The 57,671-nt window shown below is 44.5% G+C and carries 55 protein-coding genes and 1 other annotated feature (1 of these 56 only partly in view); of the genes, 7 read left to right on the forward strand and 48 right to left on the reverse strand.

Annotation, left to right across the window (positions count from 1 at the left end; all coding sequences use genetic code 11):
- The 20 genes from dxs to NSQ91_RS22485 form a co-directional block, all read right to left on the reverse strand.
- Positions 1 to 147: the 5' portion of a 1-deoxy-D-xylulose-5-phosphate synthase gene (gene dxs, locus NSQ91_RS22390; protein WP_076129652.1), read on the reverse strand. 1,758 nt of this gene lie to the left of the window's left edge; the window shows 147 of its 1,905 coding nt (coding positions 1-147); it begins with the start codon at positions 145 to 147; the stop codon falls past the left edge of the window.
- 99 nt (positions 148 to 246) lie between these two features.
- The gene (locus NSQ91_RS22395) at positions 247 to 1,194 is read right to left on the reverse strand and encodes a polyprenyl synthetase family protein (protein WP_076303986.1); all 948 of its coding nucleotides are present in this window, start codon (positions 1,192 to 1,194) and stop codon (positions 247 to 249) included.
- A complete protein-coding gene (gene xseB, locus NSQ91_RS22400; protein WP_036682818.1) occupies positions 1,181 to 1,438 on the reverse strand; it encodes an exodeoxyribonuclease VII small subunit in 258 nt (85 codons plus the stop codon). The genes NSQ91_RS22395 and xseB overlap by 14 nt, the downstream gene beginning before the upstream one ends.
- Entirely contained in the window at positions 1,416 to 2,795 is a 1,380-nt protein-coding gene (gene xseA, locus NSQ91_RS22405; RefSeq protein WP_036682820.1) for an exodeoxyribonuclease VII large subunit, read from the reverse strand. Before xseA ends, xseB begins: the two co-directional genes overlap by 23 nt.
- 11 nt (positions 2,796 to 2,806) lie before the next feature.
- Positions 2,807 to 3,664, reverse strand: coding sequence for a bifunctional methylenetetrahydrofolate dehydrogenase/methenyltetrahydrofolate cyclohydrolase FolD (gene folD / locus NSQ91_RS22410; protein WP_036682821.1), 858 nt, complete (start codon positions 3,662 to 3,664; stop codon positions 2,807 to 2,809).
- Positions 3,665 to 3,706: 42 nt separating this feature from the next.
- On the reverse strand, positions 3,707 to 4,159 hold the full coding sequence (gene nusB, locus NSQ91_RS22415) for a transcription antitermination factor NusB (protein WP_036682824.1): 453 nt from the start codon (positions 4,157 to 4,159) through the stop codon (positions 3,707 to 3,709).
- Positions 4,160 to 4,416: 257 nt separating this feature from the next.
- Complete coding sequence (locus NSQ91_RS22420) at positions 4,417 to 4,650, reverse strand: DUF2273 domain-containing protein (protein ID WP_036682825.1); 234 nt, start codon at positions 4,648 to 4,650, stop codon at positions 4,417 to 4,419.
- A 15-nt stretch (positions 4,651 to 4,665) separates the two neighbouring features.
- Complete coding sequence (gene amaP / locus NSQ91_RS22425) at positions 4,666 to 5,205, reverse strand: alkaline shock response membrane anchor protein AmaP (RefSeq protein WP_036682827.1); 540 nt, start codon at positions 5,203 to 5,205, stop codon at positions 4,666 to 4,668.
- A gap of 74 nt (positions 5,206 to 5,279) precedes the next feature.
- Positions 5,280 to 5,696, reverse strand: a complete 417-nt coding sequence (locus tag NSQ91_RS22430; protein ID WP_076129649.1) for an Asp23/Gls24 family envelope stress response protein — start codon at positions 5,694 to 5,696, stop codon at positions 5,280 to 5,282.
- A 115-nt stretch (positions 5,697 to 5,811) separates the two neighbouring features.
- Positions 5,812 to 7,155, reverse strand: coding sequence for an acetyl-CoA carboxylase biotin carboxylase subunit (gene accC, locus NSQ91_RS22435; protein WP_036682831.1), 1,344 nt, complete (start codon positions 7,153 to 7,155; stop codon positions 5,812 to 5,814).
- 54 nt (positions 7,156 to 7,209) lie between these two features.
- Positions 7,210 to 7,719 carry an acetyl-CoA carboxylase biotin carboxyl carrier protein gene (gene accB / locus NSQ91_RS22440; RefSeq protein ID WP_076098642.1) on the reverse strand — a complete coding sequence of 170 codons (510 nt, stop codon included), beginning with the start codon at positions 7,717 to 7,719 and terminating at the stop codon, positions 7,210 to 7,212.
- A 147-nt stretch (positions 7,720 to 7,866) separates the two neighbouring features.
- The gene (locus NSQ91_RS22445) at positions 7,867 to 8,784 is read right to left on the reverse strand and encodes a SpoIIIAH-like family protein (RefSeq protein ID WP_076278399.1); all 918 of its coding nucleotides are present in this window, start codon (positions 8,782 to 8,784) and stop codon (positions 7,867 to 7,869) included.
- A gap of 67 nt (positions 8,785 to 8,851) precedes the next feature.
- Positions 8,852 to 9,496 carry a stage III sporulation protein AG gene (gene spoIIIAG, locus NSQ91_RS22450; RefSeq protein ID WP_076134498.1) on the reverse strand — a complete coding sequence of 215 codons (645 nt, stop codon included), beginning with the start codon at positions 9,494 to 9,496 and terminating at the stop codon, positions 8,852 to 8,854.
- Positions 9,497 to 9,539: 43 nt separating this feature from the next.
- Positions 9,540 to 10,316 carry a stage III sporulation protein AF gene (gene spoIIIAF / locus NSQ91_RS22455; RefSeq protein ID WP_076303985.1) on the reverse strand — a complete coding sequence of 259 codons (777 nt, stop codon included), beginning with the start codon at positions 10,314 to 10,316 and terminating at the stop codon, positions 9,540 to 9,542.
- A 27-nt stretch (positions 10,317 to 10,343) separates the two neighbouring features.
- Positions 10,344 to 11,576 carry a stage III sporulation protein AE gene (gene spoIIIAE, locus NSQ91_RS22460; protein WP_076218779.1) on the reverse strand — a complete coding sequence of 411 codons (1,233 nt, stop codon included), beginning with the start codon at positions 11,574 to 11,576 and terminating at the stop codon, positions 10,344 to 10,346.
- A gap of 44 nt (positions 11,577 to 11,620) precedes the next feature.
- On the reverse strand, positions 11,621 to 12,010 hold the full coding sequence (gene spoIIIAD, locus NSQ91_RS22465) for a stage III sporulation protein AD (RefSeq protein ID WP_036682847.1): 390 nt from the start codon (positions 12,008 to 12,010) through the stop codon (positions 11,621 to 11,623).
- A gap of 7 nt (positions 12,011 to 12,017) precedes the next feature.
- On the reverse strand, positions 12,018 to 12,221 hold the full coding sequence (gene spoIIIAC / locus NSQ91_RS22470; protein ID WP_036682849.1) for a stage III sporulation protein AC: 204 nt from the start codon (positions 12,219 to 12,221) through the stop codon (positions 12,018 to 12,020).
- 13 nt (positions 12,222 to 12,234) lie between these two features.
- On the reverse strand, positions 12,235 to 12,753 hold the full coding sequence (gene spoIIIAB, locus NSQ91_RS22475; RefSeq protein ID WP_076104383.1) for a stage III sporulation protein SpoIIIAB: 519 nt from the start codon (positions 12,751 to 12,753) through the stop codon (positions 12,235 to 12,237).
- Positions 12,746 to 13,747, reverse strand: a complete 1,002-nt coding sequence (spoIIIAA, locus tag NSQ91_RS22480; protein WP_076303984.1) for a stage III sporulation protein AA — start codon at positions 13,745 to 13,747, stop codon at positions 12,746 to 12,748. The genes spoIIIAB and spoIIIAA overlap by 8 nt, the downstream gene beginning before the upstream one ends.
- An 82-nt stretch (positions 13,748 to 13,829) precedes the next feature.
- Positions 13,830 to 14,093 carry a YqhV family protein gene (locus tag NSQ91_RS22485; RefSeq protein ID WP_371915730.1) on the reverse strand — a complete coding sequence of 88 codons (264 nt, stop codon included), beginning with the start codon at positions 14,091 to 14,093 and terminating at the stop codon, positions 13,830 to 13,832.
- 302 nt (positions 14,094 to 14,395) lie between these two features.
- On the opposite strand from NSQ91_RS22485, the gene NSQ91_RS22490 reads away from it, so the two are divergent.
- A complete protein-coding gene (locus NSQ91_RS22490) occupies positions 14,396 to 15,262 on the forward strand; it encodes a YitT family protein (protein ID WP_081382367.1) in 867 nt (288 codons plus the stop codon).
- A gap of 134 nt (positions 15,263 to 15,396) precedes the next feature.
- Here the strand turns inward: NSQ91_RS22490 and NSQ91_RS22495 are convergent, their stop codons facing one another.
- The 5 genes from NSQ91_RS22495 to NSQ91_RS22515 all read right to left on the reverse strand — a co-directional run bounded on the left by NSQ91_RS22495 (position 15,397) and on the right by NSQ91_RS22515 (position 19,779).
- A complete protein-coding gene (locus NSQ91_RS22495) occupies positions 15,397 to 16,650 on the reverse strand; it encodes an aspartate kinase (protein ID WP_036682855.1) in 1,254 nt (417 codons plus the stop codon).
- Positions 16,651 to 16,843: 193 nt separating this feature from the next.
- Entirely contained in the window at positions 16,844 to 17,392 is a 549-nt protein-coding gene (locus NSQ91_RS22500) for a dihydrofolate reductase family protein (protein WP_076302717.1), read from the reverse strand.
- A gap of 146 nt (positions 17,393 to 17,538) precedes the next feature.
- On the reverse strand, positions 17,539 to 18,096 hold the full coding sequence (efp, locus tag NSQ91_RS22505) for an elongation factor P (RefSeq protein ID WP_038572538.1): 558 nt from the start codon (positions 18,094 to 18,096) through the stop codon (positions 17,539 to 17,541).
- Between the two features lie 46 nt (positions 18,097 to 18,142).
- Positions 18,143 to 19,213, reverse strand: a complete 1,071-nt coding sequence (locus tag NSQ91_RS22510) for a M24 family metallopeptidase (protein WP_036682862.1) — start codon at positions 19,211 to 19,213, stop codon at positions 18,143 to 18,145.
- A 74-nt stretch (positions 19,214 to 19,287) separates the two neighbouring features.
- Positions 19,288 to 19,779: a YqhR family membrane protein gene (locus NSQ91_RS22515; RefSeq protein ID WP_076278402.1), complete on the reverse strand. Its 492-nt coding sequence runs from the start codon at positions 19,777 to 19,779 to the stop codon at positions 19,288 to 19,290.
- 207 nt (positions 19,780 to 19,986) lie between these two features.
- Between NSQ91_RS22515 and NSQ91_RS22520 the strand changes: the two genes are divergently transcribed.
- Positions 19,987 to 20,934 (forward strand): DUF1385 domain-containing protein, encoded by a 948-nt coding sequence (locus NSQ91_RS22520; protein ID WP_094901946.1) that lies wholly within the window; start codon positions 19,987 to 19,989, stop codon positions 20,932 to 20,934.
- A gap of 7 nt (positions 20,935 to 20,941) precedes the next feature.
- Positions 20,942 to 21,280, forward strand: a complete 339-nt coding sequence (locus tag NSQ91_RS22525; protein ID WP_036682871.1) for a hypothetical protein — start codon at positions 20,942 to 20,944, stop codon at positions 21,278 to 21,280.
- Between the two features lie 87 nt (positions 21,281 to 21,367).
- Here the strand turns inward: NSQ91_RS22525 and NSQ91_RS22530 are convergent, their stop codons facing one another.
- From NSQ91_RS22530 to mntR, 3 genes are all read right to left on the reverse strand, one after another.
- Complete coding sequence (locus NSQ91_RS22530; protein ID WP_076129640.1) at positions 21,368 to 22,297, reverse strand: patatin-like phospholipase family protein; 930 nt, start codon at positions 22,295 to 22,297, stop codon at positions 21,368 to 21,370.
- Positions 22,298 to 22,385: 88 nt separating this feature from the next.
- The gene (locus NSQ91_RS22535; RefSeq protein WP_076303983.1) at positions 22,386 to 24,074 is read right to left on the reverse strand and encodes a family 10 glycosylhydrolase; all 1,689 of its coding nucleotides are present in this window, start codon (positions 24,072 to 24,074) and stop codon (positions 22,386 to 22,388) included.
- Between the two features lie 262 nt (positions 24,075 to 24,336).
- Positions 24,337 to 24,762 carry a transcriptional regulator MntR gene (gene mntR / locus NSQ91_RS22540; protein ID WP_036682880.1) on the reverse strand — a complete coding sequence of 142 codons (426 nt, stop codon included), beginning with the start codon at positions 24,760 to 24,762 and terminating at the stop codon, positions 24,337 to 24,339.
- A gap of 193 nt (positions 24,763 to 24,955) precedes the next feature.
- On the opposite strand from mntR, the gene splB reads away from it, so the two are divergent.
- The gene (gene splB, locus NSQ91_RS22545) at positions 24,956 to 26,032 is read left to right on the forward strand and encodes a spore photoproduct lyase (RefSeq protein ID WP_076184169.1); all 1,077 of its coding nucleotides are present in this window, start codon (positions 24,956 to 24,958) and stop codon (positions 26,030 to 26,032) included.
- On the opposite strand, the gene NSQ91_RS22550 is transcribed toward splB, so the two are convergent.
- The 8 genes from NSQ91_RS22550 to NSQ91_RS22585 form a co-directional block, all read right to left on the reverse strand.
- Positions 26,029 to 26,742, reverse strand: a complete 714-nt coding sequence (locus NSQ91_RS22550) for a cytochrome c biogenesis CcdA family protein (protein WP_339187953.1) — start codon at positions 26,740 to 26,742, stop codon at positions 26,029 to 26,031. The two genes, splB and NSQ91_RS22550, sit on opposite strands and share 4 nt — an antisense overlap.
- Before the next feature lie 136 nt (positions 26,743 to 26,878).
- Positions 26,879 to 27,682, reverse strand: a complete 804-nt coding sequence (locus NSQ91_RS22555) for a metal ABC transporter permease (RefSeq protein ID WP_036682884.1) — start codon at positions 27,680 to 27,682, stop codon at positions 26,879 to 26,881.
- Positions 27,683 to 28,053: 371 nt separating this feature from the next.
- Entirely contained in the window at positions 28,054 to 28,803 is a 750-nt protein-coding gene (locus tag NSQ91_RS22560; protein WP_076281385.1) for a metal ABC transporter ATP-binding protein, read from the reverse strand.
- A 34-nt stretch (positions 28,804 to 28,837) separates the two neighbouring features.
- Positions 28,838 to 29,836 (reverse strand): metal ABC transporter solute-binding protein, Zn/Mn family, encoded by a 999-nt coding sequence (locus tag NSQ91_RS22565; RefSeq protein WP_076277679.1) that lies wholly within the window; start codon positions 29,834 to 29,836, stop codon positions 28,838 to 28,840.
- A 203-nt stretch (positions 29,837 to 30,039) separates the two neighbouring features.
- The gene (gene metG, locus NSQ91_RS22570) at positions 30,040 to 32,052 is read right to left on the reverse strand and encodes a methionine--tRNA ligase (RefSeq protein WP_076306154.1); all 2,013 of its coding nucleotides are present in this window, start codon (positions 32,050 to 32,052) and stop codon (positions 30,040 to 30,042) included.
- Positions 32,053 to 32,099: 47 nt separating this feature from the next.
- Positions 32,100 to 32,360: a binding site (T-box leader), on the reverse strand.
- 40 nt (positions 32,361 to 32,400) lie between these two features.
- Positions 32,401 to 32,664 (reverse strand): membrane protein insertion efficiency factor YidD, encoded by a 264-nt coding sequence (gene yidD, locus NSQ91_RS22575; RefSeq protein WP_036682893.1) that lies wholly within the window; start codon positions 32,662 to 32,664, stop codon positions 32,401 to 32,403.
- 2 nt (positions 32,665 to 32,666) lie between these two features.
- Positions 32,667 to 33,128, reverse strand: coding sequence for a Fur family transcriptional regulator (locus NSQ91_RS22580; protein ID WP_036682896.1), 462 nt, complete (start codon positions 33,126 to 33,128; stop codon positions 32,667 to 32,669).
- A 219-nt stretch (positions 33,129 to 33,347) separates the two neighbouring features.
- Positions 33,348 to 35,588: a stalk domain-containing protein gene (locus NSQ91_RS22585; RefSeq protein WP_340919904.1), complete on the reverse strand. Its 2,241-nt coding sequence runs from the start codon at positions 35,586 to 35,588 to the stop codon at positions 33,348 to 33,350.
- 346 nt (positions 35,589 to 35,934) lie between these two features.
- On the opposite strand from NSQ91_RS22585, the gene NSQ91_RS22590 reads away from it, so the two are divergent.
- Genes NSQ91_RS22590 through NSQ91_RS22600 form a run of 3 tightly spaced genes read left to right on the forward strand, consistent with a single transcriptional unit; the run spans position 35,935 to position 40,263 of the window.
- Complete coding sequence (locus tag NSQ91_RS22590) at positions 35,935 to 37,704, forward strand: sensor histidine kinase (RefSeq protein WP_076134511.1); 1,770 nt, start codon at positions 35,935 to 35,937, stop codon at positions 37,702 to 37,704.
- A 12-nt stretch (positions 37,705 to 37,716) separates the two neighbouring features.
- Positions 37,717 to 38,961, forward strand: coding sequence for a response regulator (locus tag NSQ91_RS22595; RefSeq protein WP_076184175.1), 1,245 nt, complete (start codon positions 37,717 to 37,719; stop codon positions 38,959 to 38,961).
- 18 nt (positions 38,962 to 38,979) lie between these two features.
- Positions 38,980 to 40,263 carry an ABC transporter substrate-binding protein gene (locus tag NSQ91_RS22600; protein WP_340919907.1) on the forward strand — a complete coding sequence of 428 codons (1,284 nt, stop codon included), beginning with the start codon at positions 38,980 to 38,982 and terminating at the stop codon, positions 40,261 to 40,263.
- Between the two features lie 73 nt (positions 40,264 to 40,336).
- Here NSQ91_RS22600 and NSQ91_RS22605 read toward each other — a convergent pair whose 3' ends face one another.
- From NSQ91_RS22605 to adhE, 12 genes are all read right to left on the reverse strand, one after another.
- Positions 40,337 to 41,935, reverse strand: coding sequence for an ABC transporter substrate-binding protein (locus tag NSQ91_RS22605; RefSeq protein WP_076129630.1), 1,599 nt, complete (start codon positions 41,933 to 41,935; stop codon positions 40,337 to 40,339).
- A 94-nt stretch (positions 41,936 to 42,029) separates the two neighbouring features.
- Entirely contained in the window at positions 42,030 to 42,992 is a 963-nt protein-coding gene (locus NSQ91_RS22610) for a carbohydrate ABC transporter permease (RefSeq protein ID WP_235219483.1), read from the reverse strand.
- A gap of 15 nt (positions 42,993 to 43,007) precedes the next feature.
- Positions 43,008 to 44,000 (reverse strand): ABC transporter permease, encoded by a 993-nt coding sequence (locus NSQ91_RS22615; protein ID WP_305953563.1) that lies wholly within the window; start codon positions 43,998 to 44,000, stop codon positions 43,008 to 43,010.
- Positions 44,001 to 44,232: 232 nt separating this feature from the next.
- Positions 44,233 to 44,418: a hypothetical protein gene (locus NSQ91_RS22620; RefSeq protein WP_340919913.1), complete on the reverse strand. Its 186-nt coding sequence runs from the start codon at positions 44,416 to 44,418 to the stop codon at positions 44,233 to 44,235.
- Positions 44,419 to 44,968: 550 nt separating this feature from the next.
- Positions 44,969 to 45,760, reverse strand: coding sequence for a response regulator transcription factor (locus NSQ91_RS22625; RefSeq protein WP_076278167.1), 792 nt, complete (start codon positions 45,758 to 45,760; stop codon positions 44,969 to 44,971).
- Positions 45,738 to 47,591, reverse strand: a complete 1,854-nt coding sequence (locus NSQ91_RS22630) for a cache domain-containing sensor histidine kinase (protein WP_076129629.1) — start codon at positions 47,589 to 47,591, stop codon at positions 45,738 to 45,740. The genes NSQ91_RS22625 and NSQ91_RS22630 overlap by 23 nt, the downstream gene beginning before the upstream one ends.
- 28 nt (positions 47,592 to 47,619) lie before the next feature.
- On the reverse strand, positions 47,620 to 48,450 hold the full coding sequence (locus tag NSQ91_RS22635) for a carbohydrate ABC transporter permease (protein ID WP_036682912.1): 831 nt from the start codon (positions 48,448 to 48,450) through the stop codon (positions 47,620 to 47,622).
- Positions 48,450 to 49,334 carry a carbohydrate ABC transporter permease gene (locus NSQ91_RS22640; protein ID WP_036682917.1) on the reverse strand — a complete coding sequence of 295 codons (885 nt, stop codon included), beginning with the start codon at positions 49,332 to 49,334 and terminating at the stop codon, positions 48,450 to 48,452. Before NSQ91_RS22640 ends, NSQ91_RS22635 begins: the two co-directional genes overlap by 1 nt.
- A gap of 128 nt (positions 49,335 to 49,462) precedes the next feature.
- Positions 49,463 to 50,869 (reverse strand): extracellular solute-binding protein, encoded by a 1,407-nt coding sequence (locus NSQ91_RS22645; protein ID WP_076129628.1) that lies wholly within the window; start codon positions 50,867 to 50,869, stop codon positions 49,463 to 49,465.
- Positions 50,870 to 51,308: 439 nt separating this feature from the next.
- Entirely contained in the window at positions 51,309 to 52,046 is a 738-nt protein-coding gene (gene pflA, locus NSQ91_RS22650) for a pyruvate formate-lyase-activating protein (protein WP_036682920.1), read from the reverse strand.
- Positions 52,047 to 52,263: 217 nt separating this feature from the next.
- Entirely contained in the window at positions 52,264 to 54,525 is a 2,262-nt protein-coding gene (pflB, locus tag NSQ91_RS22655; RefSeq protein ID WP_076303978.1) for a formate C-acetyltransferase, read from the reverse strand.
- Positions 54,526 to 54,779: 254 nt separating this feature from the next.
- Positions 54,780 to 57,401: a bifunctional acetaldehyde-CoA/alcohol dehydrogenase gene (gene adhE, locus NSQ91_RS22660; protein ID WP_036682925.1), complete on the reverse strand. Its 2,622-nt coding sequence runs from the start codon at positions 57,399 to 57,401 to the stop codon at positions 54,780 to 54,782.
- Positions 57,402 to 57,671: the final 270 nt, after the last annotated feature.

Consider the following 57,671-nt stretch of genomic DNA (forward strand, 5'->3'; position numbering starts at 1 on the left):
CACCACCCCCAGATTAGAACCGAGGTGCCCGCCGGTTGCTGTAAGCTTCTCAATCAGAAATCGTCGAATCTCCTCTGCAAGAGTAGTTAATTCTTCGACTGACAGTGATTTCAGTTGTTGTGGATCATTTATTTGTGGAAGCAGCACGAATAGTTCCCCGCTTTCCTAGATGTTGTAAAATATATAAAAACCATTATAACACAAACGAAACGGCTGTCGAAATACAGCCGCTTCGAAAGTTCATACTTAGTGATCACGTGCCATTAAATAATCTGCAATTTCCAGCAGGCGCTGGTTGTCGTAAAAACCGCCATTCAGCACAGCATTTCGGGCTGCTTCTGTAAGCTTCTTCACCTCAGCACGAGATTCCTCCAACCCAATAAAATAAGGGTAGGTTACCTTCTGCTGCTTGATATCGCTGCCTGTTTTTTTGCCAAGCTTGCCTTCATCACCAACCAAATCAAGAATATCATCCTGAATTTGAAAAGCTAGTCCGATGCTTGTACCAAAATCACGCAGAGCTTCAAGCTGCTTCTCTGTTGCCCCTGCGATACGTCCGCCGGCTAACAGCGAAAAGATAATTAAATCTCCGGTTTTATGCAGATGAATATACTTCAACTGCGCAAGATCTGTTAGTCCTTGCTCGCCTTCCATATCTGCAATCTGACCGCCGACCATGCCGCGTGGACCTGCCATTTCCGCCAGATCCTCTACTATGGATAAAACATTTTCAGCAGGAATGCCAAATTTACGCGAGGCTTGTACCACACTGTAAAAAGCATGGGTCAAAAGCGCATCACCCGCAAGAATAGCCGATGCTTCACCAAAGACTTTATGATTCGTCAGCTTGCCGCGCCGATAATCATCATTATCCATGGCAGGCAGATCATCATGAATCAACGAGTAGGTATGTACCATCTCAATCGCAGCTGCAACAGGCAAGGCTGCTTCACGGCTGCCTCCTAGTGATTCACAAGCAGCGATCACAAGCAACGGCCGGAGGCGTTTGCCCCCTGCCATTAGCGAATACTTCATCGCTTGCTGTAAATTTTCTGGAACCGTCCACGCTGCGGGAAGAATAGTCTCAAGCTCATGTGAGAGCAAATCACTTATCGATGCAATGTAATCCTCCAGCGGCTGCCGCATGCTTTCACTTGCGGAGCTTCCCTCCAGATCATTCTCAAAGCGATTCATCGGCGTCCCCTTCCAGACGTGCACCAAACGGCTTTTTGCGCAGTTCTCCGTCCTCTTGGGTAATCATTTCGATCTTACGCTCTACTTGTTCCAGCTTGCTGCCGCAAAGCTGCGACAGCTTCATGCCCTGCTGAAATAAATCGATGGCCTTCTCCAGAGGAACGTCGCCGTGTTCAAGCTCACGAACGATTTCCTCCAGTCGGTCCATAGCGCCTTCAAAATCAAGTTCCGCTTCCTTCGTCATCGTCTTTGCCATCCTCCTTCATCCCCCATACTTGGCAGTTCAGCTGTCCGTCATTCATCTTTATCACCACAAGATCGCCAAGCTGCACTTCGGTCAGCGATTTGATTAAATGTTCTTCCGCCTCGTCATACACTAAGCTGTAGCCTCGTGACATTACTTTAAGCGGGCTAAGCGCATCCAAATGGCGGATCTCCGCCACATAGCGAGATCGCTTCTCCTGCAAACGAGCCTGCATAGCGCCCATTAACTCACGGCGCAGACTGTCTGTGAGCTGACGTGCTGCAGCAACACTGTCGCGCGGATGGAACCGCTGCAGACTGTGATGCAGCACCGCCTTGCGCTCGCGGGAACGGCTGAGCCGTGCATCCGCCGAGCGCTGGAGCCGCACACGCAGCATGTCCAGCCGCTGCGTGTGCTGAATCAGCGTGCGGCGCGGGCCTGCCAGCGCCAGCGAGCGCTGCAGCACCGAGTGGCGCTCGCGTCCACGCTGGGCGCGTTGTTGCAGCGCCTGGCGCAGCCGCTGCTGCAGCTGGCGAAGCTGCGCAGCTAGCTCGCCGGCATGAGGCACGGCCAGCTCAGCGGCCGCTGTGGGCGTAGCCGCGCGGAGGTCGGCGGCGAAATCGGCAATCGTGAAATCGGTCTCGTGGCCGACGGCCGAGATGACCGGAATCCTTGATGCCGATATCGCTCGCGCGACTTCCTCCTCGTTGAACGCCCACAGCTCCTCCAGCGAACCGCCGCCGCGGCCGACGATAAGCACGTCGGCTTCACCCATGGCGTTCAGCGCACCAATCGCCTTCACTATCGAAGGCGCAGCGCCTTTGCCTTGCACCAGTACGGGATAGATTACAATAGCTACCTGCGGAAACCGCCGCTGAAGCGTAATCACAATATCTCGTACAGCTGCTCCTGTTGGGGAAGTAATCACACCAATACACTTCGGAAACCGCGGCAACGAACGCTTGCGAGCTTCTGCAAAAAGGCCTTCTTTTTCAAGCTTGCTCTTCAGCTGCTCATAGGCCAGATATAAACTGCCAATCCCATCAGGCTGCATATGTGTGGCGTAGAACTGATATTGCCCATCCCGTTCATAGACGGTCACATTACCTCTGGCAATTACCCGAGCGCCTTCTTTCGGAATAAAGGGCAGCCGCTGGTTATGAGAAGCGAACATAATCGCTTTAATGCGGCTGCTCTCGTCCTTAAGTGTGAAATACATATGCCCGCTGCCATGATGTGTAAAGTTGGAAATCTCTCCGCGAATCCACACATCCGAAAGTAAATTATCCGAGTCTAGCTTCATGCGGATATAACGGTTGAGTTCTTTGATCGAATAAACCTGCCGCTCTGCCGCCATGAATCTTACCCCTATTCCAGGCCGTGACGGCGTTTAGCCGCAATCAGCGTGTTGCTCATCAGCATTGTAATAGTCATCGGACCAACCCCGCCTGGAACAGGCGTGATGTATCCGGCAACTTCTTTTGCACTTTCATAATCAACGTCACCTGCGAGTTTACCGTTATCCAGACGGTTCATGCCCACATCAATGACAACAGCACCCGGCTTCACATAGGAAGCATCAATGAAATTAGCTCGTCCGATCGCTACAACCAAAATATCCGCTTGACGGCTAATCTCTTGCATATTAGCTGTACGGGAATGGCACATAGTTACGGTAGCATTTTCGCGTTGCAACAAGAGGGAAACTGGCTTTCCTACAATATTGCTACGACCAATTACAACGGCATGTTTACCTGCCATACCTGTTCCTGTACGTTTGATCAGTTCGATTACTCCTGCAGGAGTACATGGAAGAAGACTGTCGGCACCGATGACCAGGTTGCCTACATTGACAGGGTGAAAGCCGTCTACATCCTTTTCCACGGAGATTGCATCAATAACAGCCTTCTCCTCGATATGCTTAGGCAATGGGAGTTGAACCAGAATTCCGTCGATATCATCGCGTCCGTTTAGCTCTGCTACCAGTGCCAGAAGTTCTTCTTGAGAAGTGGATTCATCCAATTTATGCACTTCCGAATGGAATCCTAAGCTGATACAAGATTTCTCCTTATTGCGAACATAAACCTGAGATCCCGGGTCTTCACCTACTAGAATAACAGCCAAACCGGGCTTTACGCCGCGTTTCGCCAGTTCAGCAACCTCTTGGGCAATGCTAATACGAATTTCCTCGGATACTTGTTTACCACTGATGATTGCTGCTGTCATGTTAGTCTCTCCCCTTTTATATACTTTACTATGGTTTATAAATTAAGAATGGTCAGCTTTAATAGTATCTATCTCTTGGATCATCTTGCCGAGTACTCCGTTAACAAACTTCCCGGAATCATCCGTTCCAAAATGCTTGGCCAAATCGATCGCTTCATTCACCGCAACCTTCGCAGGCACATCATTGGCGAACACCATTTCATACGCTGCTAAACGTAGAATCTGACGATCCACACGTGACAGACGGCTCATTTGCCAGCCCTTCAGGTAATGTTCAAGTATATCGTCGATCGCTACCTTGTGCTCCCATACCCCATTCACATGCTCTACCACATAGTGTTTAAGCTGAATCTCGTCCGTGATTACACGTTCGGTTTCATTCTCTTCTGAGGCTTCCTCGAGCAGCATTTCTACAGCTTCCGCGCTTTCCACATCGTTCATTTCCATCTGATACAGGCTTTGGACAATAATCTCTCTAGCTATACGTCTTTTCATGTGTTCCTCCTAAAATCTTATATCGCATTAAAATATTCACTTGTACTGCAACAACGTCTACGACCCAAATATCGCTTCACACTTATTCATTCTTTCCCTATTCCTGTGAGGATTATTGCACAAAGCGAAGATACCTTCAGAGGAAGCTCGCAAATATACCTATCCCTTGTCGCAAAAAAACCGCAAAGCCTTTCTTCCGGGGGCAACGGACAACACAAACTTACGGTTTCCTGCTCCGGGAAAAAGACTATCGCGGTTCACTTAAAGGGACGCCAGCGTCCGGATAATCGCGAAACCAACTCCTGCCATTGAAACAGGGGCGCTTGCGCGGTATCCTTTCTTTTGCCGAGCGTATATCCGATGAACACTACCAGTGCAAAGAACAGCATATCCCAAAAACCGCAAATTAAATAAATCAAACCCAGACCAATGCCGAAAGTCACTCCGGCGATTCTACCCCCGTGACTTTCCCATACTTCTTTCCAAGACATAAGGGAAACTCACCTCTATTCCACTCGACTTTTGAAGCTTGGAGACTGCGTGAGGTTAGCAATATATACAGACACATCAGCAACCGGAATGCCGGTTGTCTCCTGCACGAAATCATGCACCTGACGTTGTACTTCTGTGGTAAGCAGCGGTAATGAATGCTCACCGTCCACTACTGCACGAATTGTAATTTCAAGGCCAGCCTGCGAGACACGAATACGTGACTTGAGATCTCTGATTCCCTTCACTTTACCGGCAGCCTTAAGACTCAGATTCTCAATAGTTTCCATTGAAATCTGGATATCCCCATACTCTGTACGCTGATCGACCGAAGGCAATGAAGCGCGATCACGGCGCAGAGAGATGTAGAAAAATCGGATGCTCAGAAGGAACAAGACAACTGCTACTATTATTGCTGTAATATAAGCTGCTGGTCCATTCTCAATCTCCAAAGTTCTAGGAATCGCACCGCTTAAGAGGAGGATGGCAATAACAGATAGTATTCCGATACTTAAGCTGTAGACAAACAGCAAAAGTCTGTCCAAAATTTTTGCCACGAGTCTCATAACCTCCTTAAATTAGAGTAAACCCTCGACTTTGCTGTCGGGGGTTTATGGAAGAACGATGACTGCTATTTCACACGAAGAATCGTTTCTGTTTCTTCGTTCTTGTCTACAGTGTTGTTGTTCTTGAATTGCACATCATGAATATGCACATTCACTTCCACAACAGTCAGACCAGTCATAGTCTCGATGGAGCGCTTAACATTACGTTGAATTTCAGCAGCCACTTCAGGAAGGCGATTGCCATATTCAATAATTACAGAAACATCCACCGCAGCTTCACGTTGTCCAACCTCTACTTTAACTCCTTTGGACAGATTCTTACGTCCAAGAAGTTCAACAATACCACCGGCGAATCCGCCGCTCATACCTGCTACACCTTTAACCTCAACGGTCGCCAGACCTGCAATAACCTCGATTACTTCAGGAGCAATCTGGATTTCACCGATTTCCGTCCGTTCGTATTCTGTCGGCAATGTACTCATTTTAGACTTCACACCTTTCAAGAAAGATTGTTCATGATTTCAAGCGTAAAGCACGTCTCTTATTAAACATACTATATCATTTGACGAACTTTATGACAAACAAACCGAAGTCGTCCTAAATTTCATACTCTTCAAGAAACTTAATGTCAAAGTTACCATCCAAAAATACAGGATGCTCCAACAGTTTCTGATGGAAAGGGATGGTGGTATGAATGCCTTCCACGGCGAATTCAGCCAAGGCGCGCTTCATCTTCGCAATCGCTTCCTGACGTGTAGGAGCCCATACAATCAGTTTTGCAATCATAGAATCATAGAAAGGGGAAATCGTATATCCTGGGTACGCCGCACTATCCACACGAACGCCAAGGCCTCCTGGTGGCAAATAAAAGCCGATTTTTCCTGGTGAAGGCATGAAATTACGCTCAGGATCTTCAGCATTTATACGGCATTCAATGGACCAGCCATTAATCACGATATCTTCCTGAGTGAATGACAGCGGATTGCCTTCTGCTACAGAGATCATTTCCTTAATCAAATCCACACCTGTAACCATTTCTGTTACTGGATGTTCAACCTGAATACGGGTATTCATCTCCATGAAGTAGAACTGTCCGTCCGGTCCAAGCAGGAATTCAAGTGTTCCGGCTCCCGAATAATTCACGGCAAGTGCTGCTCGAACTGCTGCATTACCCATTGCTTCCCGAATTTCCGGTGTGAGCACTGAACAAGGTGCCTCTTCAATCAGCTTTTGGCGACGACGCTGCACGGAGCAGTCCCGTTCACCTAAATGCACTACATTGCCATGTTTATCTGCAATAATCTGAATCTCCACATGCTTCATGCCTGTTAGGAATTTCTCCAGATATACACCAGCGTTACCAAACGCCTTTTGTGCTTCCTGTTGTGCAGCAGTAATCTGCTTCACTAAAGATTCCTCGTCCTCAGCAATTCGTATTCCCTTACCTCCGCCACCTGCAGTCGCCTTAACGATGATTGGGTACCCAATATCGCGGCCCAGCATGACAGCTTCCTCTACATCGCCTACAAGACCATCTGAGCCCGGGATAATCGGAACTCCAGCCAGTTTCATGGTTTCCTTCGCCACAGCCTTGTCACCCATACGGTTTATGGCATCTGGAGAAGGTCCTATGAAGATAATATTGCAAGATTCACAAATCTCTGCAAAATCCGCATTTTCAGCTAAAAATCCATAGCCAGGATGGATGGCATCACATTCCGTTAAGGTGGCTACACTCATAATATTTGTAAAGTTCAGATAGCTGTCCTTGGCCGGCATCGGACCGATGCAGTAAGCTTCATCAGCCAACCGGACATGCAGTGAATCCCGGTCGGGTTCCGAATAGACCGCGACGGTGGAAATGCCCAGTTCACGGCAGGCCCTAATAATGCGGACCGCGATTTCGCCGCGGTTGGCAATCAACACTTTTTGAATGTTCATGCGTTTCCTCCCAAAGTTTTGCGAAGCTTCCGCTCCTTAAGTAGTCTGCGGTATTTATTCCGGTTTAACCAAGAATAGTGGTTGACCGTATTCTACAAGCTGACCGTTCTCAGCAAGCACAGACACGATTTCACCTTTGATCTCCGCTTCCAGCTCATTCATCAGTTTCATCGCCTCAATAATGCAAACCGTTGATTTTTCACTTACACGGTCTCCAACATTAACAAACGAAGGCGTTTCCGGAGAAGCGGCACTATAAAAGGTCCCCACCATTGGAGACACAATTTTATGTAGTTTGCCTTCTGCAGCTGCTTGTGGCTGCTGCGCTGGAGGAACTTCACCTACTACCGGATAGGATACTTGCGGTACGCTCTGCGGCTGCGGGGCAGGCGTAAAGGGATAGGCAGCATAAGGAGTCGCCTGTACTGCTGTTCCATCAGCTTCAGGGCGATCCGGTTTGCGAATTGCAAGCTTCATTCCTTCGCTTTCGATCTCCAACTCATGTACAGAGGAGGTCTGGTCCAGCAATTTAATCAATTCCTTAATTTCGCTCAACTTGAACATATATCAGTTCACTCCTTCAGCTTTCTCTCGAAGCCACTTCTTAAGCGGACAAGATAACTTTATGTATTATATCACAATCGGTAAAAATGGAAAGAGCCCGGGGCAACCCGAGCTCTTTCGTCATTTTTCTTTTAATTATACAGCTTATTATTGCTCAGAAACGTATTGTACACTAATTTTATCTTGAGATACACTCAGTTCCTTCATTACGAGATCCACGATGCTGACCGCTTGCTTTACATCCAGTTTGTCGCTGAGAACGACTACTTTATAGCTGTCTCCAGCTTCTTCCTTTACAATCGCTTCGCCATATTTTTGTTGAAGCTGTTCTTCGATACCGGTAATTTTGGATTCTTTTTCTTCAAGATTTAGAAGTTGTTCTTGAGCGACTGCATTATCAGCAGGTGTTTTGTCCATGTCATTAATCAAAGCAAGCAAGTCTTGTTGGTTCTTAAGATTCTTTTGCTCACGTTCATAAAGGTAGTTAGTGAACATGCTGCTCGCCGATACACTTTGAGAAGCTACTTCATCGAGAATTTCTTTGTCATTTTTAGCTGGAGTCTTGGTTGTTGTATTTGCGGCTGTATCTTTAGCAGATGTATCTGTTTTCGCGGCATCTTTAGCAGCAGTGTCGGTTGTTGCCTTCTCTGAGTCACTGCTATTTGCGGCAGCTTTACTGCTATCGTCCTTAGCAGCTGTAGTTGTACTTTCGTCCGTTTTAGCAGTAGTAGTGCTATCATCCGTTTTAGCGGTAGCAGCACTGTCATCCGTTTTGGCGGCAGTAGCGCTGTCGTCCGTAGTAGCGGCGCCAGTAGTGCTATCTACAACGCCTTCATCGGCAACAACATCGCCTTGACTAACAACTTCGTTCACAACAACACCTTTGTCACCAACCGTTGGCAACGCTGCACCTGCTGTGTCTTTCAGGGAATCAACCTGCATTGTGCCAGCCGTGTCTTTTGGAATCGAAGCACCTGAGTCTTCAGTGAATAAATAGTATGCAGAGAGGACCACCATCAAGCTAAGCATAGAAACCAACCATATCGTTTGTCTTTTGCCGTTCATTCCTAATTCCTCCTAAAATTTAATCTAGTGGCTGCTTCGGAAGCACTCACTTATTGACTTTCTCCTGCTACTCTTGTTTGCGTGGTACTACTGAAATGCGCTGGATCGGGACGTTCAAGCCTTTTTCTATAGCCTGCTCGACAAGTCCACGAACAACCTTGTTCTCTGCCCCTTTGGCAACTACCAGTACGCCGCGTACCTGAGGTTTGATTCGCTTCGTCACGATGGGTGTCTCGTCCCCTGATTGCGAGTAGGTTACGATTTCGCCATCCCTCGTATATTGTGTCGTATGACGTTTCCCCCCACTGGCATCCGTCTCTTCACTAAGCTGTTGGGAGTCATTCATATTACGCACCACGACAATTTCTTCTGTAGACTCCACTGTAACCATGATATCGACTGTACCGACGCCAACGATTTTCTCCAAAATTTCCTTCATCCGGTTCTCCATCGCTAGTTCGATGCTGTCGAACGAATTGGTCGTTGTGGTTGGATCACTCTGCACCAGCGCCGTTTGAGAGGACTGATTCACCGGCGGCTCACGCCCTGTATTCTCGTTATCAATCCTCTTCACATTGACGAAGGAATTGAATAGCATGATCGCTGCGCCCAGCAGACCCAGAATGATCAGCCAGCGAAAGGTATGGCTTCTCTTCGGACTGCCGGCCCCACCCCCAGCCCACTGCTCAAGCTTTTTCAGCCAATTGCCCACTCCCATCCCTCCTAAAAATTATAGTTTCTTAGAAATATCAAGCTCATGATTTGACGTTACTAGCCACGCTGCCATCCACCTGAATGACTTTGGGATCCAAATCCCACTTCAGTTCCAGCAGCTTTACAATGGACTCCATTTCACTCGCGGACGCGCTGTCTTCAGCTACAGTTCCGTTCACTGCTTTATTAGGTTCAGCTGATGATGTTGCTTCACTCTCTACGTTATCTGCCGGATTAGTGCCAATTTTAACTTCTACAGGTGCTACAGGAGAGATTGTAATGGGTGCTGTAGTCGCTGTGCTGGAAGCTCCGGAAGTACCCGGGGAGTTGGCTGTTGTCTGAGGCATAGAGACCCTTACATTGGAAATGACAGGAACGTCTTCGTTACCGGTGCCGCCAGACTTCCCCATGCCCAGTGTTACGGTGACATTAACTCCGCGTTTGCCGGTCTCGCTGATAATCTGCTCTTTCATCTGACCCGCCACCTCTTCGGCAGCGAGCTGCAGACTCTGTTCCTGACGGCCTTGTGCAAGCTTTTGCCCATCTGCCAGAATCTGTTCCAAGGATGGGTCTCCCTTCCCTCCGCCAGTGAACAAACCGCCCTCTTTCTCTTGCTGTCCCATAGCGACACTCAGTTCGGAGATTGCATCACCTTTCAGGAGAGAGACGATAGGGCTGAGCATCGTGAGCAGGATTAGGAGACTTAGCACCAATCTTGCATAACGCTCCATGGATTTGCTTGGGAGCAGCAATTCAACAAATGACGCCAACAGCACAACCAGGATGATCTCCCGCAGCCAACCGCCCAACCAGCTCATGGTTTCCCTCCTAAAAGTTTGGTTGCTTCACCTCATCATTACAGTCAAATTGCCCGCAGTCAGCATGATCGTAACCGCCATAAAAAACATTAAGGAAACAGCAGCCAAAGCAGCGAACACGTATACCATGCTTTTTCCAATCGTCTGGAGACAGACCACAATCGGCGTCTCTCCCAGCGGCTGCATCACAGCGGCGGCTATATTGTAGATAAGGGCAAGCACCAGGATTTTGATTGCCGGAAAAGCACACAGGAACAATATGATAATGACACCCGATAACCCGATCGCATTTTTCACCAGCAGTGAAGCTGAGATTACTGTGTCTGTGGCATCCGCGAACATTTTGCCGATGACCGGAACAAAATTCCCTGTAATATATTTAGCGGCCCGAATGGTGACCCCATCCGTTACTGAGCTTGTTATCCCTCGAACAGAAATTACACCTAGGAACACAGTTAGCAGTACACCTAACAATCCAGCACCGATGTTTCGCAGCAGATTAGCCAGCTGCGTTAGTTTATATTTCTCCGACAATGCGCTGACCAGATGCAGCACAGCCGAGAAGAACAGAAGCGGAAAAACAAGGGTGTGGATCATGGTGCCAACCGTATGAATCATAAAAACAATTAACGGATGGGTGACGGAGACCGTAACGATATTCCCCATCGAAGCCAGCAGCGCGAACAGCAGTGGAATCATCGCCATCATGAAATCGATCATCCGATCGATAGCATCCTTTGCATAACCAATAGCGATATTGAAGCTGTTCACGGCAATTACCAGCACCACCATATAACAGAGCGTATAAGCGACCTTACTGACCGTTTTTCGCTCAAAAGCGGTTTGCAGCGTCTCCAGAATCATGCTGAGCACACTGATCATCACAATCGTCACGAGCAGCTTTCCGTTGTACAGTACCTCATGCCACATAAAGCCTAGAAGCCCAGATAACACACCCTTTAAGCTGAGCCCCTTATCTCCCGGAAGCAGCATGTCCATTAGCGTTGGTGTGGCCCCGTCCGGGAAAAAACCACCATAATCCTTCATCAGCTGATCCCAGTACGACTCGACTTTATCTTTGGGTAAATTATTCACCTGGCTCTTGACCCACTGGTCTACCGGGGAGGAACTGCCGGATTCTGGTGTTGAGGAAGCTTGCACACTCTGAGCTGTACCTGCAAACCATAGAATGAAAAAGAATGGAAGCAGCAGCAGTATTATTTTTAGTTTTGGAGGACGGAAAACACTGTGCTCTTGCATAATTTCTCCTCCCGATCCGTTGCTCAGCTCTCTTCACGATTGCTTTAAGCAGGCAGTAGTTTCATGACGGTTTCGATAATGATGCTGATAATGGGTACAGCTAGTACCATAATTAGCACTTTGCCGGCGAGTTCTATTTTGGAAGCAATCGATTCCTGACCGGCATCTCGTACAATCTGTGCACCGAACTCCGCGATATAGGAAATGCCGATGATTTTGAAAACAGTCTTCAAATAAATCATTTCCATCCCCGATGACTCAGCCACCCGCTCCAGTGTAGAGAGGATCATTCCGATCTTGCCGATCAGAAACATAAAAATTAGAATTCCTGTTGTAGTAGCAAGAAGGAAGGCGAACATCGGTTTTTGTTCCTTCAGTACGAGAATCAATATGGTCGATATCAGCCCAATCCCAACAACTTGGATAATCTCCATAGCACGCCTATTGAAAAAGAAAGATCGTTTTTATTTCCTGCAGCAACCCGTCCAGCATCCGAATCACCATGAACAGCACGACTACGAACCCGATCACGGTGACCCAATGTGCGAAATCCTCTTTTCCCATCTGTTTGAGCACCGTGTGGATCATGGCGATAATTATGCCAATGCCGGCAATTTGAAAAATCGCATTGACTTCAATATTCATTCCTGGCACCTCGCTAAAAGATCAAAATGACGATCAGTACTCCAAGCAGCAGACCCAGGCTTTTACTTAACTTTTCATATTTGCCTTGATCCTCTCTGGCCACCGACTCCTCCTGCTTCAATTGCTGCAATGCTAACGCGATATGAGTGCTCTGATTCGACCTATCGCTTGTGCCGAGAGTACAGCTGAGCTGGCGAAGAATCTCTCTTTCTGTCCCCTTCATAGCGGTAGACTTCCAATATGCTTCCATCGCCCGCTGGATGGCATCCTGGGCGCTTCTGTCATAGGGAGGACTCATCTCCTCCGCTGTTTTGACAAACAACGATTTCAGCGGGTCCTTCGACTGATTCCCAATCCGCCGCATGGCTTCCGGCAGTGGGGTGAAGCCGTACATGATCTCTGTTTCCAACCGCTGTAATGCTGCTATTAAACCTCTGATATGTCTGGGCCTGTCTGCATATTGACGAGCAAACTGGAGACCTGCAAGCGTACCAGCCACCACAATGAGCACAGCACCGAACAGCTTAAGCATGCAAATCACCGCCTAGTCGATCCCCGGGAGAGATAAGCAGCATTCCTCTTTTCTGGCCATCCAGAATACGAAACGTGAGGCCTGCTTCTGAACGATGGAGTATGACATATCTCTCGAACATCTTTTGTTCCAGCAGTCCTCCAAGACCCGGCCTACGAGCCAACTCTGTTACATCTTTTCCGTGAGCGGAAGCAATGACAGATATTCCGGCATGCAGTGCCTCGGTAACTGCTTCGGCATCTTCAGGACGCCCAATCTCATCCGCGATTAATACCTCTGGCGATAGCGACCGGATCATCATCATCATGCCTTCTGCCTTGGGACACCCATCAAGAACGTCTGTCCGAGGACCCACGTCAAAGGCGGGAACACCACGCCGGCTGCCAGCAATTTCAGACCGTTCGTCAACAATTCCCACCTTCAGCCCCGGTCTAATCCCTTCGCGCTTGCCCAATTCCCCTAAGGAGATTTGTCTTGCAAGATCGCGGAGTAGGGTAGTCTTGCCATGTTGTGGAGGGGAGAGAATCAAGGTGTGCATCATTCGCTGCCGCCCCTTGTCCAGTAAATAAGGCAGCACTCCATCTGCGATTCCAGGTACTTCACGAGCAATACGGACATTAAAGCCAGTGATATCACGAAGATGCTCTACACCTCCGCCACTCAGTACTGTCCGGCCAGCAAGTCCTATCCGATGACCGCCGGGAATCGTAATAAATCCTTTTCTCAGCTCTTCTTCCATCGTATATAGCGAATGGTTGCTGATCAGGTCTAGCAGTCGATGAGTGTCTTCCCGATCCGGCTTGTAAGCTTCTTCAGGCCTCTGCGTCAAACTGCCATTCACTCTTAGAAAGTGATATTTACCAGAGTAGTTAATTTCCAGCGGACGACCTTCACGGACACGAATCTCCTCCACCATTCCTAGCAGCGGAAGGGGAAGGCACTTTAACAGCACTCTTACTTTTTCAGGAAACAATTGCAGCCAATCATCTGCCATACAAAGTACCCCCAAGCTGTCCTCTACTTAATTGCTTTATTCCATATTTATGCTTGTACGCGCCCAATATGCCTATCATCTATCATTTTTTCAAAATCCCGATTAAGAGAAAGGCTACACCGCAGCCCACCCAGCCTAATTTGCTCCACGACAGCTGCTGTGCCATCCCAGTCAGGCCAATAGCTGTCGTCAATATCAATATGGTCGGGCCTACCAAAGCCAGTCCAGAATTGACAGCCAGCGCCTTATCGACCTGATTTAATCTGAGCATTATCAGCGCAGCTATAATCTCTGCACTGCCCGAGAACAACCGCAGAGTTGCCATCCAGCTTACATACTTGTCCAATCTACTCCACTCCTTTTACTAATTCATTCATACCAAAAGAGATCTGAGGCTTGTTTAGCTTTCTATTACTCATGGATATGCGTGGCTTTTTCACTTTAGACAATGAGAAATGACAGATTTGCTGATCAGACTGTGAAAGAATTCATAGTGAGTGGGTTCATAAATAAATATAATCAGTACGATAAAATAATTTTTACGAACGCCTTCATCTGTGGTATCCTTTTTAATTGGAAATATAGTGAGTTTATATTTTCAAAAAAAGGCAAACTAAAAAGACATAAGAAAAAGAGGGGATTTGTGTCATGCACGTACGAAATTACGGGCTACCGCTCAGCATGCGGTCCGTAGTCAGACCAGTAAGAGAAGCGGCAATCATTATTTTTTCAGCTTTTTTAGTCGCCGCAGGGATGAGATTATTTCTAATTCCTCATCAACTGCTAAGCGGCGGGGTAGCAGGGGTGGCTTCAGTCATCGGGTATGTAACTAATCCGAAGTACATCTCAATCATTTATTTTGCGATAAACCTTCCTGTTCTGATCTGGGGATTTATTGCAGTGGGGAAAAAGTACATCTTACTAAGCATGCTTTCCGTTTTAGCTACCACCTGGTTCATGACAATTATTCCTGCGGTAAAAGTGACCAAAGACCCGATTTTGGCTAGTATTTTTGGCGGCGTAATTATTGCTGGCGGGGTTGGATTTTCTCTCCGTGCCGGGGGTTCATCTGGAGGATTTGATATATTAGGCTCGATTATTACACGTAAGCGGGATATTCCTATTGGGAATGTACTCTTCGTAATGGATGGGATCGTTATTCTGAGTTTAGGCTTCTTTAAAAGCTGGGACTCAGCCTTATACGCTATGCTCTGTATTTTTGTGAAAAGCAGAGTGGTTGATATGATTCATATTCGTCACGTTAAGCTAACCTGCTTCATTGTTACCAAGGAACGGGATAAAATGCTGAATCGTCTTAGAGAGCTGCCTCATGGCATCACAGTAGTCAACGCAGAGGGCGGTTACAGTCACGAGGGCAATACAATGCTGATGACCGTAACGACCCGCTATGAGCTGTCAGAGCTGCGTAAGACTATCCTTGAGACGGATCCAAGTTCTTTCGTCAATGTACTTGAGACTGTTGAAATTCTAGGCCGGTTTAGACGTTTAGGATAAATACCCATATAGATGTAAAAAGGAACGCTGCATTCAAACCTGCAGCGTTCCTTTTCATTTATTGCTGATGCCCAAAAAGGAGACCCCGTAGCTAAATAGCTGTAGGATCTCCCTTTTTATTGATTGAACGGCTCTTAACGACGATCCTTAGGACCACCAACAAAGGCCTGCTCAGTTGTATCCAGATTATAAGCGGTGTGAAGCGCCTGAATGATCGATGGCAAATTGCCGGATTCGATTACACAAGAAACCTTAATCTCTGACGTGCTAACCATCTTAATGCTTACGCCCTCTTGGGAGAGCACATCAAACATTTGAGCCGCAACACCAGGATGGCTAACCATACCCGCGCCAACAATAGAAACCTTCACAAGGTTATCCTCGGACGTTACTTCACGGTAAGGTAAAGTTTTATGGATTTCTTTAATGACTTCCTTCGCACGATCCAGTTCATCAAGTGAAACTGTAAATGAGAAGTCAGCCTGCTCATTCTGCACACCACTTTGTACTATGATATCAACGTTTACGCCTTCTTCAGCCAGCTTGCCGAAGACTTGAGCGAGTACACCCGGTACATCAGGTACTCCTAGAATACTGACACGTGCTACATTCTTATCATAAGCAATCCCACTAACTACGACTCCTTGCTCCATGCTTGCTTCCTCCTTCACAACAGTACCTTCATTATGATTAAAGCTCGATCTAACGACCAGCTTAACTTGATGACGCTTAGCATACTCCACTGCACGCGGATGTAGTACAGCTGCTCCCAGATTGGCAAGCTCTAGCATCTCATCGTAAGAGATTTCGTTCAGCTTGCGGGCTGTTTTCACAATGCGTGGATCTGTAGAATAAATACCATCAACGTCAGTATAAATCTCACATACATCTGCTTGAATAGCAGCCGCAAGGGCTACAGCTGTCGTGTCCGATCCTCCGCGGCCCAGGGTAGTGATCTCACCATCCAAAGTCATCCCTTGGAAACCGGCAACGATAACGATCTGTTCGCGTTCCAAAGACGCTACTACACGGTGCGGATCAATATCATTGATACGAGCTCTACCGTGGGTTTCGTCTGTTCGGAACCCGGCCTGCCATCCTGTATAAGATACTGCATTCCGCCCGATCCCATGAAGAGCTATGGACAAAAGAGCAACGGAAATCTGCTCACCTGTTGTCATCAGCATATCCATTTCACGTGCAGGCGGCTGCCCGTTTAATTGCTTCGCCGTATCGATCAAATCATCTGTTGTATCCCCCATAGCAGATACAACTACAACGCAGCGATGTCCCTCATCCTGCTTGTCTGCGATGCGCTTGGCAACACGTTGCATGCGTTCTGTGTCGCCGACGGAGCTGCCTCCGAATTTCATAACATAAAGTGACAAAGTCCCACTCACTCCCCATATCGGTCTATGTAGTTGCTTCTAATCGGTTTCCCGCTTTAAACCAGTATAATACGAAAATAGCGTAATGCGTTAATGATTTCATTAAAAAATTATTGATTTTCCAGAAGCTAACAAAAAGATAAGGTCAGCTTCAAGACACTAGCTGACCTCATTTCACTCGTCTTCCAGTTTTTTATTGAGAAGCTGGTCGATAAGTCAAGGCCATCACTCCAGAACTGAATCTTTTGGAGTCCACTAGCTCCAAAGTCTTCTCTTCACCAACGTTTTCGAACAGGCGCTGACCGCTACCCAGCAGAATCGGGAAGACCAGAAGCTGATATTCATCGACAAGGCCAAGCTGCATCAGGCTCTGCGCAAGCGTACGACTGCCAAAAACGAGAATATCTCTCCCCGGCTGCTCCTTCAGCTTGGACACCTCCTGAGCAAGATCGCCCTTGATCAAGCTTGAATTGCTCCATGTTGTTTCTTCGAGAGTTGTGGAGACTACGTACTTAGCGTATCCATTCATCATTTCACCGTACTCACCTGTCTGCTCAACCATATTTGGCCAAGCCTCTGCAAAACCTTCGTAGGTTGTCCGTCCTAACATTAGAGCGTCAGCAGCTTTCAGTTCAGCAAACTTGAAATGCTCCTGTTCTTCACTTCCGAATGAGAAGGTCCATTGTGGATTTTCCATAACACCATCAAGGGATATGAACTCAGATATAATTAATTTTCTCATATGCGCCTCCTTCTGATCCTTTAATTCGTAAGTATAACATTCTCACCCATACTGTTCCTCATGCATCCTCGTTTATATACCAAAAACCCCCCACCGTAATAACGGGGGAGGCTGATTGGTTATAAGTTCGGCAAGTATGATGCTTCCTACGCGCGGGAGATATATTTACCTTCGCGAGTATCAATAAGCAGCACATCTCCTTCATTGATGAACAGAGGAACTTGTACAGAATGACCTGTTTCAAGCTTGGCCGATTTAGTAGCGCCTTGAGCAGTATTACCCTTCACACCTGGCTCAGTTTCAACAACCTTCAGCTCTACGCTGGTAGGCAGGTTAATCCCAAGGATTTCACCTTGGTAACTGATGATGTTTACAGTCATGTTCTCTTTAAGGAAGTTCAATTCCCATTCAAGCTGCTTGCTGGACAATTCGAATTGGTCATAAGTTTCGTTGTCCATGAAAGCATGCTCCGATCCGCTTGCATACAAATATTGCACGCCACGGTTCTCAATAATAGCACGGCCAATAGTTTCACCAGCACGGAAAGTACGCTCAACAGTGTTACCATTGCGCAGGTTTTTCAGCTTAGAGCGAACGAACGCTGCACCTTTACCTGGTTTAACGTGCTGGAAATCAAGAACGGTAAAAATATCACCGTCCACCTCTACGGTCAAGCCTGTCTTAAAATCGTTTACTGAAATCACTAAAAATCCCTCCTGAATTCGATAATTAAACTACTACTTTTCTTACTTACAGTACTGTATATTCTTTGGACGAATGGGTCAGCAGCGATATTCCGCTCTCGGTGATCACAATATCGTCTTCAATACGTACTCCGCCAATCCCCGGCAAATAGATACCTGGTTCTACAGTAACGACCATTCCCGGCTGCATGATATCGTCACTCAGCTTGGACAAACGCGGCCATTCATGAACTTCCATTCCAAGTCCATGACCCGTGCTATGTCCAAATTGATCACCATATCCGTAGCTAGCGATGATATCACGTGCCAGTGCATCACATTCCCGTCCAGTCATACCCGGTTTGATATGTGCCAACGTATGTAGCTGAGCTTCCAGCACAATATCATAGATTTCTTTCAGCTTCGGATCTGGAGCTCCGAGTGCAATGGTACGAGTCACATCTGAGCAGTATCCATCGAGTAATGCACCGAAATCAAGCGTAATAAATTCATTACCTTGAATTACACGGCTGCTTGCTACGCCATGCGGCATGGACGAACGTTCACCTGAAGCAACAATCGTATCAAACGATGACGCAGTTGCCCCGTGGGTACGCATATAGAATTCCATTTCCAAATCGACGTCTCTTTCAGTCATGCCTGGTTTGATCACATTCAGAATATGATTGAATGTAGCATCAGCCAGATCAGCTGCACGTTGCATAACAGCAAGCTCTTCAGCATCCTTGAACATACGGAGGTCTTCCACGGCTTTGGAAACTGGAACTAACACTGCCGGCTTAAGGGCTTCCGCATATGAGGTATAAGCGCTGAATGAGACATCATCCTGTTCGAAACCAACACGTACCTCACTGCCTGTTGGCAGCAACTCGCGTACTGTATCAATAAATTTAGGACCATGCTCTACAACCTTAACTCCTACCGCTTGATCCGCAGCCTGTGTCATGTACCTGAAGTCAGTTAGCAGATAACAATCATCGCTTGTCACCAATACATAACCGGACGATCCGGTAAATCCACTTAAATAGCGGCGGTTATAACCGCTGGTTATTAACATTGCTTCCAATCCTTTATCCTGCAAAACCTTACGCAGCTTGGAGACGCGCTCGTTACCCATTTTCATTCTCCTCTCGAAATAGCCACATTGTATTTTAACATAGGGATATCCCCTTGAGAAGTTTTTTCGAGCCGTTAGGCAAGTGCAGTCGCTTGCTCACGCTTTCGTTCGTCGGTATACTCAATCGCCGCTGTGTATCCAATGAACATCCCCCAAAGTAAAAAAAGGCAGAACTCACTAATCACAGTGTTCCACGGCAGCTTAAAAGGCGGCTGCATAAGAAATATTTGCGAGCCGGGAATAAATATAACTACCCACCACAAAACACCATAAACCAATCCTGGCCAAGGTCCCTTCAGCTTGCGCAGAATAAGCACATATAGCAGTGAGGCTATCACTGAAAATAAGATGAAAAACAAATAACCCACGAGATGTCCATACATTGTCGTCAGAAAAGTATGTTTAAAAAACGGCTCTGCTAAATAACCAGGACTAACCTTGGTAAAGCTGAACCAGTAGATTAACCAGTGCAGCCCTCCCCAAATCAAACCTGCGAAAAAACCTAATTCGAGCGCAAAAAACCAAATATTAGTATGATCTGATTGTTGTTGATGTGATTTGCTCATAGAATTGCCTCTCTTTCCGTATTTTTAATACCGATTTGTCTCTCCTTGTCCATATAAGGTAGTATGTGCAGCAAAAGGCGATCCAACTAGTAATGTCTTCAAAAATTAGTTACAATGTATTATATAAATCATATTAATTACGGGAAGGTGAATTGGTTGTCCCAGGAAACTCCCAGCTATGGCGGCCAAGCCGTCATTGAAGGCGTCATGTTCGGCGGCAAGCATATTAATGTAACAGCCGTGCGACGAAAGAATCAGGAGATTACATTTTTGGAGGTGCCAAGAAGCGATAAGAGCTGGGTCACTAAACTGCGCAAGATTCCGCTGCTTCGCGGCCTTGTCAGTATTATAGATGCCAGCGCCAAAGGCTCTAAGCACTTGAACTATTCGGCTGAATCCTATGCCGAAGATGAATTGGAACCCGAAGAACTGGCGAAAGAGAAAGCTAAGCCGAAGAAAAAGGACGAAGGCTGGAGCCTCGGAATGATTTTTGGCGTTGCTGTAATGGGTATTCTCTCCTTCTTATTCGGAAAGCTCATTTTTACGCTTGTACCAGTATTTGTCGAAGATTTTTTATTCAAGAATGCATTTGATAACTATGTACTGCACAACCTCATAGAAGGCGGCATTAAAATGGTTCTCTTGCTGGTCTATTTATGGGCGATTTCGCAAACACCTGTGATCAAGCGGCTATTCCAGTATCACGGTGCGGAACACAAAGTCATCAGCGCCTTTGAAGCAGGCGAAGAGCTGACTGTCCAGAACGTTCAGAAATATAGCCGTCTGCATTACCGCTGCGGAAGCAGTTTTATGATGCTGACGATTATCCTCGGCGTTATTATTTACTCCGTAGTACCCTGGGATAATCTTTGGGAACGTGTGATCCAACGGATTATTCTGCTGCCTGTCGTAATCGGTGTTTCGTTTGAGGTTCTGAAGGGTACCAACGCAGTAAGAGAAATTCCAGGTCTCAAATACTTGGGATACCCTGGACTATGGCTGCAGCTGCTCACTACCAAAGAACCAAAGGATGATCAGGTAGAAGTATCCATCGCCTCTTTCAATCGTATGCGTGAGCTTGATGCAGAGATTGAAGCCAGAGGATATACGGAGGCAAGTGTGTCAGGCGGCATATTGGATCCTGCGAAAGGATGAGTGTCCTATGATCAGGCATGCTTTAATTTTTTGGATTTCAGTAATTCTTGCAATATTCGGTTTTGTGATTGGAGTCTTGACTGAGCCTTTCTATACGCTGTCGAAGCTGATTCTCCCCTTAGTACTGTTAGCGATTATCTATTATGCTTACAAAATGGGACCAGGGAAATACGCTCGCAGCAGTAATGGATCTAGAATCAAAGTCAAACCTTCGCAGAAAACCATGACCAAGGTTGCTGGGATTCGCAAGACACAAGCAGCACCAGGCAAACGTAAAAGTTATCCCTTCCAAGTCATCGAAGGAAATAAAGGGAAAAACGATGATCAGCTTCCGAAGTACCATTAACTAAATAAAAACAAACACCAAAAAGCATCTCCACGTTTCAAAATAACGTGTGGGATGCTTTTTTTCTGATATTATAAAGCTTGCTTGTTATCTGGGGCGCCACTCCTTAAAGAAGTCTTCCCCTGCCTTCAGTCCGGCGGCATACAATTCGTCGCTTTGCATCTTCGTAATATTAAATTGGGTCGTGCCGATACCAAGCGTTGGGATGGTTACCGTGCGGACATATTTATCATCTTCAATATATTTCTCATCATGAGCAGACAGCATGGTGCTTACCATAGCTTGCAGCATACTGAACGGCCCCCTAATCCTGTGGGGCTGCGGGTCGGTTTTACCTACTGTTTGATACCCTACCGTAGGGATTCTTTTCCCCGTCACTTTACTATTCTCATTCATCCCGTCAAATAGCCATAAAGGAAAATTGCTTAATAACCCTCCGTCCACAACGTATACAAATTGCTCAATAAAAGACTTCCCTCTCGCGGACTGTCCATTTAACCTGAGCATCACTGGATCAAAAAAATAAGGAATACTGCAGCTCATTCGCACAGCCTTAGCCACCTCAAAATGTTCAGGAGAGATTCCATACTGTTCCAACCCATCTGGTAAGACCAATATCCGGCCATTGGTAATGTCAGAAGCAATTATAGATAGTTTGCCTGGAGGCAGATCACGAAAAGTGATAATTCCCTTTTTTAGCAAAAGCGATCTCATCCACGATTCCAAGGCTTCACCCGAATACAATCCCTTCTTCAATAACACTCGCAGTGCAGGACCTACCCAAGCCGTATTATAGATGGGAGCTCGCTTCATAAACGATGAAAAAGAAGTTCCTTGGATCATCCGACTCATTTCCTCACCTTCATAACCCGCAGCCAGTAAAGTCGCTACAATTGCGCCTGAGGAGGTTCCAGCGACCTTTTTAAAGGTTCGCCCCGCCCTTTCCGTGGCTTCAACTGCTCCAGCGAGAGAAATCCCTTTTACTCCCCCTCCTTCAAACACAGCGTTAATCTCCATACACAAAAATCCCCCGTTTCCCATAGATTCTATTGCTTATCTATGAGCACGGGGGAGCATTCATGACTCCTTATCTAGAACAGTTATCTTATTTGGACTGAAAATAAAAGGTCAGCAAATTTGATAATCCAAACGGATTGCGGACTACAATGTCATTTGCTCTGAACATAATACTGCCTGCAACCTCTTTATATTTCTCATTATATTTAAGCTGGTTGATGATTTGGTCGCCACTTTGCCATTCTGCTTTCTGGTCACTTGCTCCAACCTTATAAGCAGCTTGCCCAATATAGAGCTTAACATTCGTATTCTCTACCTCTTTAACCCACCAATCTACTAGCTTATCGTAACGGGCAGTGCTAAAGGACAGACTCCAATAAATTTGCGGTGCGACATAGTCAATCCAGCCTTGCTTGATCCATGTCCGAACATCGGCGTACATATCGTCATAAGCGGTAACTCCAGCTGTGGTATCCGAACCTGTGCTGTCTTTTTTGATATTACGCCATACACCAAACGGACTAATTCCATAAGAAACCTTCGGTTTCACCTTATGAATCTGTTCTCCCAATTGACGAACGAATTCATTAATATTATCGCGGCGCCAATCCGCCTTAGAGGACAGGTTCTTCGTGTTATAAGTCTTATAAGCAGTATCATCGGCAAAAGATACACCTGAAGGATAGAAATAATCATCCAAATGGACACCATCTACATCATAGCCTTTGACGACCTCCAACACTGTATCGATAATGTGCTGGCGGGCTGCTGGGATCCCTGGATTGATGTATTTTTTACCTCCTGCGTCTACAATCCATTCCGGATTTGACTTAGCCACATGATTACTTGCTAATGCGGATGTAGAAGCATCCGTTGTCGCGCGGAATGGGTTGAACCATGCATGGAACTGCATACCGCGTGAATGTGCAGCGCTGACCATATAGCTCAACGGGTCATAACCCGGATTTTTTCCTTGTGTGCCGGTCAGCACCTTAGACCAAGGAACTAGAACAGAAGGGTACAGGCTGTCTGCTGAGGTTCTAACCTGTACAAAAACAGCATTAAAACCAACAGCTTTTAGCTTGTCCAGCAGATTATCAAATTCTTGTTTTTGTTTCGCTTCGTTACCTGCAGAAGCTACTGAAGGCCAGTCCAGATTAAATACTGTAGAGATCCAGGCTCCCTTCATCTCCTTGTTAGCCGACGCACCAGGGATACTTGGAACTGTTGGTGAGGTCGGTTTTGGAGTCGCTGTAGGGGGTGGGGTCGGCGTTGGCGTAACGACAGGAGTCGCTGTAGGTACTGCTGGTGTTTCCGGATCAGCAGCCTGCGGCGGCTCTGTATTAGAGTACAAAGAAATATGTTTGGTTGCCTGATCCCAGATAACCTGTAACCCCAATTGCTCACTTACAAAACGAAGCGGCACCATAACCCGTCCCTGCTTAATCTGTACTGAGGTGTCAAGGGCTACAGAAGCATTATTAACTAATGCACTTTTCTGGCCACTGGTCAGCTTGATCTCTGTATCTCCTTGCGTGATTGTAACTGTCTTACTGCTTTGATTCCAAACTACTCCAGCACTCAACCCTTTACTAATGACGCTAATTGGCACCATCGTTACATTCGAAGCTGTGATATACGGCGGCACATCGCTTGCCAGCGCCTCGCCATCCAGTTCAATGGTAATCTGCACAGCTGCCGCACGTGCCCCAGGAGACCATAAAGGCAGAAACAATACTAATACTAGCAATCCCAACATCCATTTACGATAATTCATAATTCCTCCCCAAATCTAAATAATATGTATCCTATAAAAAAAGAAAAAACGGATCAATCCTCCAAGTTGATGTACCGATTCCACCCTTCAAAAGAGCGGTATCAGTCTCAGCCAGAAAAAGGACTTATCCGTTTTGACGCTAAAAACTGGGAAAGGTTGCACTAAACAAAATAGAAACGGCTATACCATCAAGTAGTTTATGCTCACCAAAGCCTTGCTGGGCATAACTTTAAGGACGGTATCCGTTTCGGGAAAAAACATTTCAAGAATCGCTTGCCAGTTCATTGTGAATAGCATATAAAGTCTGCAGACGTTCTTCATCGCGGCGGAAATATTCCACCAACGTTTCGATACGTGTAATCGAATCCCAACTCAGGTGGTGCTCGATCCCTTCAACATCATTATAGATAAATTCCTGCTGTACTCCGATCAAACCGAGGAATTCTTCCAATAGTTGATGACGATCAACAAGACGTTTCCCTACTTTTTTCCCTTTGTTGGTTAGGACAAGCCCACGATATTTCTCATAGATGAGATATTCGTCCTTATCCAGTTTTTGGATCATCTTGGTCACAGAGGAGGGGTGTACTTCCAGTCCCTCGGCAATATCCGAGACCCGCGCATAACCTTTCTCATCAATGAGCTTATATATGCGCTCCAAATAATCCTCCATGCTGGGTGTTGGCATTAAAATTTACCTCTTTTCTATAATGAACCTGGCGCCGAGCCAAACCTTGCTCTAACAATGATACATGTTTCTAACGCACCTTGGCAAGTCCTTCAAGAGAACATGGGGAGGAGTTACCCATGATTGCCATGCTTCTAATGAGACTCAGTTAGGCATAATAAACGTACTCATCTTTCAGAAGGAGCGTGAATTCATGACTATAGTGACACCTGAGACCCCTCCCGTAAAGAGAACCAGAAAAGCTACAGCCCTTTTTGTCCCCGAGCTTGTTTTCTTCGAGCCGGATGCTTTAAATTACCCGAAAGGTGAACGAATTATGGAATGGGTGAAGGCTAACAATATTCCCTATCGCATGACTACATCGCATAACCGTATAATGAATTTCCCGGGTGACACAGAGGTCGAGCAATATAAAATTGCCAAAAGAACACTTGTAGTCGGCCTGCGCAAAACCTTAAAGTTTGACCAATCCAAACCCTCCGCAGATTATGCAATTCCAATCGCAACTGGCTGTATGGGCCACTGCCATTATTGTTATTTGCAGACTACTTTAGGGGCAAAGCCTTACATTCGTGTATATGTAAACACCGATGACATCATTGACGCCGCCAAAAAATATATCGAGGAGCGCAGCCCTGAAATCACGACTTTTGAAGCAGCCTGTACCTCAGATCCGTTAGGACTGGAGCATATTACCGGGTCTCTTTCAGAACTCATCACATTCATGGCAGCGGAGCCCCTTGGCCGCCTGCGCTTTGTGACCAAATACCAACATGTTGAACCTCTACTCGATTTGCAGCATAACGGACATACCAGAATTCGTTTTAGCGTGAATGCTGACTATGTGATCAAAAATTTCGAGCCTGCTACCTCGCGGTTTGAAGAGCGAATTGAAGCGGCTGGAAAGGTTGCCCGCGCCGGCTATCCACTGGGCTTCATCATTGCCCCAATTATTTGGTATGACGGCTGGCAGGAAGGCTATGCGGAGCTGCTGGCCAAATTAGCCAAGACCCTTCCGCCAGAAATCGGAAAAGGTCTAACCTTTGAAATGATTCAGCACCGATTCACCAAAACAGCCAAGACTGTAATTGAGAAACGTTACCCGAAATCTAAACTAGAAATGGACATGGAGAAACGCAAAAAGAAATGGGGCCGCTGGGGACAGAACAAATATGTCTATCCGGATGAACAGCAAACCGCCCTGCGAGAATTTATCACAGAGCGGATTTTTGAGCATTTTCCGGAAGCAGGTATTGATTACTTCACCTAAAAAATCAGCCAATCCGGCGTTATTCCTTGTAGCCACACTGTGATCCGGAACATTTGATCCGTGAACAGCAAAACACCCATAAATACCATAAGTATGCCGCCAATTTTCATCAGCAGATTCGAATACTTGAGGATACGCTTCACTCCGCCTAAGAAAAAGGCTAAGAGAAAAAATGGCAGAGCAAATCCGATGCTATACGCGGTAATCAATGTAAACCAAGTGCCCGGGTCACTTGCCGAAAGAGCAATAATTGCCGTCAAAATCGGTCCGATACAGGGTGACCAACCCGCAGAAAAACCAATCCCGAAAATAAAGGAGCCCACATAACCCGCCGGTTTCCATTTTAAATCAAGCTTACGTTCGCGAAGTAAAAACTGCGGCTGAAAAATCCCAAGCAAAAACAAACCCATTACAATAATTAGAATCGCCGACAATTGCCGGATCAGATCACGCTGGCCATTAAAGAATTGCCCGAATAACCCAGCCCCAAAACCAAGTGTGTAAAAAACTGCAGAAAAACCTAATATAAATGCCAATGTATGAGTCAGGGTGCGTACACGAACCTCTTTAGAGTTGCTGCCTGATTTTAATTGTTGAACGGATAACCCGGTAATGTACGATAAATAAGAGGGGTACAGCGGTAAACAGCATGGCGATATAAACGATGCCACCCCTGCGGCTAAAGCAATTCCTGCATTGATATTAGACAAAATAGCGGCTCTCCTTCCGGCATTCGAGTCACTTCATGGAGCTGCTTATGGCTCCTTTTTTTCGCTTATCGTCCTTACAAGGACACCGAAGGCGTTTATGCTTGCCTAATGCGATACCGATTACTTAATTCGCTGTTTATGCTGGCAATCCCTTTTTACCGATCAAGGTTAATACCAATAATGATATGAGCAAAAGCACAATAGTTGCACCGGGAGCCAAATTCCAGACTCCAGCTACCACTAGTCCACCTACAACGGCTATCTCCGAAATAATAACCGCCAGGATGACCGAGGATTTAAAGCTACGAGATAGCAATAAGCTGATTGCAACCGGAATAGTCAACAAAGCAGATACCAACAGCGAGCCTACGATCTTGATGGCTGTGCTAATCACAAGTGCTGTCAGAATGGTGATCAGCATGTTAAGCAGTTTCACCGGAAGCCCGCTTACACTTGCTGCATCCTCTTCAAAGCTAAGCAAAAAGAACTCTTTAAAGAACATCGAAACTACCACTACAACAGCTATAGTCACTATGCCTACAACGATCAAATCGGTATTATCGAGCGTATAAATGCTGCCGAACAAATAACTCATTACGTCCGCATTATACCCTTTTCCTAAGGTGAAAAAGAGAGAAGCCAACGCCACTCCGCCTGACATTATAATGGCAATCGACAGCTCCGCATAACTCTTATAAGCCTTACGAAGCTTTTCAATCGCGAAGGACGCTACCACTGCAAAGATAAGGCCTGCGCCCAGCGGATAAAATCCTGTTAGAAAACCGAGTGCCACCCCCGCTATAGTAACATGAGCCAGCGTATCACCAATCATGGATAATCGTCTAAGCACAAGAAAAACGCCTATAAGCGGCGCTGTTATACCAATCAGCAGTCCGCCCGCAAGCGCCCGCTGAAAAAAATCGCTAAATAGTATTTCCAACTTAAACTCTCCTTCATACAAAACTCAAACCATTTTAAAGCCTTTTTCAAACCTTTTTCAAACCTTTTTCGATCCCTCCCAAACCCTCCCTTCCAAGGGAGGGCCCCAAGGGCTCTGCCCTCTGGACACCCGTTAAGTGCAACTAGCGTAGGAGTTAGTGTTACTGAACATAGTTAGGTCGGGGAAAGATCGCTTTCGTCCCTAAAGGGACACGCTTGCAGACTGGGCGGTGCTTAGATAAGAGAAAACAAGAAATAGGAACAAGGTCGAAATACTCCTAGTAAAAACCCTGTCTACTGACTAACTTCCACACGCAAGTTATGTATGCACTGAGAACAGAGGCAAACCTCTGCTCAGAGTTTAATTATGACTTAAGAGAGCGTGTGCTGCAGATTCTCTTCTGTGCAATTCTGGAGATCATGTGAGTGGCGGGAGTAAAAGTTGATTTTACCATTCGTCTGCACGGGCTCATGACCTAAATAATTTTTGATCATGTCGATATCATGTGACACCATCAGGAAGGTCATATGATGATGAGCATGCATATGCGTAATTAATTCAAAGAATCCCGCTTGTGATTCGGCATCAATACCCACGGTAGGTTCGTCCAAAATCAGCAGGTCAGGATGGTTAATCAGCGCCCGAGCCAGAAAAACACGCTGCTGCTGACCGCCTGACAGCTGGCCTACTCTTTTCTCCGCAATATCTTGTATCCGCATGACTTCAAGTGCATCCTCACATTGACGATGCTGAGCCTTAGATACTCTGCGGATCAGATTCTTGTTATTATATAGACCTGACAGAACTACTTCACGCACCGTTGCTGGAAACAATGGGTTGAAGGCATTTTTTTGCGGAACATATCCGATCCGTTCCCAGTCTTTAAACTTGCGGACAGACGTTCCGAATAATTTAATTTCACCACTGCTCGCTGGAAGCAAGCCGACGATCATTTTCATCAATGTTGTTTTACCAGCACCATTAGAACCAATGATACCAAGGAAATCTCGTTCTCTTACACTATAGTTAAGATTCGATATCACCTTCTGTTCCCCATATGAAAAAGAAAGATCCTGTATATCGATGATATGCTGATGGCAGTCCAAGGATACCGATTGCATGCTTAAGTACCGCCTTTCCCTTATACTTTCCTTATTATTGTAAGGCCATAATCAGATTTTGCAAATTTTTCTCCATCAGAGTGAAGTAATTGTCGCCGTTCTTCTCTTGCTCCGCAGTAAGTCCCTCTACCGGATTAAGCACCATAGTGGAAACGCCCGCTTCGGCGGCCAGAGTCTTAGCCAGTTTATCGGAGACAAGCTCTTCAAAAAAGATATACTTAATCCCTTCATCTTTTACCATTTTCGCAAGCTTCACTAAATCCTGTCCGCGCGGCTCAGCGTCTGGCGAAAGTCCCATAATCGCATGTTGATCCAATCCATAATCACGGGCAAGGTAAGAAAAAGCCTGATGTGATACTACGATCTTATGGTTGGGCAGCTTAGCAAGCTCCTCTTTGAATTTACTGTCTAACGCCTGCAAACGTTCCGCAAGCTTATTGTAACGCTCTTCATAACCTTCTTTATGCTCAGGATCCACGGACTGAAGGCTTTCTTTAATATTCTGAGCCATGACAATGGCTGATTTTGGACTTACCCAAGTATGCGGGTCTGTATGCAGGCTGTCTCCTGAGGCATTACTGTTATGATCCGTGTCCTCATTTTGATGAGACTCTTCCTCACTTGCCCCATGATCATGCCCGTCATCTTCATCGGTCATGATATAATCAATACCTTGACTTACTTCAACCGCCTTAACTTTACTGCTGCTATCAAGGCCTTTTAAAAAGTTAGGAACCCAGCCTTCTAAGCCTGCACCGTTATATAGAAATAGCTGTGCCTTAGAAGTGTTGATAATATCTTGACTGCGCGGTGTCCAATCATGTGGCTCCACACCCACTGGAAGCAGGTTAATAGCATTGATATCTTCCCCGCCAATCTCCTTAGCAAACTCGTAAATAGGATAAAAGGTTGTAACTACATTTACTTTCCCTTCAACTATACTTCCACTGCTCTTAGGTCCGCATGCACTTAGTGTAAATACCAGTACCAGTGCAAGGACGAGCAAACTTATACGTGATTTCATTGCCGCCATTATATTGATCTACCCCTCAAATCGTAAATTTTACTATTAGTAGTATAATAGTAATCGTTACGATAAGTCAACAAAGAAACCTCACTCAGAAGAAAGACGGTATCGTCCTTTATAAAAAAGGAATGCTCCCACAACCAACCCGGCTGAAGGAGCATTCCTTTGTTCAAGCAACCTCATTAAAAAATTTCTACAACAATATTGTCTTATTTCACTACTGCTCCGTTTGGCATGCTGTCCGGCACGGTAGCGATCGTTAGCTGGTCACCTTTAGAAGCCGCCAAAATCATCCCTTGGGACAACTCCCCACGCAGCTTCACCGGCTTAAGGTTTACGATACAAATCACTTTACGTCCCACCAGCTCTTCCGGTGTATAGAATTTCGCGATACCAGAAACCACTTGACGTTGTTCATAACCCAGATCCAGTTGCAGCTTCAGCAGCTTGTCAGCTTTTTTCACTGGCTCTGCAGCAATAACCTGAGCTACCCGCAGCTCTGCTTTAGCGAAATCGTCAATGCCGATTTCCTCTTTATGCTCTTCCACTGGCTCGGAGTCCGCAGCAGCAGGAGCAGCCGATTCCGCCACTTCAGCCGCAGCTTTACCAGCGCCCATAGCCTCGGCAATATAAGCTACCTCTTGCTCCACATCTAGACGTGGGAAGATTGGATTGCCTTTCACCAGCTTTGTTCCTGCCGGAATCAGGCCAAAGGTCTTACCGCTATCCCAAGTCGTTAACTCACCAGGCTCAATACCCAGCTGTTCCCAGATTTTCGCTGGTGTTTGTGTCAAGAACGGCTGCAGCAGGATTGAAGCGGTACGCAGACCTTCCACCAAATGTCTCATCACAGAAGCCAGCTCGGCGGTTCTATTTTCATCTTTGGCAAGCACCCAAGGTTGTGTCTCATCGATATATTTGTTGGTGCGGCTAATGAATATTCCGATAGCTGTCAGCGCCACGGAGAACTCCATTTTTTCCATAGCTTCTTCTACTTTGGCATAAGTATTCTCAGCCGCAGCTTGAAGCTCACCATCAAATGCTGTTACATTTCCTTCATATGGCGGAATCTCGCCTGCAAAATACTTTTCAACCATAGCCCCTGTACGGTTCAACAGGTTACCAAGGTCGTTGGCAAGATCATAGTTAACCCGGTCTACAAAGCTTTCCGGTGTGAACGTGCCATCCGAACCAAACGGTACTTCGCGCAGCAGGTAGTAACGTAATGCATCCAAGCCATAACGATCAATCAGTGTCACAGGATCAACTACGTTACCTTTAGATTTCGACATTTTTCCATCTTTCATGAGCAACCAGCCATGGGCAAATACCTTTTTCGGAAGGGGTTCCCCAAGCGCCATCAGAATGATCGGCCAGTAAATCGTATGGAAACGAACGATTTCTTTACCAACGATGTGTACATCCGCAGGCCAGAACTTGTCATACAAGGTGCGATCCTCGGAACCATAACCCAGAGCAGTAATATAGTTAGTCAAAGCATCAATCCACACGTACACGACATGCTTCTCGTCGCCCTTAACTTTTACGCCCCAATCAAAGGTTGTACGGGAAACTGCAAGGTCTTCCAGTCCGGGTTTGATGAAATTGTTAATCATTTCGTTCTTACGGGATTCCGGCAAAATAAACTCTGGATTCTCCTCGTAAAATTGCAGCAAACGATCCGCATATTTACTCATCCGGAAGAAATAACTTGCTTCCTTCACCAGCTCAACCGGGTGGCCGCTATCTGGGCTTTTTGCACCAGTAATCACACCGTTGTCATCACGCACTATATCAACTAATTGCGTTTCTGTGTAAAAGGTTTCATCTGGGATACTATACCAGCCTTCATATTCACCTTTATAGATGTCTCCTTGCTGCAGCAACCGATCAAAAATATCCTGTACCACTTTTTTATGACGCTCTTCCGTAGTACGGATGAAGTCATCGTTCGAAATGTCCAGCTTACGCCATAGCTCCTTAATACCAACAACAATGTCGTCTACGAACTGCTGAGGGGTCTTTCCTGCTTCCTCTGCCTTCCGCTCGATCTTTTGTCCATGTTCGTCTGTACCGGTTAGATAACGCACTTCGTAGCCGCGCAGACGTTTGTAACGGGCCATTGCGTCTCCTGCCACGGTTGAATAAGCATGTCCGATATGTAGCTTGTCACTTGGATAATAAATTGGTGTCGTTAGGTAAAACGTTTTTTTCTCACTCATTCAGTAATCATCCTTTCTTATTAAAAAACAAAAAACTCCCGCCCCCATAATGGGGCGAGAGTATAACTCACGCGATACCACCCAAATTTCCTGTCTCTTCACAGAGCGCAGGCTTCGCCAGTTCCCTCGCGGGAACTGTCCATTAACGCTGGATCACGCTGTTATCTTACGTGAACCACAATTGCAGTTCCCGCTCGAACACAGTTCCTCCCGGACCATATTCAATCTAACGCTCCATACCGGATTTCAGCATATTCCGGCTCTCTGTAATGGACGTAACGATTTACTTATCCGTTCTTCGGAATTCATACTATTACTTGTGAATATACCCAATGGTAAGGCCCCATGTCAAGTCGCAGGGGCAGAATCCTTCTCAGCAGATTCATCTTGAAGAGGCGGCACAGGATCAAGTCCTCCAGGATGAAAGGGATGACATCTGGCAATCCGCTTAGCTGCAAGCCATGAGCCTTTCAATGGACCATGGACTTCAATGGCTTCCAGGGCATAGGCAGAGCAGGTTGGATAGAAGCGGCATGTTGCAGGTTTAATAGGGGAAATGTACCTGCGATACACCCGAATAGGCGCCTGAATCGTTCTGCGTAGGGTCACCATTTCTAAAGTCCCTTTTGTTTATCTGATGCTGCAACTAATTCTTCTTCCCGGTTCTCTTCACATTCTTTGCAATAACCGAACACCTCAAATTTATGCTTGACTACCCGGAATTGATCGGGTGTATCCGTTAAATTCATCGGGCAGAAATTAATCGGGTAGGTCTTTTGGCATTGAAGGCAGATCATATGATGGTGATGATCCTGATGATTGCAGCTTCCCTTGAACTTCACTCCGTCTTCAAAGACAATCTGTTCAAGCACACCAAGCTCTTCCATTACACGAAGATTGCGGTACACCGTATCAAAGCTAAGTCCGCTATACTTACGGCCCATATGCTCATATACATCCTTCGCTGACAAATATCCCTTATTCTCGCCGAATAACTGGGCAAGCGTTTTGCGTTGGTCGGTGATTCGCAGTCCTTGCCCCGACATGACTTCTAATATTTGTTCTGTCGACAGCATACGCTCATCTCCCATAAGATCAGTTCATTTATATTTCACTCTCTTAATAATGCCCCAAAATAAATGCCCCGTCAATGAAGCACCATGAAGCGCCCCTACGCAACCTCTGAATTATTATATTTAAACAAAAGCCCGGCTGCGTATTCCTTTACGGAATATTCAGCCGGGCCTTTATTGTAGATAATTCCCCAATAGAGCTTATAGGGATATTCCTATTTATTATTTCTTTGCTGGAAGTGGAGTGATGAGGAAATTGACCGGCAAGTTACTGCCTGAAGCTGCTGTGAACAAAATCTCCACAGAACCTCCATACTCACCACTACGATAAACCACACTGTTCATGTCAGCGTTCGAGAGACTTCCCACGCTTGGCATATGCACGATTTGGTTATTAACCATAACCGGCCCCATATAGTTACCGCCACGTGGATTAAACGTAATCAATGAGTTTGGTGCAACATTTTCGAATCTGATCTTGTATAATACCCCGAAATTACCGGCATTGGATGCTTCCGTACCTGCCATTGGGTCTACGCCAGCCAGGTTCTTATCACTGTAATTATCGCCTAGCAGAAGTTTTGCAGGAGTTTTTCCTACCTCATCGGTAACCGTGATAATACGAGTAGAATCTTCGTAAGTTCCCCGATTATGCACTCCGTCTCGATCCAGAACTGGAAGTGTTGGAAGTGTAGTCAGTGGATCTTTATTCGCATCAATCAACATGACATTATAATCGATTGGATAATCACTAAATAAGTCCGCTTGAAGTGAAACAATTTCACTTGGTTTCATAGCAATTTGGTTTAGATCGGTCAGAATTGAGACACTTTCCCCTGGTTGCAGAACAATCGTTTTATAATGCTCATTTGTAAGCATAGATTTCCAATAACGTTCTACAGACATTTTACCAGTACCTTCAGGATATGTGCTTGGGCCTGCAAAGCCCACATATTCGGTTGTAAGCGTCGTTGGGTACAAATTGTTATTCGTAGCAATCACATACACTTTAGCTTTAATATTCAGGTTATTCTTGTGGTGAATCAAGAAGCGGGTTTTACCCAAAGAAGTCTCACGGTAAGTAACACCTTCTGTATACACCGTTTCTGGGCTGTTGCTGCGAATTAGTTTATAAGGCTCGGAAGAAAGATTATAAGCTACTTGCTGCCAAGTAGGAACCATCGATCCATCGATGCTAAACACACTGCCCGGAGATGCAAATAATCTGTTGAAATCTTCTTTACTGTACAAGATTTCATCCGAAATATTAACGGTTTTCTCAAACGTGCTGATCGCGCCATGTGAATCTTTTACTTGGACAGCAATTGTCGCTGGACCCGGAGTAAAGAAAGCCTCGGCCTTGTTCGTCCAAGTTACGGTAATTTCATCACCATCAGGATCGCTACTTAGATCGGTATAAGTAATCATTTCACCCATCTTGTATGAATCCTTGTCTGTAGTGAAATTAGCAACTGGAGGTGTATTAGGTTTAAGCACTGTGATGGTCATGGTGTAAGGATCACTCCACTGTTGATTCGCATCCATTACGGAATAGGTTACTACATAATATCCTGGTTGATCATAGATATCCTGCTTGTTACCTCCCCAGCTTTCATCCACAATAGCTACACCATTTGGTGACGAGCTGGAGGTTACGAAGGTCACTGGTTCACCGGCGTAAATTTCAGTTGGCACTGTGAAGGAAGCTTTAGGCTTGTTGTTTAATGTAAGGATTACTCGTTTTTGCACATTATCAACGGTATATGGAATGCCCAGTGCCCCAGTTATGGATGTCAATGGAACCATGAAAGTCCCCTTGTATTGGTAAGCTGGACCTTTCATCGTCTTCTTCTCACCATTAACTGTATAGACCTTGCTGTCGGTCTTAAAGCGCATAACGTCGCTTCCCTTGGTAACAATGGTTTCTTTCGTTTTATAATCATAAACGTATTTCACGCCTACACGTTCTACCATAGCCCGGATCGAAACGTAGGATACGCCGTTTTTCACTGCCATAGGCTGATTAGCTAAATATTCCTGGCCGTTCTGATACATTTTGTTGCTGTTCATCATAAGAATAAGCTGATTGCTAGCCGCAGCACGAGCACCATCTGTTGTTGTAGGTTCTGTAGTAACTCCAGGAGTTGCAGTCGGAAGCGGTGTTGCAGTAGGTGCAATTGTTGCTGTAGGTTCAACAGTAGCCGTAGGATCAACTGTCTCTGAAGGAATTGGAGTTGGTGTTGGTGTCGGTGTCGGTGACACTACTCCTCCTGGTGTCTCCGTCGGCAACGGCGGCAATGGATCAGTAGATTCTGGCATTACCTCCGGCGCAGCTGAAACAACTGTCCCAACTACAGTAGTATTACTTGGGGTATTATTGACAGCTTCAGCAAAAGCCGGCACTGCCGCGGCGGCCTGAGATACGGCCAAAACAGCAACTAACGTTAACTTTTTCAAATCCATGATATAACTCCTCTGCTCCTATTTGTAAATATAAGTAGGTCTCTGTCTTTTTCATACTCCTCTTATATTCCCCGCAAAATGCTGCCACCCACGGTAGGGCGGCAAAAAGCTTTTGCCACGATCGTCATAACAAACATAGTATTAGACGCATGCCACCATAAAAAGTTTCATTATTAAGTAAAGAAAGATTAACGCTGTATTAAATATTGTTGGACAACCACGCTGTTTCCCCTGAAAAAAATGAGATTTTTTCTATAAATATGTTTATTTTTCGTCTGACTATATTCGCTTTCATTTGCTTTTGTTACAATGTATGGAAGAATATCTTTTACATGCGAGGGATAACATGTCCAAAAAAATCTCCATCCTCGTTCAATTAATCATGGGCTTCTCTCTAATCATCTTCACCATCGTAGGATTCACCATTTTTTTGTCCTACCGCTCTTCCTCTCAAGCTGTTCTAAACCGCTCCAACCAATATATCCTGGAATCCGTCAAGCAACTTCAAGGTAAAATGGACGCAATTCTTCAGGATAACGATAAGCTTTCTTCTACGATCATGTTCAGTCCCTTGATTCAAGAAACCTTGGGTGACTTAGCGTTGTCACGTTCACCTCGTACAGACGCCATGGAAATTACTCGTTACATAGATCAACAGACACGTTCCATAAACTCTGACATCCAGTTCAAGCTGCTCGGTCTGTCCGATGATCAGGTGTATACCAACAGCAGTTCCTTAAAGGTCATCTGGGACAGCGAAAAGGAAATCCGCGATGCTTATTGGTTCCCGGCTATAGCACAGAATAAAGGCCGAATGGTCTGGTTCGGTGTAGATGTATGGCAGAACGGTAATATCCCTGTGGTGATGGGAGCCAGACAAATTAATGATTGGAATGATCTAAACCGGTTAGGAACCCTGTTTCTTGTCCTCCCTGTCGAGGTTATCCATAACGCTGTCAGCCAATTTCACCTCGGCAAAAACGAGAAAATCCAAGTTGTTGATTCATTTAATACCATTGTCTATTCCACAGATCCAAAAGAAATTGGACTCTATATGAACGACGGGCTTCTAAAACAATTCAGCAATCATAAAGCCAGAATCGTTCCACAAAAAATAAACTCACGCAATCTGTTCGTATCCTATGCCTATTCCGACTATAGCGAGTGGAGCGTTTTTGCTTACATTGATTCTAAAGACGCTGTTAAAGATTTAAATACGATTCGCCGGAATATTATTTTAATTGGCCTGCTGGGGATGGGTGCTGCCCTACTATTCACTTTCTTTTTCTCTTGGACCCTATCCAAGCCCCTTCGTAATCTGGCAACCAAGCTGAGCAATGTCGAACGGGGAACTACTTTACCTTTTGTAAAAACAACCATGAACAAAGAAATGGCTATCCTTTATTCAAGCTATAATTCGATGCTCCAAAACCTGGATCATACTATCGCTGACCTATCCAGCAAACAAATCAGTGAAAAGCAAGCTCAGATCGTAGCACTCAAAGCGCAATTCCGCCCGCATTTTCTTTATAACACTTTGAATACAATCTATTGGTCGCTCGCCAACAAGCGCATGCAGGAAGAGTCCCAAATGGTACTCGCTCTAAGTGATCTGCTCCGCTATAGTATTGACCGCGGATCCGAATTCGTTACAGTTGAGGAGGATTTAAAGCAATTAGAACGGTTCATTTTTCTCCAGAAGCTGCGCTACGAGGACAAATTGCAGATTGATCTTTTTGTAAATCCTGAGGTTATGAATGGCCAGCTTATGAAATTAACCCTTCAGCCACTTGTCGAAAATGCCATTACTCATGGACTTGAACCCACACTTCGGGAAGTATGGCTAATTCGCATACGCGCCTATAGTGAAGGAACATCTCTGGTGTTAACTGTAGAAGACAACGGGGACGGCATGAGCGAGGAAAGTATGGCAGACGCATTAGTCGGCGGTGAGGTTAATCCGGAGAAGCTGCTTCATACCGGAATTGGACTATCTAATCTAAATCATCGCATAGAGCTAATCTACGGACAGGAATTTGGTCTACAGCTATCAACAAGCGAGCTTGGTGGCTTATTTGTGAAGGTCACTGTTCCATTACAGTATGATCAAAGTTAAGGGGGCACAACGATGAATGTGTTAATCGTGGACGATGAAAGTTTTGTTCGCCGTTCTCTGTCAGAAATGCTGGGAAGTGCGAATCACAACTTTAGCATTATTGGCTCGGCAGAGAACGGTTTAGAGGCTGTGCAATTGTTAAAAGAGCATATGGTTGATCTGGTGATATCCGATATCCGAATGCCCGGCATGGATGGGCTGGAACTCGCTAAGCATATCCATGAATGTTATCCAGACACTGAAACCGTGCTGCTCACAGGTTATCAGGACTTCACCTATGCCAGTCAAGCCATCCGTTATGGTGTAAAGGAATATTTGGTTAAACCAAATTCAGTAGAACATATTCTTGAAGTCGCAACAGGCGTATATGAACGTCTTCAATTGAAGAAACAGCAGAGGCAATTAACGCAGCTAAGAGAAAAAAACCTTCGGGAGAAACGCTTATCTGATCTTCTTTACGGCATCCCGTTGCCCTATTTTGAAGAACAACTTATTCCTCCTTTTCATTCCTTTGTAGTCGTAACCGTAAACCATCTTGGAGTGGGCATGCCTCAGAACTGGTCGGAACAAGCCATGTATGCAGCAGTTATAAATATATTAGAAGAATGTTTTGCGCTGTACGCCAACGTTGTTGGCATTCAAGAGGAGCAGGAAGCCATCATGCTATTATTCTATCCTCTTGAGCAGCCTAACGGCGTTGATGAGGTATTGACACAAGAGCTGCTGCATAAGCTATCAGGCATTCTGAAATCGCCATTTTGTGCAGGGGTCTCCAACCCTCACTATCAATTGGGGGCGCTCGCAACCGCCTATCATGAGAGTCTGGAAGCTTGTCAGCAGGTCAAAAAAGAGAGTACGCCATCCGTTATCTTTTTCAGAGACCTCTCCATGCATTCGGCTTCTCCACAGCTCACTGAACAACTACAAGTAAAGGCAACGCGCAGGGTAATCTCTATGATGATTGAGGTTATGAATTCCCGGCTCCAAGAAAATCTCTCCCTCAAGATGATCGCAGACGAACTGTATATGAATCCTACCTATCTCGGCCGATTGTTTAAAGATGATGTAGGGGAGCCTTTCTCTAGCTTTCTTACCAAACTTCGTATTCAAAAAGCTACTGAATTATTAGAGAATGTTACTCTCAAGGTATATGAGGTTAGCGAATTAGTAGGCTTTAAGGATCCTGCATATTTCAGTCTCATTTTCAAGAAATATATGGGGATGACTCCTCAGGAATTTCAGAAGCACAACAAATAAAGCAGAGGTGTGTTTCTCTTGAATGTAAATGGTAAGTTGATTACTGTCCTATTAACATTTGGCTTGTTACTTAATACAAGTGGTTGTCAGCTCTCCCCTTCCAAGGAAGATACCGCTTTACAAGACCCGATACAGCTGAACATCTGGCTCACTGCTGGATCAGGTCTTGAGTCGCTCATTGACCAATATCAATCCCAGCATCCCGAGCTAGAGATTCATATTCAGACCTCCACCTCCACGCAGCTTCCAGCCAAGCTACAGACCTCGTTCGCAGCTGGATATAGTTCGCCGGATGTGGCTGCCATTGATATTAGCTATTTAGATCGCTTCAAACAATTTCCTGATTATTTTTATAATCTAAAAACCTTTGAAGCTGACAATCTGAAGGACCAATTTCTGAATTGGAAGTGGCAGGAGGTGCTGGGTAATGATTTTATTTTCGGATTACCAACGGAAATTGGACCCTATGCCATGTTATATCGAACGGATATATTCGCATTATCAGGCCTCCCTACTAAACCAGAGGAAGTGGCTAAAGAAATCCAAACTTGGGATCAATTCCTTGAAGCGGGCACCAAAGTACAGGAGAGAACAGGAAAAGCTTTTGTAAATGACTTGGAGAACCTCTATCTCACCCTTCTACGTCAGTCCAAGCTTCAATATTACAGTCCCACAACACAAGAATTGATCCTCGACAATAATCCAGCGGTCAAACGAGCCTGGGACTTCTCAATTCAAGCCCTTAAGCTAAATCTGTCCGCCAGTATTGCAGTGGATACCCAACGCTGGGGTGCAGGCCTGCTCAACGGAGATTTTGCAGTCATGCTCTGTCCGGCTTGGATGATTGGTCATATCAAGAGCAGTGCTCCAACTGCCAGCGGTTTATGGAATGTAACACAAATCCCAGAAAACAGTGCTAATCGCGGAGGCTCCGTTCTGACCTTACCAAAGACAGGTAATCATCCTGATGAATCCTTTGCTCTTATTAAATGGCTGACCGAACCAGCGCAGCAATTGGTTTCTTTCAAGGTACAAGGGGCTTTCCCTTCCACCCCCGAAATCTATGATGACCCAGAGATCCACGATCTGCATGATCCTTATTTTCCTAATTCAGAGCTTGGTCTGACCCTTTCGTCAGCAGCAAAAGCAGTAATTCCCACCTATTACGGCCCTCATCATGCTGACGTGGAGACAAGCATGCTCGAATACTTGACCAAAGCTGAAAAAGGCGAGCTAACTCCTGAACTGGCTTGGACCCTTGCTGTTCAAGCCGCAAAGCGAATAGACAGCTCCTTCCGCTAAATACTATCATAAAAAGGCTCTCCCCGGCTAAATCAGCCTGCCGGGGAGAGCCTTTTTTGAATTCATTTTCGCTTTATTTTTGCGCAGCCAGGAAAGCATCCAGCTGTTTTTGTTTCTCTGCAATAATCTTTTCGAGCCCTGCCTTTTTCAGCTTATCAGCATACTTAGTCAGTACGGTATCAGGATCAACAGAACCCGTATCCAAACTGATGTCGTATTCATCCATTACAGCTTTACAAGCAGCCATTTCAGTCTTCATTGAGGAGGCATCGAAGTTGAAACCAAGCGCTACAGAGGCTTTACCTTTAGAGTTAAAGGCTTTGAATTGTTCCCATTTGTCTGGAGCTTCACTTTCCCACACGGGGTTCAGGAATTGACTTCCAAGCATCCAAGCTGCAGCCGTATTATAATCAGCTGTTTTATCTGTAGCTTTGATCGTATCACCACTTACGACTTCATAGTGCACACCTTTTATACCGAAAACAAGCAGATTGTTGATATCTTTATCTGTGTGCAGAATATCTAGCACCATCATGGCCCGAGCCGGATCACCAGAGGAAGCGGAGATCGCAAGCATCGATCCAGCAGCATCACTTGTAGAAATCGTTGGATCATTGAATGCAATTTGTTTCAGCTTGCCAACCAAGCCGGTAGCGTTAGCCAGCTCACTATCTTTACCCGGTTTAAGCGATTGCACTGTCATAAAGACATTGCCAGCCTTCATTGCATCCTGAGTCGAATTCGTAGCAACAGCTGCGTCTTTGTTAATGTAACCTTTCTTCATATACTCACGAGTAAGTTTAATGATTTCTTTATAACGATCCATCTCAATCATCGATTGAATCTTAGTATCTGAGGAATCTTTAAGCAGAACACCAGGAATGGCAGCATCACCAAGGGTATCGTATTGTGCCATGTATTGTGAGTTAAAGGTCTCACCTTGTTTGAAATACAATGGAGTCAGGTCAGGTCTTTTCTCCTTCACTACTTTGAGAACTGCATCCAGATCTTGGATGGATTTCACATTTGACATATCGATGCCCAGTTCATCCGCAATATCGGAGCGATAGACAACCCCACCTTGTGCAGCCAGCTCCTTGTTTGTAGGAACAGCATAATTCACACCATTGATCGCTGAACCTTTTAAGAATTGTGGATCCAGATTTTTTAGAATTCCTTGGCCGTATTCATTTAGGAGATTACCATATTTGCCGCTATCGTCATTAATCGGGAGATAAGCGCCTTTAGCTGCATTCGTTACGTAGTTCTTCCATTGAGCTGTAAAGATGATATCGAATTTTTCCTGACTCGCAATTTTCAGATTGACATCATTGTCCCATGGACCCCAATCGATCGGTGCGATATCCAATTTGGCGTTGATTTTAGGTTCCAATAACTTATTGATTTCATCTTCTACAGCTTTTTCATCCTTTTGCACGGCACCGACATAAATTAACTTGACGGTATAAGGCTCCAATTCTTTTGCCGGTTCGGCAGTAGGATCCGCGGCTGGCTCATCCGTAGCAGCAGCATTGGTAGCGGTTGCATTTTCGCTTGGAGCAGGTGAAGCTGCTTCATTATTCCCGTTATTTCCACCGCAGCCTGCTAAACTAAGACTCAGTACCATCGTTAGCAATAGTGTCATTAGTGCGCTTTTTCTAACAGCTTTCATATACACCATAACCTCCCTCAAAATATTTATATATGCTGAATCGGCCGTTCACACCTTAGCATAAAGCGGCCGAATTAAGCCATTACAATCGTCCTTAACCTTTGACAGCACCCACGGTAAGCCCTTTAATAAAATACTTCTGGAAGAAGGAATATACAAACACGATAGGTCCAATACCAATAACAGCCATCGCCATTCTTACCGTTTCTGTTGGAATATTGATTTCTACACCCTGTGCAGCCAAGGCAGCCATCGCCTGAGGACTTGCTGTCAGGAATTGAACATTCAGCATCGTCTTATACATTAGGTATTGTAAATTGACATGACCTTCGGGTGAGATAAAGATCAAACTAAGGTACCAATCATTCCAATAGGCCAGGGTCTGAAACAAACCTACTGTAGCTAACACTGGCATAGACAAAGGCAAAATAATTTGAACGAAGATCCGGAATTCTGGTGCCCCATCGATCTTAGCAGATTCGATTAAAGCTGGCGGTATGGTATTGGCAAAAAAGGTCCGTAAGATGATAACAAAGAAAGCAGAAACCAGCAGTGGCATAATTAGAATCCATAACGTATCCTTCATATGCATCATTCGCGTGTAGACCAGATACCAAGGCACAAGGCCACCATTAAACAACATTGTAAAAAACATAAAAAATGAGAAGAAATTACGATGTGGAAAATCTCCACGTGAGATAGGGTAAGCGTACATAGCCATAATGATAAGACTCAGAATCGTGCCCACCACAGTCACAAATAACGAAACGGAAGCTGCATCGATAATTTGCCAATAATCTTTTAACAGAAATTCATAAGAAGAAATATCCCACTTGTTAGGAAAAAAGCTGTAGCCGTTCTGGATAACGGAATTCTCGTCCGAAAACGATACAATAACTACGAGGATCAGCGGCACCACACAAATCGCTGTGTATATCCAAAAGAATATATTAATTAGCAAATTAGATATATTAGATATTTCATTGGGTTGTCTTTGCCGTTTTGTGCGCTTCCCTGTACGCCGTGACGACCCTATTGCTGTTTCTGTCTGGCTCAACACTCCCACCTCCCTTTAAAATAAAGCATCATCTTTACTGATTCGCCGCACTGCAAGATTCGCTAAGAAAATCAATAGAAATCCTACAACAGATTGAACGAGACCCGCGGCTGAAGACATTCCTATATCACCGATTGCGAGGAAGGTTTGATATACATATGTGTCGATAACCTGCGTCGTCGAGTATAACGCTCCTGCATTTCTCGTAACCTGAAAGAATAATCCGAAGTCTGCGTTAAAAATCCTACCTATCTGCAGCAGCGTCATTACTATAATAACTGGGCTGATTAGCGGCAGTGTGATTTTTCGAATCTGCTTCCATTTAGAAGCTCCATCAATTAGTGCAGCCTCATAATATTCATTATCTATTCCAATAATAGCGGCCATATAAATAACCGTTGTATACCCAATCTCTTTCCATATCTTCACGATTACTAGAATCCCAGGCCAATATTTGGACTGTGAATACCATTCGATAGGATCCACCCCAAAGAACGGGAGTAATGTCTTGTTCATGAACCCATGCTCTGCACTCAGAAAGCCGTATACTAAGTAACTTACGACGACCCAAGAGAGAAAATAAGGGAGAAACATAGCGCTTTGATGGAATTTCGATAGCCATCTGCTGCGCATTTCGTTAAACATAATTGCGAAAGCCAGCGAAAAAAATAGCGTCAGTATAATAAACGCTGTATTATACAATAACGTATTCCTCGTAATGATCCAGGCCGTCTCCGTCGAGATTAAATATTTAAAGTTCGCTAACCCGACCCAATCACTACCCAGAATCCCTTTTTGGTAATTGATATCCTTAAATGCAATTACCGTCCCTAACATCGGTATGTAATTATTGATGATTAGAATCACTATCGCAGGTAACATCATCAAATAGAACACCCAATATTTCTTCATTACTCTAAGAAAATTCGGCGTTCTTCCCCTGCCTGGTTTCTTTACTTCTGACAAGCTGACGGAAGGATTCGTCACACTCATTTTTGGTTCCCCCATTCTCCATCATCCCATTCTTAAGCCCCAATTACTCTTGCTTGCCTAACGTTTTGTGTATCCTCCTTACACTCTAATTAAAACATATGATAATTTATGGGAGTATAGGGAACATATTATATTTCTATAAAAAAAGAGACGATTATCCTCGAAAATCGAGGAAAACCATCTCTTCAGCCTCTAATAGAGGCAAAAAATTTAATTAATCATAGCTTATGTACCTTAATCGCATTTATCACAGCCAAGGGCTGGTTGATAATCTTTTCTCTTCATCACAGCCAAGGCTGGTTGATAATCTTTTCTCTTCATCACAGCCAAGGCTGGTTGATAATCTTTTCTCTTCATCACAGCTAAGGCTGGTTGATAATCTTCGTACTTTATCACAGCCAAGGGCTGGTTGATAATCTTTTCTCTTCATCACAGCTAAGGGCTGGTTGATAATCTTTTCTCTTCATCACAGCTAAGGGCTGGTTGATAATCTTTTTCTCTTCATCACAGCCAAGGGCTGGTTGATAATCTTTTCTCTTCATCACAGCCAAGGGCTGGTTGATAATCTTCGTACTTTATCACAGCCAAGGGCTGGTTGATAATCTTTTCTCTTCATCACAGCTAAGGCTGGTTGATAATCTTCGTACTTTATCACAGCCAAGGACTGGTCGATAATTCCTGCCTTAAATTAACTAGGCAATATGTCCTTGTGTTCCCAGAGAGGCCCACATCCGTAGGTGTGGGACGGCCCCTATACTACGAAGAGGGGTGAGGGAGAAGGAACGGAGAGGAAGTTTGGAACTGTAGGAGCGTAGCGTTCGCCTTTATCCTCGGATTTCAACCGCTAATAGCGGTATCTAATCAAGAAATCTGAGGATAACAGCGACCGGAAGTCCAAACATTCCTTGGAGCGACGCTAACCTCACCACTCAGCAACAAACATTCCTTGTAGCGACGCTAACCTCACCACTCAGCAGCTAACCTCACTGCACTTCGGTCCGGCATCGGTCGCGATACTCCTTAGGCGACATTCCTGTCTGCTTCTGAAATACCTTGGTAAAATAACGCCGCTCCTGATAGCCAACTCCCGAGCCAATCATCGTAATACTCTTATCGCTGTTAGTTAGCATAAACTTCGCAGCTTCAATTCGTTGTAGGGTCACGTATTCCACGAAAGTCATAGCAAAACGATTCTTAAACAAGAGACAGAAATAACTGCCACTAATCCCGATCTTATTCGCCACTTCCTCAATCCCAATATCTGAATGGAGATGTTCTGTGATGTACTTAGCTGCTTGGTTCATCAGCTGATCCGGTGTTTTTTTGCCAGAATCATCATCACCTTCAGGGATTTCCTGAAAAATCGGAATGCTATTATACAGTTTATTCTTAAACTGCTTACTACGGATTTTAGCCCCAATCTCCCGTACCTTATTGCCAAGCTCTTCATAATGTATCGGCTTACAAATATACTCTTTAACACCTAGCCGAATCGCTTCCCGTGCATAATCAAACTCCTGATATCCGGTAAGAAGCAGCACCTCGCTATCCAATCCCATCTCCCGCAACTTACCGATAAAAGTTAACCCGTCCATCACTGGCATACGGATGTCACATAACACAAGATCAGGCTGTTTCTCCTCGGCAATACGCAAAGCATCCATTCCGCTTCGCGCCATACCGACAACCTCCATCCCCATCTCCTGCCAAGGCAACACCCTGTTCAGATTATTCAGAATTGGGGCTTCGTCATCAACCAATAATACTTTTAGCATAATGATCTTCCCCCTGCTCGTATTTAGGTATGACACATTGGATAATAGTACCATGACCTGGACTAGAACAGATAAATATTCCGTACCTGTCACCGTATTCAATGCGGATGCGATCTGCTACACTGCGAATACCAAGACCTCTGCGTTCAAGATTCATCCGGTTATCCCGTTCAGCCTTAACTTCTTGCTCCACAGGATCATTCACAATATATTGAAAAATAGCCAACTGAGAAGGTGTAATACCAATACCATTATCTTCAATACGTAAAATCAAATCCCCCTGCTTCTCCCAAACCTTCACAGAAACATGACCTTTGTAATCAATGCCCTCAAATCCATGTTGAATGCTGTTCTCTACAAGCGGTTGTAACGTGAGTTTAAGGATACCGCAACTCATCAATTCATTCGGAATATCGATCTCGTATTCGAACAAATCTTCAAAGCGGAATTTTTGTATATCCAAATAATTGCGTAAATGTTTAACTTCTTCATCCAGTGTAATCTCTTCCCGATCCTGAATGCTGATTCGCAAAATACTAGCCAGCCTGTAGACCATCTCACTAACTTTTTTGCCTTCATTCTGTATAGCGAGAACATTGATTGATTCTAATGTATTGAATAAAAAATGTGGTTTAATCTGTGCCTGCAGAACACGCATCTCAGCTTGATTCTTGCGACGCTGCTCCACATGAATTCTGTTAAACAACCCATTGATTTTATCCATAAGGTCATTAAAACCCTTAGCAAGCAGCGTTAGCTCATCATTCCCTTTAACTTCTACCCTAGTGGTCAGATCTCCGTCTTCAACCCGGCGCATAAAACGAACAATGACGGCGATGCCGCCGGTAATCCGGTTCATAAAAAATAAATTGAAGATCACAGCTGCCAATAAGCAAAGGAAAATCACAGCGACGAACCAGCGAGCAAATACTGTAACTTCGTGAGACAACGTATCCCAAGAAGTCACAGATACCAGACTCCATGGATAGTCCTTCAAATGATACATGGAAAGAATGCTTTTCTCCCCGTTGTACTCTGTTTTGAAACTCTGAAACCCTTTTTTAAAGGTAATCTCTTTATCCGCGAAAGACTGGAAGTCCTGTCCATCCAGCTTTTGATCTGGGTCAAAAAGAATCATTCCATCATCATTTACAAGCATAAAGGAAACATCCTGATTGCTATCCCCAATTTTTAAATTGCGAAATATGGATTCGAACTCCCAATTCTTGATCTGCACAACTAGGATACCTATGTTCTGAAAGAAGCTCAATTCCTTCACTAGCCGAATTTGTGTAAACACAGGTTCAGTACCCGTAAGCTCGGGATACTCGTGAGGAGCCAGCCATTTCGGCACACCATTTAAGTCCATAACTTCCTGGTACAGATCACTTTTTTTGAATGTATCATAGGGTAGCGTTCGGAAATTTTCCTTGTTAAAAAGCGACACGATTTCAGAGTTACCTCTACCGTTAAAATTGTACAAAAATGCATAGCTGATCGATGGATGATTAAACAACAGACTACGGAAATTGCGCTGGCTCGCATTCAGATTCAGTTGCTCAGCATCAGTCAAATCCTGGTTGTTAGGATCATCTGCACTAAGGGCCATATGAAACACCGAGGTAGCAATTCCGTTGTCTGTAACGTTATCCATATCTTTTAATACATTAGAAATACTGTAACTAATCGCTTTAAGTGAGTATTCCGACTGCTGGCTGTACTTTTTCTCAATAGAATTATAAGTCACAAAAAACATAAGCATGCCTAGAATAAATAAAGGAATGATAATCAGGCCCAAAAATGCCGTAAATAATTTATAGCGCAAATTCATCGGCTAGTGCTCCTGACTGAGAATAAGGTTATCCTTTTACGCCACCCGCTGTTACACCTTCAATAATCTTCTCCTGAAGAATTGCATAAATGATTATTACCGGCAGTACGCTGAAGACGATACCGGCTGACATTTGTGCATAGTTCATCTGGTATTGATCACGGAATTGGACCATACCTACTGGAAGCGTTCGCAGCTCGTCATTCGACAGGAAGTAGTTAGCTAGCAAGAACTCGTTCCAATTTCCCAGGAAATTAACAATGAATACCGTAACCATAGCCGGAACCGTTAGAGGTACAATAATTCTAGCAAAGATACCCGGTGCCTTCAAGCCATCCATGACCGCAGCTTCTTCTATTTCTCTAGGTAAATTTCGCATAAATGCTGCTAAAATAATGATGGTAAATGGAATCGCATTGGCGATATAAGGAATGATCAACGCCCAGTGGGTGTTCAGTATTCCTAACTTACGTACGATCGTATAAATCGGCAGCATTAAAGCATTATTCGGGATGAGCATTCCTACTAAAACCAGTGAGAACAAAATAGTATTCCATTTCCCCTGACGCATCCGCGTAACCGCAAAAGCAAACATAGACGCAAGTAGAATGGACACTACAGAGGCAAGGATCGAAATGTACAAACTGTTGAAAAAGTAAGTACTAATCTTGGCATTTACCCAAGCCTCCACGTAGTTATTAAAGACGAATTCCTTTGGAATGCCAAAAGGATTAAGCGCAATCTCATTATTATCCTTTTTCACAGATGAGAATAATACGAATAGGAAAGGAAACAGGATCACTAACAAATAGAATAAAAGGGCAATATGTGGCAGACTCTTTTTCAGGGCGCGTGGCATCAGTATTCAATCCTTTCTGTACGACGTGCAATCAGCAGCTGATAAAGGACTGTAACCACCAGTGTAAATGCAAAGATCAGGACAGCGATGGCATTTCCGTATCCATACTTAAAGTTCGTGATCGCATATTTAATCATGTAAGTTGCCATTACATCGGTTGAACCTGCAGGTCCCCCCTTAGTCATAACGATGACGATATCCGCAGCTTTCATTGCTCCAGCAATGGATAGCATAATTACAACCGAGATGATCGGTACGATTAGTGGGAGCGTGATACGAGTAGCGCGTTGAAATCCCGTTGCGCCGTCAATGGCTGCAGCTTCATCCAATTCACCAGGAATAGCTAGAATCGCCGCTAGTACCATAACGATATAAAATCCAGTCCACTGCCAAGCATTCGTCAACAAAATAGAAAGCATTGCAAATCTTTCATCTGACAGCCAGTAAATAGGATTAATTCCTACTAGACTAAGGAGCTTATTAAAAAGTCCAATGTTGGGCTCATAGATAAACCCCCAGAGAATACCGATAACCGCTGTAGACATAATGGAAGGCATAAAGACTGCTGTCTTATATAAGCCCTTTAACTTCTTCACATTAGAAATCAATAACGAGAAGAATACGATCAACGGTACCTGTATACATACGGAGAAAAGAATAAACCAACCGTTGTTTTTAACGGATATCCAGAATCGTTCATCTCCTAGTGCTTTCTCATAATTACTTAATCCGGCTGATTTAACCGTCTCCGATACACCGTTCCAACTAGTAAAGCTGTAATAAATAGAACTAAAAATGGGGTAAATGAAAAACATCGTGAACAATATCAATGCTGGAAGAACGAAAAGGAAAAATACCACTGGATTTCTTAATGCTTTATTCATGACTACCTCCGGTTGCTTTGACATCTGGCGAATAGTGAATGCTTCAGATCAAGTGCAAACACATATTTTCTTTGATTTTAAAAATGTACCCTGGATTTAGCACCAGGGTACATTCAGTTTGCAGCTATTTATTCAACTGCTGCGTTTGCTTCTTCTTGTACCTTTTGCAAAGCTTCGCCCATTTTCTCAGGAGTCGTCTGATCGCCAATCAGTTTTTGAATTTGAATGTTACTGATTTCTGTAGTTACATCAGCTTGAACAAGAGAGTCAAATGCTGGGAACGAAGATTGTGAGTTGTTAAGTACACCTACGATTTCGCTCATCAGATCATCAGTAATATTCTCATTCAATACGTTTTGGTCAATCTTCATTGCTGGCAATACACCATCTTCAACAAGTCCGCGCAATTGCATTTCTTCATTAAATAAGTTTTTAATAAAAGATTTCACAGCAGCCAATTGACGTGGATCTTTCTCAGCAGATGCAGAGAAACCATAACCATTGTTCACATCGCGCATCAATGCAGTTTGGTCACCCGCTCCGCCTTCAACTGCTGGGATGTTGAAGAATCCAACTTTACCAATCAAACCTTCGCCAGATTGGCCCGTTTTAAATACGGAGGATTTCCAAGTACCATCATACAGCAGGATCGCTTCACCACTAGTGAATTGTGTTGTGTATTCAGCATATTCAAAGCCAAGTTCGCCTTTTTTGAAGTAGCCTTTATCAACCCATTCTTTGTATTTCGCAAATCCTTTTACTACATTTGGATCAGACCATTTAGCTTCGCCTGTTGCAAATTTAGCAGTTACATCCGGACCTGCATAACGTGACCACAGGTGGTTAGCTAACATAAGTGGTACCCAACCAGCTTTGGATGCACCAGCCAAAGGTACTTTTCCATCAGCCTTGATATCAGCCAATTGTTGTTCCAATTCAGCAAATGTTGTTGGAGCCTTCCAGCCCTTGCTTGTATAGTATTCTTTGTTATAGAAGAAACCTTCACCAGAACCACCGATAGGCAATCCATAGATTTTTCCTTCATAAGTGAAAGGATCTAGATTTGAGAATTTATCCTTAATTCCAAGTTCCTCAAGAATTGGAGTCAGGTCAAGTAATTTACCTTCTTTAGCATAGATCTTGGAGTCAGGGCTACCGAACAGATCGAAGATTTCCGGTGGATTACCCGCAGCCATTTCACCACGCAATTTTTCTTTACGGTTTACATCTGAATCTACCCCATCGAGTTTAAAGGTCAGACCCGGTACATCCTCTTGTACTTTGTTAACTACTTCTTCGAGAATAGCCAGACGTTTCTGCTTGTCTGCACCGATTTGAGTGTGACGAATCGTCATTTCAAATGGCTCGTTATTTACCGGTTCTTCTGTTGCTGGAGCATTTGTAGCGGCTGAGTTAGTCGCGGTAGCGTTTCCATCTCCTTTGTTAGAAGACGCATTGTTGTTGCCTCCGCAACCAGTCAGTAAAGCTGATGATACGAAAATCAGGGACAATAGCAAAGTCATACTTTTTTTCATTTCTTGTGACCCTCCCTATATATTGATGTGCTTTACACTTCTTATTATAGAAAACAGACTTCATTATCGTAAGGTTAAGATTCATCCACTATAGGGATAAAAATCTCTAATGTAAGCGGAATCAACTACATGATAAGTTATATTTTATAACATAAAAATGTTAAATCGCTTTATTCATTTGTTTTTCTCATCACAAAAGTTTGTTTCTCTTTAAAAACATTTAATTAAAATATAAAATTAGTCATATTACCTGACATATTCATTTATTATCTACCCCATAAACCACGTGTAACTATAGCATGTCTTTATTAGGAATAATATAAAATCCCCCCTCAGAGGAGCTTTAACCCCTCCCTTTTTACTTCCTCATAACAAAAAACCGCACCTTCAGTGATGATCAACCACTGAGGGTACGGTCTCTCTTAAAAATAGATTTCTATTATACCAATGCCGTTTGCTTACGACCTTCTTCGACCAAGCGGTATGCCCGTTGCACTTCTTCTTCTGTTGGAGAAGGTACTCCATCCAGTTCATAAGCTTTGCCGAGCATTTCCCATTTATAGATACCCATCTGATGATAAGGTAAGATTTCGAATTTCTCGACGCCATTTAAGGTTCCAATATAACGACCTAAGTTAATGAGATCCTCTTCACGATCATGAATACCAGGAACATATACATGTCGGATCCACATCTTACGATTATGGTCTGAGAGCCAGCGTGCAAGCTTCAAAGTTCGATCATTGGATTTACCGGTTAATTTGATATGCGCTTCTTCATCAATATGCTTCAGATCAAGCATAACCAAATCTGTTACATCCAATAAGTCATTAATCTTGTCACCTTCGTTGTAACCATTACTGTCTAATGTGGTGTGCAAATTCCAACGCTTCTTCACTTCCGTAAATAACTGCTTTACAAATTGCGCCTGCAAGGTTGGTTCTCCACCGGATACAGTTAACCCGCCACCGGATGAACGATAGTAGTTTATATATGGCTCGATTTCCGAAAGCACTTCTTCTAGAGTCATTTCTTTACCTTCATCTAAAGCCCAGGTATCAGGGTTATGGCAATACTGACATTTCAGCAAGCAGCCTTGCATAAATAAGACAAATCGAATACCAGGTCCATCAACGGTTCCAAAGGTTTCCAAAGAATGTATGCGACCTTTAATCATAGGATGTCATCCTTTCGCCACGCCAGACTAACAGTCCCTTTTTCAACGATGAAGATCCCTGTCCTTGAGACTGTCATATCCCTATATCGCGGCAATAAAATTTAAAATTTTAACAATTCTCAAACAAGATATTACCGCCCTTGAGACAAGGGCGGTATCTTCCTTGCAATTATTTCAATAGTAGTACTAATTCAAAGATCTTCATGACAGGAACAAATTACATCGAACCGTGGAATGTACGGTTGATTACATCCATTTGTTGTTCATGAGTCAGCTTGATGAAGTTAACTGCATAACCGGATACACGGATAGTCAATTGTGGATAGTTCTCTGGGTGCTCCATAGCGTCCATCAGCTGTTCACGGTTAAATACGTTAACATTCAAATGCTGAGCGTTGTTATGGAAGTATCCATCCATCATGTGTACCAGGTTAGACTTACGGGAATCCTCGTCTTTACCAAGTGCCTTAGGTACGATGGAGAACGTATTAGAGATACCATCTTGTGCATCGGAGTAAGGCAGTTTAGCTACAGAGTTCAGGGAAGCCAAGGCGCCTTTCTTGTCACGTCCGTGCATTGGGTTAGCACCTGGTGCGAAAGGTTCACCTTTCTTACGTCCGTCAGGTGTAGTACCTGTCTTCTTACCGTACACTACATTCGAAGTAATGGTCAGTACCGATTGAGTCGGCACAGAATCACGATATGTTTTGTTTTTACGGATCATAGTCATGAAGGTTTCAACCAATTCTACTGCGATGCTGTCAACAGCATCGTCATTGTTACCGTAGCAAGGGAATTCGCCTTCGGTTTCGAAATCGATCGCAATACCTTGTTCGTTACGAATAGGTTTTACTTTGGCGTATTTAATTGCGCTTAGTGAGTCAGCTGCAACGGACAGCCCAGCAATACCACAAGCCATCGTACGCAGAATGTCACGGTCATGCAGCGCCATTTCGATACGTTCGTAAGAATATTTGTCATGCATATAGTGAATGATGTTCAAAGTGTTAACATAAGTCTTAGCCAACCACTCCATCATCGGTTTGAAACGTTTCATTACTTCGTCATAATCCAGATATTCAGAAGTGATCGCTGGGAATTCCGGTCCAACTTGTGCTCCGGATTTTTCATCTACACCACCATTGATAGCATACAGTAATGCTTTTGCCAGGTTGGCACGAGCACCGAAGAACTGCATTTGTTTACCGATACGCATTGGAGATACGCAGCAAGCAATCGCATAATCTTCACCCCAGTATGGACGCATTACATCGTCATTTTCATACTGAATTGCACTAGTTTCGATGGAAACCTTAGCACAATATTTTTTGAAGGCTTCAGGCAATTTTTCGGACCACAGTACAGTTAAGTTTGGTTCCGGAGCTGGACCCAAGTTGTACAGGGTGTTCAAGAAACGGAAGCTGTTCTTAGTAACACGAGTTGTTCCGTCTTCAGCCATACCACCGATGGATTCAGTTACCCATGTTGGGTCGCCGGAGAACAGATCATTATAGTCAGGTGTACGCAAGAATTTCACGATACGCAGTTTCATTACGAAATGATCGACGATTTCTTGTACTTGTTCTTCAGTCAAAGTACCTTCAGCAATATCGCGTTCTGCATAGATGTCCAGGAAAGAGGACACACGGCCCAGGGACATCGCCGCACCATTTTGCTCTTTAACTGCTGCCAGATATCCGAAGTATACCCATTGAGTAGCTTCTTTGAAGTTGGTCGCCGGTCTGGAAATATCCATACCATGAGCAGCTGCCATTTCTTTCAATTCGCCAAGTGCACGAATTTGCTCGGACAGCTCCTCACGCAAACGAATGATATCTTCAGTCATGGAATCTACTTCAAGCTCAGTTTGTTGTTGTTTTTTGTCTTTAATGAGGAAATCAATACCGTACAGAGCAATGCGGCGGTAGTCGCCGATGATGCGTCCGCGTCCGTAAGCATCAGGAAGACCTGTAATTACGCCGGATTTACGCACAGCTCTCATGTCTGGTGTATATGCATCAAATACGCCTTGGTTATGCGTTTTGCGAATGTTCGTAAACATGTCAACGATGTTTTGTGGAAGCTCGAAGCCATAAGCCTTCGTAGCATCAACCATCATCTTGATCCCGCCGAATGGCTGGATGGAACGTTTGAAAGGAGCATCAGTCTGTACGCCTACAATTTGTTCCTTGTCCTTGTCAATGTAGCCTGGAGCATGTGAAGTGATTGTGGAGACAGTATCTAGGGAAACATCCCATACGCCGCCTCTTTCTCTTTCTTCCTTGCTCAATTGGGAAATAATCTTCCACAGTTCAGTTGTGTTACTAGTAGGTCCTACGAGGAATTCTTCGTTTCCTTCATAAGGCTTAATGTTGCTTGCGATAAAGTTGTTAACGTCAACTTTTCTGGACCATTTACCTTTTGTAAAACTTCTCCAACCGGATTTCACTTCTTGTACATCTTTTTCAATCACCGACATGCTAAATCCCTCCATCTATATTTATATTATATTTGTAGAGATCGCGGGCTTGAAGGTTGATCCCGTGTCTCGTGATCCCAAGAAAAATATGGTTGTTCGAAAATTCACAATCATTGTTCCATATATGGGACCGTTGTTTATATAAACATTTTAGTTTATTTTCTATAAATAGACTGTGACAAATATCACCTTTCCGGTGATATTTGTCACTTATATCTAATCCACAACCATCCTATTATCTACTTAACCAAATATTAATTATCAAATCTTCCGTAGAAAGCATTACGATATACATCTGCAAGTTCAGATACCAGTGGCAGCTTAGGATTGGCAGTTGTACATTGATCTTCAAATGCACGGTCAGCCAAGTAATCTACATGGGATTCAAAATCCTTAGGATCAAAGCCCAATTGTTGGAAGGATTCTTCGATACCCAGTTTTTTGTTCATGTCGCGAATAGCATTGATCAGGCTAGTTACACCTTCTTCAGTTGTGCGAGCTGGCAATCCCAGAATACGGGCGATTTCTGCATAACGCTCGTCAGCTACGAAGTGTGAATATTTAGGGAACGAAGCGAACTTCGTAGGTTTCTTAGCATTGTAACGAATAACGTGTGGCATAAGGATCGCATTAGTTCGACCGTGAGCAGTGTGATATTGACCGCCCCATTTATGCGCCAAGCTGTGGTTAATACCCAGGAAAGCATTAGCAAAGGCCATACCAGCAAGTGTTGATGCGTTATGCATTTTTTCACGGGCAACTCTGTCGCCTTCAAGAGCCGATTTTTCAAGGTATTGGAATACCAATTGGATTGCTTTAATTGCCAGACCATCCGTGTAGTCACTCGCCATAACAGATACATAAGCTTCGATGGCATGTGTCAATACGTCCATACCTGTATCAGCTACAGCAGTTTTTGGCAAGCTATATACGAACTCTGGATCAATGATAGCTACGTCTGGAGTTAGCTCGTAGTCAGCCAAAGGATATTTAGTGTGTTGTTCAGTTGTTTTATCGGTAATAACTGCGAAAGATGTTACTTCCGAACCTGTACCCGAAGTAGTTGGAATCGCTACAAACTTAGCTTTGTTTCCAAGTTTAGGGAATTTGTAAACCCGTTTACGGATATCCATGAATTTTTGTTTCAGACCGTTAAAGTCAGCGTCTGGATGTTCATAGAATAACCACATTCCTTTTGCAGCATCCATTGGGGAACCACCACCAAGTGCGATGATGCAGTCCGGTTGGAATCTGTTCATCATTGCTGTACCTTTTTCAACTGTAGTTGTCGATGGATCTGGTTCAACTTCCGAGAACACTTCGATCGCTACAGGAGTTTGGCGTTGACGCAGGTAATGTTCAACTCTCTCAACATATCCAAGCTTAACCATCATTGGGTCAGTGATAATTGCGACACGTGTGATATCAGGCATTTTGGTCAGGTACTGAGTAGCGCCTTTTTCGAAATAGATCTTGTCAGGTACTTTAAACCATTGCATATTCACGGTACGACGATTCACCCTTTTCACGTTGATCAAATTAATTGCTGTAACGTTTTGCGACACGGAGTTACGACCATAAGATCCGCAGCCCAGCGTCAACGAAGGGATGTTAGTGTTATAGATATCGCCGATCGCACCATGAGTGGAAGGCGAGTTAACGAGAATACGTCCTGTTTGCAGACGGTTAGAGAACTTCATGATTACTTCTTCGTTGTTGGAGTGGATAGCCGAACTATGGCCCATACCACCAAATTCAACAACTTGTGCTGCGCGTTCAATACCTTGATCTGCGTTTTTAACTTTGTAGCAAGCAAGCACAGGACTCAATTTTTCAGCGGACAATGGATATTTAGTGCCTACACCTTCAAGTTCTGCTACCAGAATCTTAGTGCCGGCAGGAACTTGAATGCCGCACATTTCAGCAATTTTCACTGCGGATTGTCCTACGATTGCTGGGTTAACTGCACATTTATCAACGTTCATAGCGCCGCTAGTCAGTTTGGCAGCTTCTTCTTTGTTAACAAAGTAGCAGCCATTAGCGATCATTTTCTTTTTCACTTGATCGAAGATTGGTTCTTCGATAATAACAGCTTGCTCGGAAGCACAGATCATACCATTATCAAATGTTTTGGAAAGAATGATGTCCGTTACGGCTTGATCGATATCCGCGCTCTTTTCGATGAATGCAGGTACGTTACCAGGACCTACGCCAAGAGCTGGTTTACCACAGCTATAAGCTGCTTTTACCATTGCAGAACCGCCAGTTGCAAGAATAAGTGCAACGTCAGGGTTATTCATCAAAGCGTTTGTTTTGTCCATCGTTGGCATTTCAATCCATTGGATACAATTCTCAGGTGCGCCAGCTTTTACAGCCGCATCATGAAGAATTCTAGCAGCTGCTGCACTACACTCTTGCGCAGATGGGTGGAAACCGAATATAATAGGGTTCCGTGTCTTAATCGAAATCAACGCTTTAAACATCGTGGTGGATGTAGGGTTGGTTACCGGTGTGATACCCATTACAATTCCGACGGGCTCAGCAATTTTTTGGAAGCTTTCATAAGCATTGTCTTCAATAACGCCTACTGTTTTATCGTATTTAATTCCGTGCCAGATATATTCTGTCGAGAAGATGTTTTTAGTAATTTTGTCTTCGTAAACCCCGCGGCCAGTTTCTTCTACAGCCAATTTAGCGAGGTACATATGTTTGTCGAGTCCAGCCAACGCCATTGCATGAACGATTGTGTCAACTTGCTCTTGATCCAGCGCCATGAATGCCTCATGTGCTTTTTTCGCTTTATCCACCAAAGTCTGAATATACTCTTCAGCGGTAGTTTGTTTAACTTGGGCGGCGACTTCGTTCTTAACTGCCATCTCCCTCGTCCTCCTGTCAATTTTTAGGTTGTTTTTCTCTACACATTTATCTTATCACATCATTTCCACCTTGTATAGTGAAATCTTTCACAAAGTATAAAGTTTTTTTGATTTGTTTTCAAAGCGCTTTCATTCGATCATATTATAGGTTTTTTACCATTATTTACGCTTTATTATTCCTTAAATCTAAAGTTTATGTTTAAAAAGACAAGAACCGATACCCATTTTCTACCTTTCCGCTCGCAAAAATATTTTAAAAATGCAAATCTA

Origin of the sequence: Paenibacillus sp. FSL R7-0048 (assembly GCF_038004505.1) — a bacterium.
Taxonomy (GTDB): Bacteria; Bacillota; Bacilli; order Paenibacillales; family Paenibacillaceae; genus Paenibacillus_AQ; species Paenibacillus_AQ odorifer.

Excerpts from the sequence above, each read along its gene's own strand:
- NSQ91_RS22395 (WP_076303986.1), bottom strand. The coding sequence starts at position 1,194 with ATGAATCGCTTTGAGAATGATCTGGAGGGAAGCTCCGCAAGTGAAAGC.
- xseB (WP_036682818.1), bottom strand. The coding sequence starts at position 1,438 with ATGACGAAGGAAGCGGAACTTGATTTTGAAGGCGCTATGGACCGACTG.
- xseA (WP_036682820.1), bottom strand. The coding sequence starts at position 2,795 with ATGGCGGCAGAGCGGCAGGTTTATTCGATCAAAGAACTCAACCGTTAT.
- folD (WP_036682821.1), bottom strand. The coding sequence starts at position 3,664 with ATGACAGCAGCAATCATCAGTGGTAAACAAGTATCCGAGGAAATTCGT.
- nusB (WP_036682824.1), bottom strand. The coding sequence starts at position 4,159 with ATGAAAAGACGTATAGCTAGAGAGATTATTGTCCAAAGCCTGTATCAG.
- NSQ91_RS22420 (WP_036682825.1), bottom strand. The coding sequence starts at position 4,650 with ATGTCTTGGAAAGAAGTATGGGAAAGTCACGGGGGTAGAATCGCCGGA.
- NSQ91_RS22430 (WP_076129649.1), bottom strand. The coding sequence starts at position 5,696 with ATGAGTACATTGCCGACAGAATACGAACGGACGGAAATCGGTGAAATC.
- accC (WP_036682831.1), bottom strand. The coding sequence starts at position 7,155 with ATGAACATTCAAAAAGTGTTGATTGCCAACCGCGGCGAAATCGCGGTC.
- accB (WP_076098642.1), bottom strand. The coding sequence starts at position 7,719 with ATGTTCAAGTTGAGCGAAATTAAGGAATTGATTAAATTGCTGGACCAG.
- NSQ91_RS22445 (WP_076278399.1), bottom strand. The coding sequence starts at position 8,784 with ATGAACGGCAAAAGACAAACGATATGGTTGGTTTCTATGCTTAGCTTG.
- spoIIIAF (WP_076303985.1), bottom strand. The coding sequence starts at position 10,316 with ATGAGCTGGTTGGGCGGTTGGCTGCGGGAGATCATCCTGGTTGTGCTG.
- spoIIIAE (WP_076218779.1), bottom strand. The coding sequence starts at position 11,576 with ATGCAAGAGCACAGTGTTTTCCGTCCTCCAAAACTAAAAATAATACTG.
- spoIIIAD (WP_036682847.1), bottom strand. The coding sequence starts at position 12,010 with ATGGAGATTATCCAAGTTGTTGGGATTGGGCTGATATCGACCATATTG.
- spoIIIAC (WP_036682849.1), bottom strand. The coding sequence starts at position 12,221 with ATGAATATTGAAGTCAATGCGATTTTTCAAATTGCCGGCATTGGCATA.
- spoIIIAB (WP_076104383.1), bottom strand. The coding sequence starts at position 12,753 with ATGCTTAAGCTGTTCGGTGCTGTGCTCATTGTGGTGGCTGGTACGCTT.
- spoIIIAA (WP_076303984.1), bottom strand. The coding sequence starts at position 13,747 with ATGGCAGATGATTGGCTGCAATTGTTTCCTGAAAAAGTAAGAGTGCTG.
- NSQ91_RS22490 (WP_081382367.1), top strand. The coding sequence starts at position 14,396 with ATGCACGTACGAAATTACGGGCTACCGCTCAGCATGCGGTCCGTAGTC.
- NSQ91_RS22500 (WP_076302717.1), bottom strand. The coding sequence starts at position 17,392 with ATGAGAAAATTAATTATATCTGAGTTCATATCCCTTGATGGTGTTATG.
- NSQ91_RS22510 (WP_036682862.1), bottom strand. The coding sequence starts at position 19,213 with ATGGGTAACGAGCGCGTCTCCAAGCTGCGTAAGGTTTTGCAGGATAAA.
- NSQ91_RS22515 (WP_076278402.1), bottom strand. The coding sequence starts at position 19,779 with ATGAGCAAATCACATCAACAACAATCAGATCATACTAATATTTGGTTT.
- NSQ91_RS22520 (WP_094901946.1), top strand. The coding sequence starts at position 19,987 with ATGTTCGGCGGCAAGCATATTAATGTAACAGCCGTGCGACGAAAGAAT.
- NSQ91_RS22525 (WP_036682871.1), top strand. The coding sequence starts at position 20,942 with ATGATCAGGCATGCTTTAATTTTTTGGATTTCAGTAATTCTTGCAATA.
- NSQ91_RS22530 (WP_076129640.1), bottom strand. The coding sequence starts at position 22,297 with ATGGAGATTAACGCTGTGTTTGAAGGAGGGGGAGTAAAAGGGATTTCT.
- NSQ91_RS22535 (WP_076303983.1), bottom strand. The coding sequence starts at position 24,074 with ATGAATTATCGTAAATGGATGTTGGGATTGCTAGTATTAGTATTGTTT.
- mntR (WP_036682880.1), bottom strand. The coding sequence starts at position 24,762 with ATGCCAACACCCAGCATGGAGGATTATTTGGAGCGCATATATAAGCTC.
- splB (WP_076184169.1), top strand. The coding sequence starts at position 24,956 with ATGACTATAGTGACACCTGAGACCCCTCCCGTAAAGAGAACCAGAAAA.
- NSQ91_RS22560 (WP_076281385.1), bottom strand. The coding sequence starts at position 28,803 with ATGCAATCGGTATCCTTGGACTGCCATCAGCATATCATCGATATACAG.
- NSQ91_RS22565 (WP_076277679.1), bottom strand. The coding sequence starts at position 29,836 with ATGGCGGCAATGAAATCACGTATAAGTTTGCTCGTCCTTGCACTGGTA.
- metG (WP_076306154.1), bottom strand. The coding sequence starts at position 32,052 with ATGAGTGAGAAAAAAACGTTTTACCTAACGACACCAATTTATTATCCA.
- yidD (WP_036682893.1), bottom strand. The coding sequence starts at position 32,664 with ATGGTGACCCTACGCAGAACGATTCAGGCGCCTATTCGGGTGTATCGC.
- NSQ91_RS22580 (WP_036682896.1), bottom strand. The coding sequence starts at position 33,128 with ATGCTGTCGACAGAACAAATATTAGAAGTCATGTCGGGGCAAGGACTG.
- NSQ91_RS22585 (WP_340919904.1), bottom strand. The coding sequence starts at position 35,588 with ATGGATTTGAAAAAGTTAACGTTAGTTGCTGTTTTGGCCGTATCTCAG.
- NSQ91_RS22590 (WP_076134511.1), top strand. The coding sequence starts at position 35,935 with ATGTCCAAAAAAATCTCCATCCTCGTTCAATTAATCATGGGCTTCTCT.
- NSQ91_RS22595 (WP_076184175.1), top strand. The coding sequence starts at position 37,717 with ATGAATGTGTTAATCGTGGACGATGAAAGTTTTGTTCGCCGTTCTCTG.
- NSQ91_RS22605 (WP_076129630.1), bottom strand. The coding sequence starts at position 41,935 with ATGAAAGCTGTTAGAAAAAGCGCACTAATGACACTATTGCTAACGATG.
- NSQ91_RS22615 (WP_305953563.1), bottom strand. The coding sequence starts at position 44,000 with ATGGGGGAACCAAAAATGAGTGTGACGAATCCTTCCGTCAGCTTGTCA.
- NSQ91_RS22625 (WP_076278167.1), bottom strand. The coding sequence starts at position 45,760 with ATGCTAAAAGTATTATTGGTTGATGACGAAGCCCCAATTCTGAATAAT.
- NSQ91_RS22630 (WP_076129629.1), bottom strand. The coding sequence starts at position 47,591 with ATGAATTTGCGCTATAAATTATTTACGGCATTTTTGGGCCTGATTATC.
- NSQ91_RS22635 (WP_036682912.1), bottom strand. The coding sequence starts at position 48,450 with ATGCCACGCGCCCTGAAAAAGAGTCTGCCACATATTGCCCTTTTATTC.
- NSQ91_RS22640 (WP_036682917.1), bottom strand. The coding sequence starts at position 49,334 with ATGAATAAAGCATTAAGAAATCCAGTGGTATTTTTCCTTTTCGTTCTT.
- NSQ91_RS22645 (WP_076129628.1), bottom strand. The coding sequence starts at position 50,869 with ATGAAAAAAAGTATGACTTTGCTATTGTCCCTGATTTTCGTATCATCA.
- pflA (WP_036682920.1), bottom strand. The coding sequence starts at position 52,046 with ATGATTAAAGGTCGCATACATTCTTTGGAAACCTTTGGAACCGTTGAT.
- pflB (WP_076303978.1), bottom strand. The coding sequence starts at position 54,525 with ATGTCGGTGATTGAAAAAGATGTACAAGAAGTGAAATCCGGTTGGAGA.
- adhE (WP_036682925.1), bottom strand. The coding sequence starts at position 57,401 with ATGGCAGTTAAGAACGAAGTCGCCGCCCAAGTTAAACAAACTACCGCT.